Genomic DNA, 56,602 nt, shown 5'->3' with positions numbered 1-56,602 from the left:
GAGGAGATCTGTGCCGTCCCCGGTCTGACCGGCATCTACGTCGGCCCGTCCGACCTCTGCCTCGCCGTCGGCGGGGCCTTCCCCGGCGATCCGGCCGTCGCCGACGAGTTCGAGGCCGCGCTGACCCGGATCAGCGCCGCCGCCGAGGCCGCCGGTGTGGCTGCAGGCATCCACACCCCCGCTGGCGCCGATGCGGCCCGGCGGCTCGGACAGGGCTTCACCTTCGCCACGGTCTCGTCCGACCTGGTCCACCTCGAGCGCGCTGCTGCCGACCACCTGGCCGCAGCCAGCGCGACCCCGTGACCATGGCCACCGCGCTGGGCACCGACGGCGTCCTCCGCTCGCGCGAGGGGGACGACGGGGTCGAGGAGGCCTTCCTGCCCGCACCGACGGTCCAGTCCCACGCGGCCAACCTCGCCGTGCTCGGTGACGGAAGCCTCGGCTGCGTCTGGTTCGGCGGCACGCAGGAGGGCGTGGCCGACATCGACGTGTGGTTCTCGCGACTCGCGCCCGGGGCTGACCAGTGGACCGAACCCATCCGGTTGTCCGACGACCCCACCCGCTCCGAGCAGAACCCAGTGCTCTTTCCCGCCCCCGACGGCCGCCTCTGGCTGTTCCACACCGCACAGCACGCCGGCGACCAGGACACCTCCTTCGTCCGGGCGCGGACCTCGCCGGACCACGGCGCGACGTGGGGTCCGGCGCGGACCTTGCTCGAGGCCGAGCGCGGCGGGGTCTTTGTCCGCCAGCCCCCCGTCGTGCTGCCCTCGGGGACGTGGGTGCTCCCCACCTTCACGTGCGTGCGGGTGCCCGGCGAGAAGTGGGTCGGCGACAGCGACACCAGCAGCGTGTGGGTCTCGACCGACGAGGGCGGCTCGTGGACCGAGCGCGAGGTGCCGGACTCGACGGGGTGCGTCCACATGAGCATCGTGCCCAGGGCCGATGGGGGGTATGCCGCGTACTACCGGAGCCGGTGGGCGGACCACGTCTACCGCAGCGTCTCCGATGACGGACTCGACTGGACCGCACCGCAGCCCACCGAGCTGCCCAACAACAACTCGTCGATCCAGGCGGCGCCGTTGACAGGTCACCGAACGGCGTTGGTGCTCAACGAGAGCAGCCGCCTCGACGCCGTCGCGCGCCGGGTCTCGCTGTACGACGAGATCGACGACGACGGCATCAGCGATGCGGCCCCAGCCGAGCCCGAGACCGTGTCGCAGGAGGACCTCGCCGCGGTGCAGGGCGCCTTCTGGGGGGCACCCCGCGCGCCCCTCACCCTGGCCGTGTCGGGTGACGACGGAGCGACCTGGCCGCTGCGCTGGGTGCTCGAGGACGGCGACGGCTACTGCCTGAGCAACAACTCGCGCGACGGCGTGAACCGTGAGCTGAGCTACCCGTCCGTCTGCCAGGACGCCTCGGGCACGGTGCACGTCGCATTCACGTACCACCGCCGCGCCATCCGGCACCTCCGCATCCGGGCGGCCGCCCTCGACGCCCGAGCCGCGGCAGCACCGCCTTCCGCATGAGTCGGACCGCCGTCGTCACCGGCGTCAGCTCCGGCATCGGCAGGGCGATCGCCCGTCGCCTGCTCGACGACGGCTGGTCGGTCGTGGGGCTGTCCCGGACCCGGCCGGCACGCGGCGACTTGCCCGGGCTCGACTGGCGCGCCGCGGACCTGGCCGACACCGGTCCCGCGACGGGTGTCGCGGCAGCCGTCGCCGACCTGGGTGCGGTCCACGCCCTCGTCCACGCGGCCGGCTTCCAGGAGTCCGGTCCGCTGACCGACCTCGACCCCGGGGCCAGCGAGCGCATGCACGCCGTCCACGTCGGCGCTGCCGTGCGTCTTGCCTCCTGCCTCGAGGGACGGCTGGCCGACGGCGGGCGGATCCTGCTCATCGGTAGCCGGACCGCTGACGGGGCCTGGGGCAAGAGCCAGTACGCCGCCACCAAGGCCGCGCTGCGGGCGCTCAGCAGGTCGTGGGCGATGGAGCTCACCGACCGGGCGATCACGGTCAACGTCCTCGAGCCGGGGCCCACCGGGACCGCGATGACCGCTGACCCCCGGCGGGCGGCGACGCCGCCCCGGACCCCACCCCTCGGCCGGCTGGTCCGGGCCGAAGAGGTCGCGGCATACGCCTCGTTCCTCCTCGAGGACACCGGCGCGATGGTCACCGGACAGCACGTGGTGATCTGCGCCGGTGCCTCGCTCTGACCCGGCCCGGCCCCACCCGACCCGGAGTCGGCGGACCGACCGGCGAAGATATATGTCGCGGACGCTCCGGATACTGGCCAGTAGGCCGGTCCGGTTGTGACCTGCGACTCCAACGGGTGGAAGATGGACGCGGAGGTCGCAGGCAACCCCGCGGCCCCTCGTCAACACTGGCGCGAGAAAGGACTCACGACCGTGGCCGCACGCGAGGAAGCCGGACCGATTCTCAACGGCATCCCCAGCCAGCTCCCGGATATCGACCCCGAGGAGACCAAGGAGTGGCTCGACTCCCTCGACGGGGTGATCGAGGAGGGCGGTCGGCAGCGGGCGCGCTACGTCATGCTCAAGCTCCTGGAGCGGGCCCGGGAGATGCAGGTCGGGGTGCCGTCGCTGACGGCCACCGACTACATCAACACCATCTCGCCGGAGCAGGAGCCGTGGTTCCCCGGTGACGAGGAGGTCGAGCGCCGCTACCGCGCCTACCTGCGCTGGAACGCCGCGGTCATGGTGCACCGCGCCCAGCGACCCGGCATCGGCGTCGGCGGCCACATCTCCACCTACGCCTCGGCGGCGACCCTCTACGAGGTCGGCTTCAACCACTTCTGGCGCGGCCAGGACCACCCGGGTGGCGGCGACCAGGTCTTCTTCCAGGGCCACGCCTCCCCCGGCATGTACGCCCGGGCCTTCCTCGAGGGTCGCCTCACCGAGGACCAGCTCGACGGCTTCCGCCAGGAGAAGAGCCACATCGTCGCGGGCCAGCCGCTCGCCCTGCCGTCCTACCCGCACCCGCGGCTGATGCCGGACTTCTGGCAGTTCCCGACGGTGTCGATGGGCATCGGCCCGATGAACGCCATCTACCAGGCGCAGTTCAACAAGTACCTGCACAACCGTGGCGTCAAGGACACCAGCCAGCAGCACGTCTGGGCCTTCCTCGGCGACGGTGAGATGGACGAGCCCGAGTCGCGCGGCCTGCTGCAGCTCGCCGCGGGTGAGGAGCTCGACAACCTCACCTTCGTCGTCAACTGCAACCTGCAGCGGCTCGACGGCCCGGTCCGCGGCAACGGCAAGATCGTCCAGGAGCTCGAGGCCTTCTTCCGCGGGGCCGGCTGGAACGTCATCAAGGTGGTCTGGGGCCGCGGCTGGGACCCGCTGCTCGCGCAGGACCGTGATGGCGCCCTGGTGCACCTGATGAACACCACGAGCGACGGTGACTACCAGACCTTCCGCGCCAACGACGGCAAGTACGTCCGCGACTTCTTCTTCGGCCGCGACCCGCGGACCCGCGAGATGGTCAAGGACTGGTCCGACGAGGACATCTGGTGGAAGCTCAAGCGCGGTGGCCACGACTACCGCAAGGTCTTCGCCGCCTACCAGGCCGCGATGAACCACACCGGACAGCCGACCGTCATCCTCGCCAAGACGATCAAGGGCTATGGCCTGGGCAGCCACTTCGCCGGCCGCAACGCGACCCACCAGATGAAGAAGCTGACCCTCGACGACCTCAAGGGCCTGCGCGACAGCCTCAAGCTGCCGATCTCCGACGAGGTGCTCGAGCGCGACCCCTACGCCCCGCCCTACTTCCACCCCGGACCCGACGACCCGAGCATCCAGTANGGCGGGAGAAGCTCGGCGGGCCGATTCCGATCCGTCGGGTGCAGCACGAGCCGCTCAAGCTGCCGGACCACTCGGCCTACGACATCGTCAAGAAGGGCACCGGCAAGCAGCAGGTCGCCACGACGATGGCGTTCGTGCGACTGCTCAAGGAGCTGATGCGCGACAAGGAGTTCGGCAAGCGCGTGGTGCCGATCATCCCCGACGAGGCCCGCACGTTCGGCATGGACTCGTTCTTCCCGACGATCAAGATCTACAACCCGCACGGCCAGAAGTACACCTCGGTCGACGCCGAGCTGATGCTGGCCTACAAGGAGGCGAAGGACGGCCAGATCCTGCACCTCGGCATCAACGAGGCAGGGTCGCTGGCGGCGTTCACCGCGGCCGGCACGTCCTACGCGACGCACGGCCAGCCGATGGTCCCGATCTACGTCTTCTACTCGATGTTCGGGTTCCAGCGCACCGGCGACTCGATCTGGGCGGCCGCCGACCAGATGGCGCGCGGCTTCCTCATCGGGGCCACGGCGGGTCGCACGACCCTCACCGGTGAGGGGCTGCAGCACGCCGACGGCCACTCACCACTGCTGGCCGCGACCAACCCCGCGGTGGTGTCGTACGACCCGGCCTTCGCGTTCGAGATCGGCCACATCATGGAGGACGGGCTGCGCCGGATGTACGGCGACGACCCCGAGAACGTCATCTACTACATGACGGTCTACAACGAGCCGATGAGCCAGCCGCAGGAGCCGGAGAACGTCGACCGCGAGGGCATCCTGCGCGGCATGCACCTCTTCGCCCCGGGCATCCCGGACGGTCTGCCGGACGACGCCCCCCGGGTGCAGCTGCTGGCGTCGGGTGTCGGTGTGCCGTGGGCCCTCGAAGCCCAGGACCTCCTGCGCAACGACTGGGGCGTCGTGGCCGACGTCTGGTCGGTCACGTCGTGGAGCGAGCTGCGCCGCGACGGGATGGCCTGCGACGAGCAGCGCTTCCTCCACCCGGACGGCGAGGCCCGCACTCCCTACGTCACCGAGCGGCTGCGGCACGCGCGCGGTCCGGTCATCGCGGTGTCGGACTACATGCGGCAGGTGCAGGACCAGATCCAGCCCTGGGTGCCGGGAGACTTCGCCTCGCTCGGCGCCGACGGGTTCGGTTTCTCCGACACCCGTCCGGCCGCGCGGCGCTTCTTCCACATCGACGGCCCCTCGGTCGCGGTGCGCGCGCTGCAGATGCTCGTTCAGCGCGGCGAGGTCGAGGGCGGGGTGGCTCGCGAGGCCGCCACGCGCTACCGCCTGCTCGACGTCACCGCCGGCACGTCCGGCAACGCCGGCGGCGAGAGCTGACCACCCGCGGTGCTGAACTAACGAAAGCCGTTGCACGACAAGGTATGCCGCCCGCTCGCCTGAGCGGGCGGCATACCGGTCTGTTGGTGGGTACGGCTGTCGGTGGGTACGGCTGTTGGTCGGTGAAAGCGTGGGGCAGGATGGTGCGGTGACCTCCCCCACCGCACCCTCCCGTCCCGTCCGCGTCGCCGTCACCGGGTCCACCGGCAAGCTCGGCCGCACCGTCGTCGCCCACCTCGTCGAGCAGGGCTACGACGTCCTCGCGCTCGACCGGGTGCGGCCGGCCAGCCCCACGACCCCGTTCGTGGCCGTCGACCTCACCGACTACGGCCAGGTCGTCGAGGCGCTGTCAGGGGGTGTCGACGAGCACGACGGTTCGGTGGACGCGGTGGTGCACCTGGCCGCGATCCCCGCGCCGGGGCTGACCACCAACGCCGCGACCTTCGCGAACAACTCGGCCGCGACCTACAACGTCTTCGCCGCCGCCCGGGCCCTCCGGGTGCGCCGCGTCGTGTGGGCGTCGAGCGAGACGGTCCTCGGCCTGCCCTTCGACACTCCCCCGCCCTATGTCCCCGTGGACGAGGAGTACCACCCCCGGCCGGAGTCGACCTACTCCCTGAACAAGGCCCTCGAGGAGGAGATGGCCCGGCAGTTCTGCCGCTGGGACCCCGAGCTGGGGATGGTGGGACTGCGGTTCTCGAACGTCATGGATCCCGAGGACTATGCAGCCTTCCCGTCGTTCGACGCCGATCCCTCCCTGCGCAAGTGGAACCTCTGGGGCTACATCGACGGCCGCGACGGGGCGCAGGCGGTGCGCCTCGGGCTCGAGCGGACCGAGCCGGGCTGCGAGGTCTTCGTGATCGCCAACGCCGACACCGTGATGAGCCGCTCGAGCGCAGACCTCGTGGCCGAGGTGTTCCCAGGGGTCGAGGTGCGCAAGGAGCTCGGCGAGCACGAGACGCTGCTGGGCATCGACAAGGCCCGCAGGCTGCTGGGCTACCAGCCGGCCCACTCCTGGCGCGATCACGTGGGCTGACCAGGAGGCCAGCCCACGCGTCGCCGGAGTCGTCAGTCGCGGCCGAGGAACTCCTTGCGGGCCGTGACGCAGATGTCCGGCTGGTCGCAGAAGACGCCGTCGACACCGGTGCGCAGGAAGGCGACGACCTCGTCGATGGCCCGCCCGAAGTCGGCGGGGTTGGTGCCGACCCGGTAGTCGACCGGGAGGAAGGTGTTCTCGGCGCGGAACGTGTAAGGAGTCACCTTCAGTCCCGCCGCGTGGGCATCAGCCACGAGGCGGGTTGGGGTCCCCATTGTCCCGTCCGCTCGCCGCGGGATGACCAACGACTTGTCCGGGCCGATGCCGTCGACCCAGCGGGAGACCGATGCCAGACCTGACGGCGTCATGAGGTCGCGGTAGGTGCGGGGGTCGTGGGCGGCGACGAGGTCGTAGGGCGCACCAGCGGCACTGGTGAGGAAGACGGAGCTGGCGCGGTAGCGGTACTCCTCGCGGAGCGCGACCAGGTTGGTCAGCTCGAAGCTCTGCACCCACAACGGCGCGTTGGGCCGGTTGAGGTGGTGTCGGGAGACGGCGTCGATGAGGGCCCGCTCGGGGTTGAGCCCGGCCGCATGGAAGTACGTCGAGTGCTTGAGCTCCGGGATGATGCCGATCTCACGGCCGTACTCCTTGGACAGCCGCTCGCGCACGCGCAGCACCTCCTCGAAGGTCGGCACCTGGTACCTGCCGTCGTAGAGGGTGTTCTCCTGCCGGACAGCGGGGAGCCGCTCGACGGCGCGCAGCGTCGTGAGCTCGGCCAGCGTGAAGTCCTCGGTGAACCATCCCGTCGTGCTCACCCCGTCGAGGACCTTGGTCGTCCTACGCGCGGCGAACTCCGGGTGGGCCGCCACGTTCGTCGTGCCGGAGATCTCCGGCTCGTGGCGGTCGACGAGCACCCCGTCGCGGGTCATCACGAGGTCGGGCTCGATGTAGTCGGCTCCCATGGCGACGGCGAGCTCGTAGGCGGCGATGGTGTGCTCGGGCCGGTAGCCCGAGGCGCCGCGGTGGGCCAGGACGAGCGGCGTGGTCGTGGTCCGGCGCTGCTCGGTGGCCGGCCGGTCGACGGCGTGGGCCGCGGCCTGGGCGGCGACCGCGCCGGGTGAGCTGGTGGCTCCCTGGGCGGTGCTGACCGCTACAGCGGTGGAGCCCACCAGGAGGAGTCCGGCGACGGCGAGGACGGGGAGGATTCTGGTCATGCCCGCGACGCTAGGAATTGCCGCGCGGCGGGGGGCGACCGCGCGGTGACGCGAGGGTGAAGGGGTGCCGAACTCTGACCAGCGACGCGGGGTGGGTTGTCGGCGGCATACAAATAGACTCCCCGTATGCCGCCGACTCGCGTCACCACCTCGGCCGCCACCCTGCAGCGGGTGGAGCGGTCCGCCGGCGAGCTGTCGTCGGCGGCGACGCGGCGGATGGAGTCGGCGCACGACTGGTACCGCGTGCTCTCGGCCGAGGACCGGTCCTGGGTCGGGCTGGTCGCGCAGGCCGGCATCGCGGCCTTCATCGCATGGCTGCGCGAGGGCGGCGACCAGACCCCGGTGACGGCCGACGTCTTCGGCACGGCGCCCCGGGAGCTGACCCGGTCGATCACGCTGCGCCAGACCCTCGACCTGGTGCGCTCGGTCGTCGACGTGGTCGAGCAGGACGCCACCGCCCTCGCCGAGCCCGGCGAGGAGCAGGCCCTGCGCGAGTCGGTGCTGCGCTACTCCCGCGAGATCGCCTTCGCCGCCGCGGAGGTCTACGCGCACGCGGCCGAGGCCCGCGGTGCCTGGGACGCGCGGCTCGAGGGCCTCGTGGTGGACGCCGTGCTGCGTGGCGAGGCGGACGACTCGATGCAGTCCCGGGCCGCCGCGCTCGGGTGGGGCTCGACGACGCGGGTTGCCGTGATCGCCGGCAGCACGCCCCCGGGCGGGTCAGAGGGCGTCGTCGACGGCCTGCGTCGTGCGGCCGAGCGGGTGGGAGTGGACACCCTGGCCGCGGTGCAGGGACGCCGGCTGGTCTGCATCTTCGGCAACGTCGACGACCCGCTGGCGGCGGCCCGTGCGGTCGCCGACCACTTCGGCGACGGCCCGCTGGTGGTGGGGCCGACGGTGCCCCACCTCTTCGCTGCCGGGCGGTCAGCGCGTGCGGCACTGGCCGGCCAGTCGTGCGCACACGCGTGGCCCGGCGCCCCGCGGCCGGTCACGGCCGACGACCTCCTGGCCGAGCGGGTCCTGGTCGGCGACGCGCCCGCGCGTGCCCTCCTGCTCGACCGCATCTGGCACCCGCTGTCGTCCAGCAGCGGCGCCCTCCTCGAGACGGCCTCGGCCTACCTGGAGTCCGGCGGTGGCCTCGAGGGCACCGCCCGGGTGCTCTTCGTCCACCCGAACACGGTCCGCTACCGCCTGGGCAAGATCGCCGAGCTCACCGGCTACCAGCTGACCGACCCGCACGACGCCCACACCGTGCGCATCGCCCTCGCCCTCGGACGGCTCAGCCGCCCGGTCACACAGCGGGCCATCCCCTACACCGACCGACCCGCGCCTGGCTGAGACCCTGCTCACACGACGCCCAGCCGAGGACTCCATTCCCTGCGGCTTTTGTAGACATCCTCCAAAAGACCCCGTCGATGTTCGTGCCAAACGGTCACGCGGGGGTCACCGTCCGACCGCAAGGGTGGAGAGGTGATCGCAATCGTCTGCCCCGGACAGGGCTCCCAGACCCCCGGCTTCCTCGCGCCCTGGCTCGAGCTCCCGGCCTTCCGTGCCCGGCTCGAGTCGCTCTCCGACGTGGCGGGCCTCGACCTGGTCGCGCACGGCACGACGTCGGACGCCGAGACGATCAAGGACACCGCCGTGGCCCAGCCGCTCATCGTGGCGGCCGGTCTGGCCGCCGCTGCGGTGGTCCTGCCCGGTGGACCCACCGGCACGGTCGGCGTCACCGCCGGGCACTCGGTCGGCGAGATCACCGCCGCCGCCTTCGCGGGCGTGCTGTCCGACCACGACGCCATGGTGTTCGTCCGCGAGCGCGGCGCGGGCATGGCTGCCGCCAGCGCGCTGACCCCCACCGGCATGAGCGCAGTCCTCGGTGGCGACCCTGCCGAGGTGGCCGAGGCGCTGGCCCGGTACGGGCTCACCGCCGCCAACGCCAACGGCGCGGGCCAGACCGTCGCCGCCGGCACCCTCGAGCAGCTCGCGGCGTTCGCCGCCGACCCGCCGGCCAAGGCCAGGGTCATCCCGCTCCAGGTCGCCGGTGCCTTCCACACCTCGCACATGTCCCCGGCCGTGGAAGCCCTCGAGCGGCTGTCGGCCGACTTCGCCGTCAGCGACCCGGGCGTCACGTTGCTCTCCAACGCCGACGGCCAGCCCGTCGCAGACGGCGCCGACGCCCTAGCGCGTCTGGTCAAGCAGGTGAGCAGCCCGGTCCGCTGGGACCTGTGCATGCAGACCATGGTCGACCTCGGGGTCACCGCCATGGTCGAGCTGGCCCCGGCCGGCACCCTCGTCGGGCTCGCCAAGCGGGCGATGCCCGGAGTTGCCACACTGGCAGTCAAGACGCCCGACGACCTCGAGGCGGCACAGCAGCTGGTTCGCGACCACGGCGGAGACCCCGCCGACGCAGGATCCCTCCCGACCGACGCGCAAGAGGCCTGACATGAGCACACCAGCCCCCAAGGGCACCGGCTCCATCACCCCGTCCGACGGGGCCACCTACGCCCGCATCATGGGTGTCGGTGGCTACCGGCCCGAGCGCGTGGTGATGAACTCGGAGATCATCGAGGCGATCGACTCCTCCGACGAGTGGATCCAGGAGCGCTCCGGCATCAAGAGCCGTCGCTTCGCCGCCAAGGACGAGTCCGTCGTCGACATGTCCGTCGAGGCCACCCGTGAGGCCCTCACCGCCTCGGGCCTCGAGGCCTCCGACGTCGACGCCGTCGTGGTCGCCACGGTCACGCACCCCTACCAGACGCCTGCCGCCGCACCGATCCTCGCCGACCGGCTGGGCATCCGCGGCGCGGCCTTCGACATCTCCGCCGCCTGCGCCGGCTACTGCCACGCGATCAGCCTGGCCAGCGACATGGTCCGCGGCGGCAGCGCCCGGCACGTGCTCGTGGTCGGGGTCGAGAAGCTGTCCGACTTCACCGACCCGACCGACCGCGGCTCGGCGTTCATCTTCGGCGACGGGGCGGGCGCGGCGGTCGTCGGCCCGTCCGACACCCCTGCCATCGGCCCCACGGTCTGGGGCTCTGACGGCTCGCAGTGGAAGACCATCTCGCAGCGCGACTCGTGGGTCGACGTGCGCGACGGCAACCTCGGCTGGCCGGCGATCGGCATGGCCGGTCAGTCCGTGTTCCGCTGGGCGGTCTGGGGCATGGCCCCGGTGGCCCAGAAGGCGCTCGACGCCGCCGGCGTGCGCGCCGAGGACCTCGACGCGTTCATCCCGCACCAGGCCAACATGCGGATCATCGACGCCATGATCAAGCAGCTCAAGCTGCCCAGCGACATCGCGGTGGCCCGCGACATCGCCGAGACCGCAAACACCTCTGCGGCCTCGATCCCCCTCGCCACCGAGCGCATGCTGCGTGAGGGCGAGGTGCCCCACGGTGGCCTGGCCCTGCAGATCGGGTTCGGCGCGGGCCTGGTCTACGCGGCCCAGGTCGTCGTCCTTCCCTGAAGACTCCCGTCGGCCCGCGGGTGAACCGGGCCACCGCAGTGACCACACCACGTGACGACCAACTGTCACACCAACAGAAGGAGCTGAGCCGGATGGCGCAGAGCGAGCAGGAGATCCTCGAGGGTCTGGCCGAGATCGTCAACGAGGAGACCGGTCTGGACACCGAGTCGGTGCAGTCCGAGAAGTCCTTCACCGACGACCTCGACATCGACTCGCTGTCGATGATGACCATCGTCGTCAACGCCGAGGAGAAGTTCGGCGTGCGGATCCCCGACGACGAGGTCAAGAACCTCAAGACGGTCGGCGACGCCGTGTCCTTCATCGCCAAGAACCAGGGCTGAGCCCAGCAGTTCCCCTGCGCGGGTGGCGGCCACGCGGCACACCACTGCCGGTCAGTGACCCCGTCGCACCAGCCGCCACCCCGCACCGGCCACCAGCCACACCGCACGACCGACGAAGGAGCAGACCCAGCCATGACCGCCGAACGACGCGTCGTCGTCACAGGCCTCGGAGCCACCACCCCTGTGGGCGGCACCGTCCCCGAGACGTGGGACGCCATCCTGGCCGGACGGTCGGGCGCCAAGATGATGGACTTCGACTGGGTGGAGAAGTACGAGCTCCCGGTCAAGTTCGCCGCCACGATCCACACCCAGCCGACCGACGTCCTGACCAAGGTGGAGGTGCGCCGGCTCGACCCGAGCGCGCAGTACGCCCTGATCGCCGCGCGTGAGGCCTGGGCGGACGCCGGCGCCCCCGAGGTCGAGCCCGAGCGACTCGCTGCCTGCATCGGCACCGGCATCGGTGGCGTCTGGACCCTGCTCGACCAGTGGGACAACCTGCGCGAGAAGGGCCCGCGCCGGGTCTTCCCGCTCGCCGTCCCCATGCTCATGCCCAACGCCTCCTCCGCCGCCGTCTCCCTGGAGATCGGGGCCCGGGCCGGTGCCCACACCCCCGTCTCCGCCTGCGCCTCCGGGCTCGAGGCGATGGGCTACGCCTACGAGATGATCCGCAACGGCCGGGCCGACATCGCGGTCGCGGGCGGCACGGAGGGCGCGGTGCACGCGCTGCCGATCGCCGGCTTCGCCGCCATGCAGGCGCTCTCGACCCGCAACGACGACCCCGAGCGCGCGTCGCGCCCCTACGACACCGGCCGCGACGGGTTCGTCCTCGGTGAGGGCGCCGCCGTGATCGTGCTCGAGGAGTACGAAGCGGCCAAGGCCCGTGGCGCCACCATCTACGCCGAGATCGGTGGCGTGGGCATGTCCTCGGACTCCCACCACATCGCCGCGCCGGAGCCTGAGGGCGCGGGCGCGTCCCGGGCGATGGTCGAGGCCGTCGAGCGGGCCGGCCTGACGCCCAAGGACATCGTCCACGTGAACGCGCACGCGACCTCGACCCCGGTGGGCGACGTGGCGGAGTCGAACGCCATCCGGCGCGCCTTCGGCGACGACACCGACGGTATGCCGGTCAGCGCCACGAAGTCGATGACCGGTCACCTCCTCGGTGCGGCCGGGGCGCTCGAGGGCGTCCTCACGATCCTGGCGCTGCACCACCGGATCGCGCCCGCGACGATCAACCTCGACGACTTCGACCCCGCGATCAAGCTCGACGTGGTGCACGGTGAGGCCCGCAAGCTCCCCGCAGGCGACATCGCGGCGCTGAACAACTCATTCGGTTTCGGTGGTCACAACGTCGCGGTGGTCTTCACCTCGGTCTGACCTCAGCCGTTCGGCCGACACATCTCGAGCGCCCGCCCCGAACCTCGGGGTGGGCGCTCTATGGTGTGCCGACGGTCGCTGCAGGGGCGGCCCGGGAAGGTCAGCGATGGTGGGCAATTCGGGGGGGACCCTGGGGGGTCGCGAGCGCATCGTGATCGTGGACGAGCACCTGGCGGGACGGCTCAAACGGGCTGGGCGCCGGCACGTGCTGCGCCGTCGGCAGACCTGGACCTCGTCCGTGCTGACCAGTCTCGTGCTCCTGCTGTGCGTCTCGGCTCCGGACCTCCTGGGCGGACGGCCCGGTGGTGTGTCCGCAACGGCCCTGGCGGCGCCAGGCGTCTACCTGGTGGTGACGGCCGTGATGCTCGGCTACACCGTCTTCACCATCGGCAGGCACTTCGACCGGGAGTTCGTGCCGGGTCGCATCCTCGGCCTGACGGTCGGGAGCCAGACGATCCGCCTCCGCGACCACGACTCGTGCACGGAGCTGGCCTACTCGGTCATCGCCGGCGTCGTGATGCTGCGGGACGTCGTGGTGGTCGACCTCGGCCAGCGCTTCTGGGCGCTGCCGATCGAGCTGCTCGATGGCGTCAGCCTCGAGGTGCTGCGCGCCCGCGCCGGCCGGCCGGCGCTCGGCAACGAGCTCTGGCCCGAGCTGCAGGCCTAGCTGCCGGGACACCTTGGCTGCATCGGCAGGCGCTGGTCGTCTGGAGCCGCAGGTCAGGCGCCGGAAGTCAGCCGGGCGGCGGCGGGAGGGTGACGCTGACCAGAGGGGCGCCGGTGCTCGTGGTCGACCGGGTCGGCGAGCCCGTGCCCGGGTGGGTCTTGGTGGGCTTGGGCTTCGTGGCCGTGGAGGACGTGGAGGACGTCGACGCATCGGTCGACGTGGAGCTCGAGGAACCGGTGCTGGTGGCCGAGGAGTCCGTCGACGCCGCCGTCGAGACGGGCACGGGCCGCTGAGAGCTGGACCGGGAGGCGGTGGTCGCCGTCCGCGTGCCATCCGTGGAGCTGCTCGCCGAGTCGACCTGCTGGCCAGTCAGCGACGTGCTGGTGGCGGCCGGGTCGTCCGCACCGTCGGCCGGCGCCTTGTCGGGGAGCACGAACGAGAACGACACCATCGCGGTCAGCCCGCCGATCCACAGGAGCACCAAGCTCGGCAAGGGCTTCCACGAGGCCTCCCGCCCCACGGCCTCCCGGTGGGCGAGGAACTCACGGGCGTAGGCGACCAGGGTCACGACGGCGGCGGCCGAGAACAGCCAGAGCACCCACGTCGCGATGGTGGCGCCACGGGGCAGGTCGGCGGCCAGAATCAGCCAGGCGTACCAGAGCAGCGTCCCCACACAGGCTGCGGCCAGCACCCCCAGGATGAGCTTGGGGCGGGTCACACGTTCCTCCAGAGTCGATCGGACAGCCGCAAAGGCTACCGAAGACCCCGCCGAACCCCCGAAACGTGCAGGTCACGCGGCTGCCTGAAAGCGCTCAGCCCACCTTGTGGAGCCAGCGCACGGGGGCTCCGTCACCGGCATACCGGAACGGCTCGAGCTCGGCGTCCCAGTCGGTGCCGAGCAGCTCCTCGACCATCTCGACCATCGCCTCAGGCGACCCCTGCGACAGCCGCAGCACGTCACGGAGCCGGTCCTCGTTGATCACGGCGTCACCGGCCGCCGAGGTCCAGGTGTGGTGGATCCCCAGGGCGGGGGTGTGCGACCAGCGGGACCCGTCGGCGCCGGCGCTCGGCTCCTCGGTCACCTCGTAGCGCAGGTTGTCCCACCCGCGCAGGGTGGAGGCGAGCTTGGCGCCGGTGCCCTGCACTCCTGCCCACGGGAACTCCGCGCGGACGAGTGCGGCACCGGCCGGCTGTGGGGTCCAGTCGATGGCCAACCGGCCGTCGAGGGCGGACTCGAGGGCCCAGGTGATGTGGGGGCACAGCGCTTTGGGGGTGGAGTGAATGAAAACCACCCCGCGGGTCATGACACGCGGCATCGCGACAGACATTCCGGGCCTCCTTGGTGTGCGAGGGACGTCTTCCCCACGAACCTCGTCACCTGCTGGCTCGGCGTGTTGCCGCGTTGTTCAGTTGGCTGTGCGGGTCCCATTGTGCATCACGAACCACATCCGCACCAGCACCACCACGAACCCCGTTCTCACCACCTCCATCGCAGGCACACTGGCGACGGTAGGCTCACGGCGCCCAGCCGGTGCGAGCCGAGCTGGTGCCGGGGCAGTAGCTCAGTCGGTCAGAGCAGCGGACTCATAATCCGTCGGTCGTCGGTTCAAGCCCGACCTGCCCCACAGGACGTTTATGCAGGTCAGCGCCCTAAGCGGCGTCATCGTGACCTCCGCTACGAGCCTCGGTCTCGGTGATGTGGCGCATTTGTGGCACATGCGAATCGAGCAGAGCCGCAACCGAGTCGAGATCGTCGCCGAACAAGCCGGCGTAGACGTCGAGCGTCATCGCCGCCGACGAGTGCCCCAGCATGCGCTGGACGGCCTTGACGTTCGCCCCTGCCGCAATCGCCAAGGATGCGGCGGTGTGTCTCAGGTCGTGCGGCGTCAGCCCGGTGATCCCGGCTGTCGCGCAGGCGGGGTCGAACACTCTGTGACGCCAGTTGCCCAGCCGCATGGGCGAACCGGTGGGTGAAGCGAATACCAGGTCGGCCGGCTGCTTCTCCTCGCACATCCGAGCCAGGTCCGGGATGAGGGCCGGCGGGACCGGTACGGACCGGGTCTGGTGGTTCTTCGTGGTGCTCCAGACCAGGCGACCGCCGACCTCCGAGGCGCTCTCAACGATGTGCAGCCTGCGCCGCTCCAGGTCGACGCGCGAGACCCGCAGAGCAGTCATCTCTCCGAACCTGATCCCGGTGAACGCCAGGACGCAGATGACCAGACCACCCGGACCGGCCGACTGCACGAGGGCGGCCAGCTCGGGAACGCTGAGGAAGCGTGGCTCGTCACGAACCGCCCGTGGCAGCCGCACACCAGTCGCCGGGTTGCGGGCGATCCGCCCGTCCTGCACGGCCATGCCCATGATCAGCGAGAACACCCGATGGATGTGCCGGACTGTCGAGGCCGTCCGGCCCGAGGCGCTCAACTCCCCCACCCACGCCGCGACGTCGGAGGTCGCCACCGATGACAGCCGGTAGGTACCCCAACGCGGTTCGACATGGGTCCGGACGATGCCCCGGTATCGCTCTGCCGTGGACTCCTTCAGGTGGGACAACCCCGCGGCCCAGACCCGGGCGTAGTCCCCCACGAGGACCTTGCCCGCCGACGGGTCGAGGTACTGGCCTCGGTTCATCTCGGCCTCGAGGTTGGCCAGGAACCTCTCGGCGTCGACCTTGCGGCGGAAGGACTTCTTTCGCTGGCGGTGCGACGGATCGCGCCATCGGGCGAGCCACCGGCCGTCGCGGCTGTCCTTGACGACGTGTGCCACCTCAGGCCACCTGCTCGGCTGCCCAGGCCCGTACTTGCGTCGGGTCGAACCGGAGGTGCTTGCCCAGCCGCATCGCTGGCGGCCCCTGCTCCCGATGCCGCCACTGGTAGAGGGTGCCCACCGGGACGCCGAGGAAGGCCGACACGTCGTGGATCGTCCACAGGCGGTCGATGGTGGGCAACACCCTCACCTCGGACGAGGCCTTTGCCTCGGGTCTGTCGTTTCTTCTCATCTGTCTCACTTCTCTCCTGATGACTGCTGCTTCCTGCTCTGTGCGCGTTCTTGGGCGTATTCGCGGGCTCGGGAGGCGGCTGCGGTCGCGAGGGCGGTTTCCCCGTCGTTGGCCCATCCGGTGCCGGCGTAGGCCCAGGACCCGATCACAACGGTGGTCCCGTCCGCGCCGTCGGCCAGCAGCTCGGCCTCGAGCTGGCGCAGGTCGACAGGAGTGCCGGTGCGATTGGCTTCGGCGATCCGGGCCTGGGCGCGCTGCCGTGCTCGCCGCAGGGCGCCGAGGGTGACGGAGTAGCGGCGTGACTTGGTGGCGAAGTGTCCGCGGAACCCCAGGGTGTGCGCCCACTTGCCGAGCAGCCCGTAGGGCGCTGTTGGGTCCTGGTCGGCGCTGACGGTGCGGCTGGCCATGTTGCGGGCGGTGGCGTGCAGGCGCCGCAGGTGGGTGCTGTCCTTGGACTCGGTGTCGGTCGCGGACTTGGTGGCGTACTTGGCCAGGTACCCGGCGACCTGTCCGGGTGTGAGTTCGCGGTCGGGGTCGTCGGTGCGTGAGGAGGTGCGCACCGGGCGGGTGTCGACCTGGGTGCCGAACGCAAGCACCCGTTGGATGTCGTCGTCGTGGACCGGATCGGCGGTGACCCGAACGGCTTGTACGGCTTGCTCGACTAGGGCGGAGAGCACCGGTGCCGTGACCGTGGTGGGGGCAGGGGCGAACCCGTCGGGCGTTTGGGGGCCGTCGAGGCGGACCAGGGCGTGGAAGTGGACCGCGCCGCGCAGCTGGTACTCGGCGACCTTGGCGTACTGCACGCTCGCCACGTGCCCGAGGTTCGCGGGGAGCACGCGTAGGTGGTGGGCCAACATCCGTCGCAGGGTGATGGTGAACCGTCGCCACAGCTCGGGCGCCCACCACTGCCACACCACAGCCGAGGCGTAGTCGTAGCAGTCCGGGCACAACGGCTGCCCCAGCGCCGGGTCGTCCTGTTCGTGGATCGCCATGCAGGACAGGGGTCTTCCGTGCGGGCACCGGGCTCCGGTGTCGCGACGTGGCCGGCACCGGCCGTGGTTCGGGTGGGTGCCGTGGACCGACCCGAACGAGGGCGCGGTCAGGGTCGCGAACACCAGCGGGTTCTCCGCCACGCGCTCGGGGACGCCCTTGCCGCCACTCACCCCGGCCCGGATCAGCTGGAACGTGTCCGCCGCGTACAACCTCGAGCAGGACTCGCACTCGGAGGCACGCCGGTTGCCGCAGCGCACGAACGTCACCCCGGTCGGCTCCTCCGCCGATGCGTACGTGCGGACCAGTCCAGCGGTTCCCCGGTCGAAGGTGTCGCTGCGGCCGACGAGGCGGATGGGCTTGGCGCAGAACCCGACCCGGGACGCGGCCACCGACCAGGCGTCGAAGTCCGGCGACAACAACCGGGCCACCACCTGCGCCTGGGTGACGGCGTCCAGGTGAGGCAGGTCCAGCGGTCGGTCGTCCCGCTTCCCGATCGGGGGCAGCGCCGACCAGACCTGGTTACGGGTCGTCAAGGTCACGACCACCACGCCCTTTCCCAAGGGTGTGCCGCGTGGAGCTAGTGCGACCCGTTCCACACGACACACCCAGTACTGGGGCGGCCACTAAGGGTGGTGCACACCGACGCTGGGGGTCGCTCAAACGCCGGACACGAAGAGATACAAGGTGCGGACCAAGAGTTTGGTGTCGTTGTGTGTTTGAGCGGCTGTCAGTTTGTGTGCGGCCTCAGGCCAAGGGTGGAGGAGCCGACCCTCCAGGGATATACCCGTCAATTTTGTGTGTTTGCTTTGTGTGTAATTGTCCGCTGCTTCGAGGGTGGCACCCACCACCGACAGCAATCCACCTTTTCCCCCGCCGACCGGCGATCCTTGACCATTTCCTTACCCAACTAGGCGCAGACGGAACTTCACCTCATGCGCCCTCAGCTCGCGTCCTCGCCCGGCCGGATGCGTCCGGACGGCAGGGACCGCCCTCTCGGCCACCCGACCGGACCAGCAGTCGAACAGGACGACAACTCGGAGATGCGACGAGGTCCGAACCAACAGGTCCGGACCTCGCCCCTGTACCTGCCGACATGCATGCGTCAGCAGTGCGCCCCTCCTTGTCCGCTGGCTGCCATGGGCACGTTGCGGAGGTCGACGATGAGGGCGGTCACCATGCCGTCGGCATCGCGGACGACCTCGTCAATGAACCCGGTGGCCTGCAGCGCCCTGAAGTCAGACTGTGAGAACGCCAAGGGCTCCCCGAAAGTGATCGTCAGGAACGGGAAGCTCACCGTGATGATCTCCTCGGCGAAGTCCTCCGGCGTCTGGCCAGGCGGATCCGCGATCGGGGCGTGCGCAAAGGCGGCCGCGGCGGCGCAGTTGATGGACTGAACGATCGGGTGGATCGTCGCTTGTGCGGGACTCGGCATGAACGCCAGGGTCGCCACACACACAGCAGCGGGAACCGCTGCACGGACAAGCACACGGGTCTCAAACATTGGTCGGCTCCCTTCGGGCCAGTGGTGGACTAGACACCCCCCCAGCATCCCGCCGGCGGCGGACCTTTGAATCCGCCAATGGGGTGAGGAATCCCCGCCGCCGACCAACGCAGCTGCCCGGCTCGGCCCCGGTTCTGAGTCTTGCGGCCGAGGGGCCGAACAGCTGTAACGCCCGCGACCCCTCGAATTTGCGCGATGATGCCGTCATGACTGTGGATGTGCGGGTGCAAACCACGATCAACCTGCCGATCAGTACCGTCGCGTCCTTCGCAGGCGACCCTACGAACGCGCCTGATTGGTACGCCAATATCAAGTCGGTCGTCTGGCAGACTCAGCCGCCGGTTGCGGTCGGGTCACGGATGGACTTCATTGCCCAATTTCTTGGCAAGCGCTTGGCGTACACCTACGAAGTGGTCGAACTCGAACCAGATCTGCGACTGGTGATGCGCACGGCAGATGGTCCCTTTCCGATGGAGACGACCTACAGCTGGGAGGTGGCCCGTGCAGGCAGCACCCGGATGACCCTGCGCAACCGCGGCAACCCGGCAGGCTTCTCCCGGGTTGCCGCACCCGTGATGGAGCTCGCCATGAGGCGGGCCACCACCAAAGACTTGGCTCGGCTCAAGACGCTCCTCGAGTCCGGAGAACGTAGCCCCTGAGGGCATACGCCACGGTCCTGCTTGGCGCGTGGTTGAGCTGCTCGCACCGCTGACCGCGCGTTCTAGGAACGAAAGTTCGGCGGGCGGCCTCAATGGTCAACACTCACATGGCCTGTGGAATCGTCAAGGACGACCTTATCGCCAGGGTCGGGAAGGCCCGTCACAACGCTGCCCGGGCATGCGGAGCGCAGGAAATGGATTCACCGGACGCACGATGGTCGGCATGGTGATGGTCCCAGGCCCTGCCTCGGCCAAGACTCGGATCTGGACCCTCCGGTGTATCTGGCTGTCGAGTTCGCGCGCAAATCGGAACCACCAAGGCGAGGGGTAGGTCCTTAGTTTGGAAGGTGCCATGATCTCCGAGAGGTCGCGGCGTCTTCAACTCTCAGCGCGTCGAGCGACACCATTCTTGGCGGAGCGGCGCCTGTTCATCACCATAAGAATTGCTGCGGTGACGGAGAGCATCCATGGCCGGTGCACCTGTGTGCGAGTTCGTCGTCTCACGTTTGACGCGCTCCAGCGCTGAGCTGGGAGGCTTGTGCGTCTAGGCCGTATCGGGGCAGGCCGTATCGGGGCCGTGCCTAGGTCCACTTGATGGGTGTCGTGCGGGGTTCAGTTGATGGGTAACACTTCCTAGGCTTGTTTGACACTTCGGTGGCCGTAGGCCTTGTGCCGTGTCACCTCCTGGTCGGTCAGTCGGGGCACGGTCTTGAGGATTGTCCCGCTCTCGTTGCTGATCCGGAGGGTGGTGTCGTCGACCTGCACGGTCACGACCTCGCGGGCGTGGGGCAGGCCGACCTGGACGCGCTGGCCGGCGACCTGGATCCCGCCCCGGCAGGACACCAGTCGCTCGACCCGTACCGGCCGGGTAGGCGGCGTGGGTGGTGGCCCCGCGGGGCGGGCTCCCTGCAGCCTGGCGAGCTTGCCCGCTGGCAGGGTGAACGCGATGGTGCGCCACAGGGTCCCGTCGCCCAGGACGACGTGGGCCAGCCGTTGCTCGAGCCGGATCGTGACCCGCTGCCCGGCCAGCACGCTGCTCACCGAGAGCTGCTGCTGGGCGATGCTGATGATGCCGATCGCGTTGACGGTGCGGTCGACCTCCACGGCGGTACCGGCCAACAGGCGCCCGGGTAGGCGAGGAGCTGGTGGTGGCCCGGCGGCGCGGGCACCGGCCCTGCGGAGCCGGGCGACGTCGCGGTCGGACAGCCGCGACGGCAGGGTCTTCAAGTACCGGCCGTTGCTGGACAGGTGCACGGTGGTCGAGTCGACCCAGAACGTGATCACCTCACCGGCGCGCTGCGGCCCGAACCAGAACTGCTGCTTGCCGATCGCCAGGTTCCCACTCGGCGGCACGGCGCGTTCGAGCTCCATCGCACCGACCGTCTCCGGCACCACCACCGCAGCGTCATCAGGCGGGGTCAGCGGCTGCGCATTCGGCTCGGGGGTGCCCTGCGCGGGCGTGGTGACCAGGGCCGGCGGGACCCACAACGGCAGCCCTGCCCGCGGCGCACCGGCACCGAACCGGTCAGCCGGAACCGCCATCCCCAGCGACTGATGGGGGCGGGTCGTGTTGTACTCGGCCCGCCACCCATCGACCGCCTCCTGCGCCGCGGCCACGGTCGCGAACAGTGGGGCGTCGTCGAGCAGCTCCCGCTGGATCGACTGGTGCCACCGCTCCACCTTCCCCGTCGTGGTCGGAGAGCGGACCTTGGTCAGCAGGTGCTCGATCCCGTTCATCCGACAGATCCGGTCGAACAACACCTCCGAGGGGCGGGGCCGCCCGTACTTGCCGGTGAACTGCTTGCCGTTGTCGGTCAGGACCTGCTCGGGCACCCCGTACTCGGCGAGGGCGGCAACGAACGCCGCGCACACCGCCCGACTCGTCGCCCGGGCGGTAACCACCCCGATCACCGCGAACCTCGAGTGGTCATCGATCCCCGAGATCAGCTTGGCCTCCGACCCGTCAACCATGCGCACCGAGCCCATCACGTCCATTTGCCACAGCTGCATCGGACCCGGCCGCTCCCACCGCACGAAGTCCTCCCGCCGCCGTTTCCGTGCCCGCGCCGCCACCAGGCAGTGACGCACCAGCACCCGGTACACCGTCGAGCGGGACGGCACCGGCTCCACCCCAGCCCGGCCCAGCTCATGCACCAGCCGCCGCGGACCCCACCGCGGATGATCGATCCGCAGCTGCACCAGCAGCGCCTCCACCTCCGCTCCCAGCCTCCACGGATGCGAGACCGGCCGGTGCGACCGGTCCACCAACCCCGACAGGCCCTCGGCCCGGTACCGGCCCACCCACGCATGCACCGTCTTGCGGGACACCCCGTACCGGGTGGCGACCTCGGTCACCTGCGCCCCGCCGAGCACCTCCATCACCGCGTGATACCGCTGCTCCACAACACTCAACTCCACGAGCATCAGCCCGGTCCTCCCACGCGACGACAACGCCACATACGACGGTCCGGGACGGCAGCGTCACCCATCAAGTGAAGCCAGCGTGTAACCCATCAAGCGGAGTCGGACAGCCGTATCGGGGCCGATCGGTGAGAACTTTCCTTACTGGCTCAAGCGCGGCTCCGCCGCAAAGCGCGGGGCCCCGCGATGGGGCCCCGCGCTGCAGGCGCTTCGCGCCTTCCGCGCACCCCACCGCACCCCACGCCAGACAGCACGAAGGGCGCCATGTGCGATGACGCCCCCACCTGACTGATCGTCCCTAGCCGGCCGGGGAGCCCGTCACAGAAACGCGCGCAGAAATCTCAGCCCATTCCGGGCGCTCTGCCCAACAGCACCCGCGAACGAGCGACCAGCCCGTCGGCTGTCCCTGTACGCGACCACGACAGCACCGACCAGCCCCAGGAGACCCACCAGGAGCGCCAGGAGGCCGACGACCGGAGGCCATGGAACAACGAACGAAGTCGCGAGGATGAGGCCGGAACCCAGCAAGACGACCAACGACAACAGACCAACTGCAGACAGCCCTTGGTGCTCCTCGCGCATCGCCATGTGCAGAGTATGCGCGACGCTCACCTCTGAGCCGCCGACCCAGCGCTCCACTCTCCGCCCACCTCCGGGCCGCATCAAGGGCGCTACGCGTCACTGCGTGATGGCCTCCGGCCACCCTTGACCCGACCACTCCGGCAGCCTCCCCTGCTCCGCTATCGGGTCGGTGGCTTCCTCTGGCCAACCACACCAAGGCGTCCAGCCGAGGCGCCTGTTGCATCTCCCCAAGGAGGATTGCCGCGGCTAGATTGGACTGTCCAGCCCTGGGAGGTGCGCGGTGCTCAACGAGAAGGAACTCCTGCTCGCACTCCGCCGTCACTGGGAGCACTCGGGGAGGGACGAGGACATTGCCCACGAGATCTACCACGATGACGCCGTACTGGAGTTCCCCCAATCCGGTGAACGCTTCGAGGGTGTGGAGAACTTCAGGGAATGGCGTCGGCAGTACCCGGCGGCGCTCAAGTTCCACACCCGGCGAATCACCCACCGCGCAGACCTGGTGGTCGTGGAGAACCTCATCAGCTACGACGGTGCCCCGTGGATGCACACCGTGAACCTCTTGGAGTTCAGAGGCGACAAGGTCGCACACGAGCGGATTTACATCATGGACGGCTGGGAAGCCGCTGAGTGGCGGGCCCCATGGCGAGCTGCGACTGTGGCAGACCCACCACCACCGCCGCCCTAGGGCACACCACGAGCCCAGTGATGGGGGCCGCGAACTGGCAGCATTCGGCGCCCTGAGGTACCCGAGAGATACCCACATGTCCGGAAGGAACCGCAACCCCACGGCATAGCAACAGGGCAAAGCCGTTGCGACGCAATGGAATTCGAGAGGCTCTTGGAGCAAGGTCAGACTCCACAAGCGGTGGTAGCTTCTCCTTGACGCGCTTCTCAGAGTCTGTTGATCATCCACATAATGACTCCCTTCGCTACTGACCGACGATCGCCGGTCCGCTGGTCGAAGGTGTGCCATGAAGGGCTTCAAGGCCAACCAACGCCCCCGGAAACGGGCTCTGAGAGGCCCGGATCGTCGTGGCACCTCAGTGGCACACCAGTTTGAGAATCGACCATTTTGGGCGTCAGACAACCACCACGAACTGAGCACGAAATGGCCAAAATTGGCGCCCGACCTGCACCTTCGGGACTTCTCATAATCCGTCGGTCGTCGGTTCAAGCCCGACCTGCCCCACCGGTATCCAGGCAGGGTCAGCTTGCCTCGGCCTCGAAGTCGCCGGTCAGGGCGGTCTGCATGAGGGCGAGGTGGGCGATCCGGCGTTGCTGCGGGTCGGCGGTCTGTCGACCGCGCATGAGCCGTCGACGCAGCTCGTTGATGAGCTCCTGGTTGGTCACGAAGCGGAGCACGAAGGTGGGCTCCCCCTCCTGGTTCTTCGGAAGCCCGCACGCCACTGCAGCGGCCACGACCAGCTCTCGGTACGTCAGATCGAGGGCCTTCGCCAGGGATGCAAGGGTTTTCTCGTCGGGCATGCAAGGCAGCTGATCCGGGCCGATCAGCGTGGCGAGGACTTCGGCGCTCACGCCGCTCTCAACCGTGCAGCGCGAGACCGACCAGCCCTTCTCGCACAGCTTGTCCTCGATGACGGTGCCGAGTTCATTTCCCATGTCGCCCCTCCTGCGTGGATTCGCTCCGTATGTGCCCCTCTTATGGTGATCAAACCATGATCACTTGTTCTGCTTTCGGTAAACCGCAGAACAAGTTGTTAAAGGTTCGGTAAAGGGGTTTGCCTCCTTTGAGGGCAGACGGCCGGGCACCCGTCCTGGTGCCGAAGACAACCGAGGCGTTGCCACCGCCGGCCGTGGGCTGGACGACTCCGCCCGATCGTTGACAGGTGTTTCGCCCTGTTCCTTGACGCCGTCTCCAGAAGGCCACCGTCACCGGCGACTGAAGAGGGAGAGGCTGCGGCCGGTGGCTCCGACCGCTCGCTGCGGGCGCCTCAGGTTGCCTTTGGGTGACAGATGGGGACGGAGAAGGCAAGGAGATGCGACAAACGGGTAGGTTGCCGGACATGACGGAGCCACTGGTCGTTCTCAAGGGCGTCAACAAGCACTTCGGCGAGCTGCACGTCCTCCAGGACATCAACCTGTCCATCGGCAAGGGCGAGGTCGTCGTCGTGATCGGTCCCTCGGGGTCCGGCAAGTCGACCCTGTGCCGCACCATCAACCGGCTCGAGACGTTCGAGACCGGCTCGATCACCATCGACGGCGTGCCGCTGCCCGAGGAGGGCAAGGAGCTCGCGAAGCTGCGGGCCGACGTCGGGATGGTCTTCCAGTCCTTCAACCTGTTCGCCCACAAGACGATCCTCGACAACGTCACGCTCGGCCCGATCAAGGCCCGCAAGGTGCCCAAGGCCGAGGCCGAGAAGCGGGCGATGGAGCTGCTCGAGCGGGTCGGCGTCGCGCACCAGGCGGAGAAGTTCCCCGCCCAGCTCTCCGGCGGTCAGCAGCAGCGCGTGGCCATCGCCCGATCGCTGGCGATGGACCCCAAGGTGATGCTCTTCGACGAGCCCACCTCCGCGCTCGACCCCGAGATGATCACCGAGGTCCTCGACGTCATGATCGCCCTCGCCAAGGAGGGCATGACGATGGTCGTCGTCACCCACGAGATGGGCTTCGCCCGCAAGGCGGCCAACCGCGTCGTCTTCATGGCCGACGGCCAGATCGTCGAGGAGAACGACCCCGAGGGCTTCTTCACCGCCCCGAAGTCCGACCGCGCCAAGGACTTCCTCGGCAAGATCCTCACCCACTAGTCCGCACGCGCAGGACCACCCCCCCTCGGTCCCATCCACCACAGGGTCCCGCCGCACTGGGATCCGCTGACACAGAACGACATCAGACCGCACTGCACTGAACACCGGGGCGCGCCAGCGCAGCGGCAACACATCAGGAGGAAACGGAATGAAGATTCGTCAGATTGGCGCCATGACCGCCGCATCGGTTCTCGCGCTCGGCCTGGCCGCCTGTGGCGACAGCGCCAAGGACGGGGGCAGCGGCGGAGGCGGCGGAGGCGAGAAGTTCAAGGTCGGCATCAAGTTCGACCAGCCCGGCCTCGGCCTCAAGGAGGGCGCGAAGTACACCGGCCTCGACGTCGACGTCGCGACCTACGTCGCCAAGGAGCTCGGGCACGATGCTGCAGACATCCAATGGGTCCAGGCCCCGTCCGCACAGCGCGAGACGCTGATCTCCACCGGCCAGGTCAACATGGTCGTTGCGACCTACTCGATCACCGACGCCCGCAAGGAGAAGATCACCTTCGCCGGCCCGTACTTCATCGCCGGCCAGGACCTGCTCGTCCGTGCCGACGACACCACCATCACCGGCCCTGACTCGCTCACCGGCAAGAAGCTCTGCTCCGTGACCGGGTCGACCTCGGCGCAGAAGGTCAAGGAGAAGTACTCCGGCGTCCAGCTGCAGGAGTTCGGCACCTACTCCGAGTGCGTCACGGCCCTGGTCTCGAAGGGCGTCGACGCCCTGACCACCGACAACACCATCCTCGCCGGCTACGCCTCTCAGGCGCAGTACAAGGGCAAGCTGAAGGTCGTGGGCAAGACGTTCTCGGAGGAGCGCTACGGCATCGGCATCAAGAAGGGTGACACCGCGACCTGCGAGAAGATCAACACGGCGATCGCCAAGATGATCTCGTCCGGTGACTGGCAGAAGGCCATCGACGCCAACCTCGGCCCGGCCGGGTTCAAGGTCGACAGCGCGACCAACCCGCCCAAGCAGGACGCCTGCGCCTGACCTGCTCGACTCCGCAACGGGTATGCCGCGCGCTCGGCCTGAGCGCGCGGCATACCGCGGCCACTGTCCTCACCACCTTCGCGACGGAAGGCATCCCTGAATGGGCGACATCCTGAGCAACTACGGTCCAGAGATCCTCCGGGCTTTCTGGGTCACGATCCGCCTCGCCCTCGTGGCGGGCATCGGCTCGCTGGTCATCGGCACCCTCGTAGCCGTCATGCGGCTGTCGCCGGTGCGCGTTCTGCGGCTGCTGGGAACGTGGTACGTCAACGTCTTCCGCAACACGCCACTGACCCTGCTCATGGTTTTCAGCATCCTTGGCCTGACCTACATCCTCGGCCTCAACCTCGACCAACAGGACATCACCCAGAACGCCCTGCGTTGGTCGGCCGTGATGCTGTCGATCTACCATGCCGCCTTCGTCTGCGAGGCCTTGCGGTCGGGAGTGAACACCGTGCCTGTGGGTCAGGCCGAGGCCTCGCGCTCCATCGGCCTCACGTTCTCCCAGAGCATGCGGGAGGTGATCCTGCCGCAGGCCTTCCGCGGCGCCGTCGCCCCGCTCGGGTCCAACTTCATCGCCCTCATCAAGAACACCACCGTCACGGCTGTGATCGTGGCGGCGGAGGCGGGCGGTCTGATGCAGAAGATCATCGAGAACGAGACCGGGACGCTGTCGGTCTTCCTCATCTTCGCCATCGGGTTCGTCATCCTGACGCTGCCGCTCGGGGTGTTCTTCACCTCGCTGTCGCGTCGCCTGGCGGTGAAGCGATGAGTGCCTCCGTCCTGTTCGATGCTCCCGGGCCCCGTGCCCGGCGGCGCCACGCCGTCCTGTCGGTCATCGGCGTCCTCCTGGTCGTCGCGACCGGCTACGTCGTCGTCCGCAAGATGCAGACGGCCAACCAGCTGCAGGGCTTCATGTGGGAGCCGTTCGTCACCGACCGCTCGGTCTGGCGGGACTACCTCCTGATCGGACTCTGGGGCACGCTGAAGGCCGCGGTGATCTCGATCGCCCTGGCGATCGCCTTCGGGCTGGTGTTCGGGCTGGGCCGGCTCTCGACCATCCGCCCGATCCGTTGGGTGTCCGGCGTGGTCGTCGAGTTCTTCCGTTCGGTGCCGGTGCTGATCATGATGATCGCCAGCTACGGCTACTACTCGCGCTCCGGCGTGTTCTCCAGCGAGACGGCACCTCTCGCCGGTGTCGTCACAGGCCTGACGCTCTACAACGGGTCCGTCATCGCGGAGCTCGTTCGCTCGGGCGTGTTCTCCCTGCCGAAGGGCCAGTCCGAAGCCGGACTGTCGATCGGACTCACAGAGTCGCAGACGCTGCGGTCGATCCAGCTGCCGCAGGCCATCACGGCCATGCTGCCGGCCCTGATCGGTCAGTTCGTGGTCATCCTCAAGGACTCTGCCCTCGGTTACTCGATCACCTACGGCGAGCTGCTCATCTGGTCGAAGACCTTGGGTTCCGCGTTCGCGAACACGCTTCCGGCCTACATCGTGGCGGCGCTCCTTTTCATCCTGATCAACTACACCCTGACCGTGATCGCGGGTCGGGTGCAGCGCCGGCTCTCGCGTCGTGGCCGGACCACGATTCGCGAAGCCGCAGCAGTGCCGGCCCCTGCACCGGTTGATGCGAACCCGGGCGGCTGAGCCGCCGCTCCCAGCAGGACGACGAAGGCCCCGGACCTGATGGTCTGGGGCCTCGTGGGCGGGGTGGCTCCCCCGGTTGGACTCGAACCAACAACCTGCCGATTAACAGTCGGCTGCTCTGCCAATTGAGCTACAGGGGAAAGTCCGTCGGCGGTCCCCCGCGTTCGGCGCTGCGCAACCATAGCAAAGGATGCGCGCAGTTCTGAAAACGGGTGGAGGCTCGGGTGGAGGCTCGCCCGGCCGTCCCTAGAGCCCGACCTGCTCGCGCAGGTAGACCAGCGCTGCCTCGGTGCGGGCGACCAGCTCGGGGTCGTCGGCGCGGACCCCTCGGCCGAGCACGACCTGCTCGACCAGACCGCCACCGCCGAGGTCCTGCCGCAGGGCCACCTTGGCCGTCCGGCGTGGTCCGAGCTCGATCCGCTGGGCCAGCACGACGCTGGCCTGGACGCGCTCGCGCAGGGTCTCCGGCACCAGGCTGGTGGCGCCGAGGACCCACTGCGACGGCCGCGACCCGTCGACCCAGGTGACGGTGAGGGTGGCGAGCTCCGCCGACCAGGTGCCGCCGTCGACCTCGTGCCACGGGCGGTGGAGCGTTCGCACGCCGGCCGCGTCGACGGCATACAAGGCGTGGTTGGTGGCGACCACGGTCGTTCCGCTGGCTTCCTCGCGGCCCCAGCTGAGCACCCGCTCGCCGGAGCCGAGCCCGACCACGGAGCGGATGTCGGCGGGCAGCCGGTCGGGGCGGCGCAGCGAGAGCGCCATCAGGACGCCTGGTCGCGCAGCGTCGCGAGCTCGCGCTGGAGCTCCTGGAGCTCCCCGCTCAGGCGGCGGGCCAGCGCAGGGTCGGTGTGCGGGTCGGTCGCCATCCGGCGCATGGCCGACATCGCATCGGCGATCCTGCGGGTCAGCGAGACCTCCTGGACGCGGGTGAGCAGCGCGTCGATGTAGCGGCGCTCCGGAAGCCCGGTCGCCTTGTCGAACCTGGTCGGCAGCGACGCGACCGCCAGCTCGGCCACGAGCCCGTGCACGGCCAGCGGCGCCGCCTGCGTCACGCGGTCGGCCCAGGCCTGCACGGACAGGCCCCGCTGCGGGCCGCCGGCCCCACGGACCCCGTCGAAGACGGCCCGGTGCGCGGGAGCCGTGAACGCGTCGGCCGAGACCTTGTCGACGTCGTCGGCATGGAAGCTGTCGGGGTACTGCAGCAGCGTCTGGAGCAGCTGCCGCTCGGCGAAGACGATCGGGTCGCGCAGGTCGGGGGTGGGCAGCGCGGCGCGGGCCTCCTCGATCGAGGGCTCCGGCACGGTGTCGGCGTCAGGCCGGCTGGCGGCCTCACGCGAGCGCTCGTGCTGGCCGGGCCGACCGTCGCGGCCCTCGCGCCCGGCTGGGGACTCCGCTGCCTCCTTGGCGTCCCGGGCAGCGATCCGCTGCGCGCGGGACACCTCGGCCTGCACCTGCTCGACCTCGACCCCGATCCACCCCGCGACCGTGCGGATGTACTCGGGTCGCATCGAGCTGTCGCGGATCGAGTTCACGATGGGGGCGGCGGCGCGCATCCCCTGCACCCGCCCCTCGGCGGTCGTCAGGTCGAACCGCGCGATGGTCGTGCGGACGGCGAACTCGAACATCGGCACCGCGTCGTCGATCAGGTGCCGTACCGCGTCGTCGCCCTTGGCGATCCGCAGCTCGCAGGGGTCCATGCCGCCGTCAGCCACGGCCACGAACGACTGCGAGGCCCACCGCTGGTCCTCGCCGAATGCGCGCATCGCGGCCTTCTGTCCCGCGGCGTCGCCGTCGAAGGTGAAGACGACCCGAGCCGGCGCGAGGTCGGCCTCGTCGCGCATGATGCGGCGCAGCAGCTTGATGTGGTCGACGCCGAACGACGTGCCACACGTGGCGACGGCACCCTCGATGCCGGCCAGGTGGCACGCCATCACGTCGGTGTAGCCCTCGACGATGACGGCCTTGCGGTCGCCCGCGATCGACTTCTTGGCCGCGTCGAGACCGTAGAGGACGGTCGACTTCTTGTAGATGGGGGTCTCTGAGGTGTTGAGGTACTTGGCCGCGATCCGGTCGTCCTCGAACAGCCGCCGCGCGCCGAACCCCACGGTGTCTCCGGTGATGTCGCGGATCGGCCAGACCAGTCGCCCGCGGAACCGGTCGTAGAGCCCCCGGCTGCCGCGACCCGACAGCCCGCCGAGGGTGACCTCCTCGTCGGTGAAACCCTTCGACCGCAGGTGCCGCGACAGCTCCTCGCCACCGCGGGGGGCGAAGCCGACGCCGAACTTCTTGGCGGCCTCGCTGTCGAACCCGCGCTCGCGCAGGAAGTCGCGGCCGGCGCGCGCCTCGGGCGCGTTGAGCAGGGCGTGGTGGTAGAACTCCTGCGCCACCCGGTGCGCCTCGATCAGCCGCGAGCGGCGGCCGAGGGACTCGCCGCCACTGGGCTTGCCGCCCTCCTCGTAGTGCAGCTCCAAGCCGATCTTCTGCGCGAGCCGCTCGATCGCCTCGCTGAAGGTGAGGTGCTCGACCTTCTGGACGAACGAGATGACGTCACCGCCCTCGCCGCAGCCGAAGCAGTGCCAGGCACCAACGGCCGGACGGACGTTGAACGACGGGGACTTCTCGTCGTGGAACGGGCACAGCCCCTTCATCGAGCCCGGGCCGGCAGGTCGCAGGGTCACGTGCTCGCGCACGACATCCTCGATGGACGAACGCTCCTTGACGAGCGCGACGTCCTCGGCCTTGATCCGACCCGCCACTGGCCCTCCTTGTCGCGGTCGAGTCTAGGTGGTGGTCGTGACGCCGGGTGGCCGACCTTCCCCAGCCGGAGGTCAGGACCAGGCGTGGTGCAGGTACTCCGCCCGCACGTCGGTCAGCGACGCGACCTGGTCGACCACGACGCGCAACGCCTCCGCGTCGTCCGTGGCTGCCTTCCAGTCGCCGAGCAGGTCGGGGTCGAGCCGTCCGACCGGGTCCTGCTGGTAGCCGGCCACCAGGTCGGCCACGATGGCGCGCTGCCGGCTCAGCACGTCGACCCGCTCCTGGGCGTGCATGACGAAGTGGGCGGCCACGGCCTTGAGCACGGCGCACTCGGCCCGGGTCTCGTCGGGCACGACCAGGTCGGCGGCGTAGCGGGTCAGCGGCCCGGCGCCGTGCCGCTCGCGGGTCGCCACCTCCACCCCGTGGACGAAGCGGCCGATCAGCCGCGAGGTCATGTCCTTGAGCGCCGCCCGGTCCACCCGTGACCCGTCGTATGCCGTGGGCACGGCCCCGCTGGCGAGCACGCGTTCCAGCGCGGCACCGAGGGCATCCACCCCGAGGTCCGCGGCATAGAGACCGGTCGCCACCGCGAGCACCGAGTCGACGTCGGTGCGGTCCCGGAGGCGTCGCACGTCGAGCCGGCCGGACGCGATGGCGTCCTCGACGTCGTGCACGGAGTAGGCGACGTCGTCGGACCAGTCCATGACGTCGGCCTCGATGCACCGCTGCCCGTCGGGCCGGCCGTCGCGGAACCACTCGAAGACCGGGAGGTCGTCGGCGTAGACCCCGAACTTCGCGCTGGCGCCGACCACTGCACCGTCCTCGCCCTCGCCCCGGCGCCACGGGTACTTCGTGGCGGCATCGAGGGTCGCCCGGGTCAGGTTGAGCCCGGCCGGTCGGCCGTCCGGGTGGACCCGCTTGGGCTCCAGCCGGGTCAGCAGCCGCAGGGTCTGCGCGTTGCCCTCGAATCCGCCGATGTCGCGCGCGACCTCGTCGAGGGCGCGCTCGCCGTTGTGGCCGAACGGAGGGTGCCCGAGGTCGTGGGCGAGGCAGGCCGAGTCGACGACGTCGGCACTGCAGCCGAGCGCCTGCCCGAACTCCCGGCCGATCTGGGCGACCTCGAGGCTGTGGGTGAGCCGGTTGCGCACGAAGTCGTCGTCGCCGGGCTGCACCACCTGGGTCTTGGCCGACAGCCGGCGCAGCGACGCCGAGTGCACGAGCCGGGCCCGGTCGCGGGCGAAGTCGTCTCGGTCGGCGCGCTTGGTCGCAGGGTCCTCCCGCACCCAACGCTCCCGGTCGACTGCGCTGTACGCCACGCTGGCGAGCCTACGGCCGGGCGGCCCGCGCTGCCTCGGCGGCCCGCTCCACCCACTTCGGCTGGGTGCCGTAGCGCTGGCTCGGGATCAGCCGCCCCGCCGCGCTGTCCTCCACCAGCTGGGCCATCCGCTTGTCGCGGGTGGCCTCCTGCTTGGCGGTCACCACCCAGTGGATGGCGAGCCTCTGGTACGACGGGGTCGCGATCTCCCAGAACGCACTGGCGGCCGGGTCGCTCGCCAGCCGCGCGGCATACTCCGGCGGCAGCTCGACCTGACCCGCGCTCTCGTAGGAGTAGATGCCTGAGCGGTCCTCGCGGCGCAGCGCGTAGGCGGCCAGCCCCGATGGCTGCATCCGCCCCTCGGCCTTGAGCCGCTCGACGGCGGCGATGTTGATGGCGCTCCAGTTGCTGGTGGCCTTGCGGGGGGTCCAGCGCTGGCGGGTCGTGTCCTCGTCGATCCGCTGGGCGACCGAGTCGATCCAGCCCCAGCAGAGCGCCTCGATGACCGCCTGCTCCCAGGTCAGGCCGCGGTCGGGCACGTGCTTCTTGTAGAGACCCATCCAGAGCTCGGTCGCGCTGTCGTGGTTGGCCGCCAACCACGCGGCGAACTCCTCAGGCCCCGAGAAGAACGTCGCCGGCCGCTCCGCGGTCCCGCCCGGCGTCCCGATCTGGACCTGCCCCGAGGTCCGCTTCGTCGTACCCATGCACGCAGCCTGCCACGACCCGCCGACGGTCGTGCCACACCTGGTAGCCGACCGCCGCGGCTGCGACCCCGAGCGCCCAGAGCACGTGCCAGCCGTTCATGACCAGCAGGCCCAGTACCGAGACCAGTGCGACCACGGCGGTCCACCAGGCTCGTGAGCCGCGCTCCAGCAGGCGCACGGCCGCCGCCGTCCCCAGGACGTAGACCAGCGTGAAGCAACCGGTGGCCAACAGCATCAGCGGCGTGAGCCCGAGGTGCAGCACCTCCGAGGCGACCAGCCAGAGCACGGACTGCCCGGCGATCAGGGCCAGGCTGCGCCGCGGCACCCCGCCCTTCCCCGCGCCCACGGCGAGGTATGCCGGCAGCGCACCATCGCGGGCCAGTGCGGCTCCCAGCCGTGAGCCGCCCGCGTAGTAGGCGTTCATGGCCCCGACGGTGAGCAGCACCGCGACCACTGCGGTGACGACCCTGACCTCGCCGCCGACCCCCGCCGCCAGAAGGTCGGAGAGGGGTGCCTCGCTCGAGCCGGTGGCCGGCCCGAGCACCATCAGGCTGGTCGCCGCGAGCGCGAGGTAGAGGGTGCCGACGACCACCAGCGCGATGGCGGTCGCCCGGGGCACGTCGCGAGCCGGGCGCCGGTAGTCACCGGCGAGCGAAGCCACCGCCTCCCAGCCGGCGAACCCCCACACCAGCAGGGCCGCCGCCGAGCCCACCGCCCCCCAGCCGTGCGGTGCGAACGGCTGCAGGTTGTCCCACGACGCCCGGGGCAGGGCCGCGACGATGGTCACGAGCATGAGGGTCGCGAGCACCGCGGTCAGCCCCAGCTGGACCCGGCCGGAGAGGCGCAGGCCCGCGGCGTTCATCAACGCGACGCCCACGATCAGGCTCGCGGCCACCGCGACGGCGACCGTGCGCCCGCCGCCCACCGCGTCGGACACGTAGTGCCCCGCCATCAGCGATGCGGGCGGAGCACCCACCGGGACCGCGAAGTAGAAGCACCAGCCGACCGCGGCCGAGGCCCGCGGACCGAACGCGCGCCGCACGTAGGTCGACACTCCCCCGCTGTCGGGGAACCGGGCCCCCATCGCGGCGAAGGTCGAGGCGAGCGGGATGCTCAGCACCACCAGCGCGGCCCAGGCCACGAGGGACGCCGGTCCGGCGATCCCGGCCGCGATGGCCGGCAGGGTGATGACTCCCGTGCCGAGCACGGCGCCGATCGACAGGGCGGCGCCCTGCGGGATGCTCAGCCGAGCCTGCGTCGTCGCCGGGGCGGTCGGGGTCGTCGTCATGGGACCAGCCTCGTCGCTCATTGGCCCGGTCAGAAGGTCCATTCTTTGGTCATCTGATTGAGCCAATGCCCGGTCCCCGCCCTACCCTGTGGTGGTGGACCTGTACCTCGATCCCGACACGACCGGCAACCGGTCCGCGACCATCTACCGCGAGCTGCTGGAGGCCATCCTCGACGGACGGCTGGCCGCCGGCGAGCGGGTCCCGCCGAGCCGCGAGCTCGCGTCGTCACTGGGCGTCGCCCGCGGCACCGTCACCACGGCCTACGACCGGCTCACGGCCGAGGGCTTCCTGGTGACCCGGGTCGGCGCTGGCACCTTCGTGTGCGCCGACATCGAGCCACGACGGGCCCGGCGGGCGCCGGTCGGCGACCTGCGCCCCAGGCAGGTGTGGTCGGCGCTGCCGGCACCGGTGCCCGACGCGGCGCCCACCGAGTTCGACCTGTCGGTCGGCGGGCCGGACACCACGCTCTTCCCCCTCGCCGTGTGGCGCCGGCTCGTGTCCGCGACGCTGCGGCCGTCGCTGCTCACCGCCTCCGCCTACGAGGGTGGCGGCCACCCGGGGCTGCAGGCCGAGGTCGCCAGGTATGCCGGCCTGGCCAGGTCGGTGGTGGCCAGCCCCGATGACGTGCTCCTCACCAACGGCGCCCAGCAGGCCCTCGACGTCGTGGCCCGGGCCGTGCTCGACCCGGGCGATGTCGTCGTGGTCGAGGACCCGGGCTACACGGCTGCCGCCCGGCTCTTCGCCTCGCACGGCGCCACCGTGCGACCGGTCCGGGTCGACGAGGAGGGCCTCGTCGTCGACGACCTCCCCCGCGCCGCCCGGATGGTCTACGTGACGCCGTCCCACCAGTTCCCGACTGGTGCGGTCATGTCGCTGCGACGCCGGATCGCATTGCTGGAGTGGGCCTCTCGGCGCAACGTCGTCATCGTGGAGGACGACTACGACAGCGAGTTCCGGTTCGAGGACCGGCCCCTCGCGCCCCTGCAGAACCTCGACCGGGACGGTCGGGTGGTCTACGTCGGCTCGTTCTCCAAGACCCTCATGCCCTCGCTCCGGGTCGGCTACCTCATCGCCCCACGGTCCCTCCAGGACACCCTGCGCCAGGCCAAGCTGCTCACCGACTGGCAGGGCGACGCAGTGACCCAGGGGGCGCTGGCCCGGTTCATGGGCGAGGGACTGCTGTCCGCCCACGTCCGCAAGGTCACCAAGCTCTACGCGCGGCGCAGGCAGGCCCTGCTCGACGGCCTGGCCACGCTCCCCCACGGCGTCCTCGAGGTGCTGCCCTCGGCGGCCGGCCTGCACGTGTGCACCTACTTCACCGACCGCACCGTCGACGACGTGGCCGTGGCTGCTGCCGCGGCAAAAGCCGGGGTCGCGCTGGAACCCGTGTCGGTGCGGTTCCAGGGCACCACCCCGCGACCGGGCCTGGCGATGGGGTTCCGCCGGATCACCGTCGAGCAGGTGCCCGAGGCGGTGGCCCGGCTCGCGTCAGTCCTGCCGGCTCCCGGTCAGGCCCCGACGTAGAGCGCGAGGTGCTCGCCGGTCAGGGTCGACCGGTCGGCGACCAGGTCGGCCGGCGTCCCCTCGAAGACCACCAGCCCACCGTCGTGCCCCGCGCCCGGGCCGAGGTCGATGAGCCAGTCGGCGTGTGCCATCACGGCCTGGTGGTGCTCGATGACGATGACCGACTTGCCGGAGTCCACGAGCCGGTCGAGCAGGCCGAGCAGGTTCTCGACATCGGCGAGGTGCAGACCCGTGGTCGGCTCGTCGAGGACGTAGACGTCGCCCTTCTCCGACATCTGTGCGGCCAGCTTCAGGCGCTGGCGCTCGCCGCCGGACAGCGTCGTGAGCGGCTGGCCCAGGCTGAGGTAGCCCAGGCCCACGTCGGCGAGCCGGTCGAGCACCTTGTGGGCGGCCGGCGTCTTGGCGTCCCCGTCGGCGAAGAAGGCCTCGGCCTCGGTGACGGACAGGTCCAGCACGTCGGCGATGTTCTTGCCCCCCAGCGTGTACTCCAGCACCGCGGCCTGGAAGCGGCGGCCCTCGCACTCCTCGCAGGTCGACTCGACGGTGGCCATCACCCCCAGCTCGGTGAAGATGACGCCAGCGCCGTTGCAGGTGGGGCAGGCGCCCTCGGAGTTGGAGCTGAAGAGAGCCGGCTTGACGTCGTTCGCCTTCGCGAAGGCCTTGCGGATCGGCTCGAGCAGACCGGTGTAGGTGGCCGGGTTGCTGCGGCGGGAGCCCTTGATCGCGGCCTGGTCGATGACGACCACGCCGTCACGACCCGCGACGGAGCCGTGGATGAGCGAGCTCTTGCCCGAGCCGGCGACACCGGTGACGACGCAGAGCACGCCGAGCGGGATGTCGACACTGACGTCGCGCAGGTTGTGGGTCGAGGCGCCGCGGACCTCCATGGCGCCGGTCGACGCGCGCACCGCGTCCTTGAGCGCCGCCCGGTCGTCGAGGTGGTGACCGGTGGTGGTGTCGCTCGCCCGCAGACCGTCGACGCTCCCTTCGAAGCAGACCGTGCCACCGCCGGTTCCGGCGCCGGGACCGAGGTCGATGACGTGGTCGGCGATCGCGATGGTCTCGGGCTTGTGCTCGACGACGAGCACCGTGTTGCCCTTGTCGCGCAGCTGGAGCAGGAGCTCGTTCATCCGCTCGATGTCGTGCGGGTGCAGGCCGATCGTGGGCTCGTCGAAGACGTAGGTGACGTCCGTGAGCGACGAGCCGAGGTGGCGGATCATCTTGGTGCGCTGCGCTTCCCCCCCGGACAGCGTGCCGGCCGGCCGGTCGAGGGAGAGGTAGCCCAGGCCGATCTCGGTGAACGAGTCGAGCACGTGCTGCAGCCCTGCCAGCAGCGGTGCGACGGAGGGCTCGGCCAGGTCGCGGACCCAGGCCGCCAGGTCGCTGATCTGCATCGTGCAGAGGTCCGCGATGTTCTTCCCCTTGATCCGCGAGGACCGGGCTTCCTTGCTCAGCCGGGTGCCTTCGCACTCGGGGCACGTCTGGAAGGTGATGGCGCGCTCCACGAACCGCCGGACGTGCGGCTGCATGGCCTCGACGTCCTTGGACAGCATCGACTTCTGGATCTTGGGGATGACGCCCTCGAAGGTGAGGTTGACGCCCTCGACGTTGATCTTGGTCGGCTCCGCGTAGAGCATCGTCTCGAGCTGCTTCTTGGTGAAGGAGTCGATCGGCTTGTCCATCGGCAGCCCCATGCCCTCGAAGAGCCTCCCGTACCAGCCGTCCATCGAGTAGCCCGGCACGGTCAGGGCGCCCTCGCGCAGCGACTTCGTCTCGTCGTACAACGCGGTCAGGTCGAAGTCGGAGACCGACCCCATCCCCTCGCAGCGGGCGCACATGCCGCCCAGGTAGACCTGGTTCTGGACCACGGCCTTCTCGACCCGGCCGCCGGCCTTCTCGGTGCTCATCACCCCGCTGGCCTTGCGGGTCGGGACGTTGAACGAGAACGCAGTGGGTGGTCCGATCTGCGGGTCGCCGATCCGGCTGAACAGGATGCGCAGCATGGCGTTGGCGTCGGTGGCGGTGCCCACGGTGGAGCGTGGGTTCGCCCCCATCCGCTCCTGGTCGACGATGATCGCCGTCGTGAGCCCCTCGAGGAGGTCGACGTCAGGGCGGGCCAGGGACGGCATGAAGCCCTGGACGAAGGCGCTGTAGGTCTCGTTGATCATCCGTTGCGAGTCGGCGGCGATGGTGCTGAAGACCAACGAGCTCTTGCCCGATCCTGAGACCCCCGTGAAGACGGTCAGGCGACGCTTCGGGATCTCGACGCTGACGTCCTTGAGGTTGTTCTCGCGGGCGCCGTGGACGCGGATCAGGTCGTGGCTGTCGGCCGGATGCATCCCGGTCGAGGTCGCCTGCGTGGTCGTGCCCCTGCTCATCGTGTCTCCCTCGTGAACCGATCGGTGCGCCCGAGCCAGCCTAGCCACGGCCCTCGCTGGGGGTCTTCTCGATTCCTGACGGAACCACGTGCGGCGCCGGTGGGTCAGCCGCCGGAGACGGAGAGCTCGGCCTCGGCGACCGCCTGCCGGTGCGCCTCACTGAGCTCGCGGCTGTCGAGCCACCCCTCGGGCAGGGCGACGTGGCGCGGCGAACCCGCCCGCCCACGCTGGCCCTCGGCGGCGTCTCCCGGCCAGGGCGCCCCGGAGTCCATCGTCGCGATCAGCTCGTCCAGGGCCGCCAACGAGTCGACCAGCGCGAGGTGGTGGCGCACGGTGGAGCCGGCCGGGAAACCCTTGAGGTACCAGGCGATGTGCTTGCGGATGTCGCGGCAGGCCTTGTACTCGTCGTCGTAGAAGTCGATGAGGTACTCGGTGTGGCGGCGCATGGTGGCGGTCACCTCGCCGAGGGTCGGCTCGACCCGCGCCGGGGTGCCGGCGAAGGCCGCCGCGAGGTCGGTGAACAGCCAGGGTCGACCCAGGCAGCCGCGGCCGACCACGACCCCGTCGCAACCGGTCTCCCGCGTCATCCGCACGGCATCCTCGGCCGACCAGATGTCGCCGTTGCCGAGGACCGGGATCGTCCTCACGGTCTCCTTGAGTCGCGCGATGGCGGTCCAGTCGGCCTCACCCGAGTAGGCCTGGGACGCGGTCCGCCCGTGCAGCGCCACGGCTGCGACGCCGGCGCGCTCCGCCATCAGCCCGGCCTCGAGGTAGGTCAGGTGGTCGTCGTCGATGCCCTTGCGCATCTTCACGGTGACCGGCACGTCGTACGGGCTCGCCTCGCGCACCGCCCCACGCACGATGGCCTCGAAGAGGTCGCGCTTCCACGGCAGGGCGGCGCCGCCGCCCTTGCGGGTCACCTTGGGGACCGGGCAGCCGAAGTTGAGGTCGATGTGGTCGGCGCGGTCCTCGGTGACGAGCATCCGCACGGCTGCCGCGACGGTGACGGGGTCGACGCCGTAGAGCTGGATCGACCGTGGGTCTTCTTCGGGGTCGTGCTCGATCAACCGCATCGACTCCGGCGTCCGCTCCACGAGCGCGCGGGAGGTGATCATCTCGCTGACGTACAGAGAGGTCGCGCCGGTCGCGCCACCCTCGTCCAGCCCTTGGTTGCCGTACTCACGGCACAGCTTGCGGAACGCCCGGTTGGTGATGCCCGCCATCGGCGCCAGCACGACGGGCGACTCGATGGTGTGGCGCCCGATGGTGAGCGGCGGCAGCAGGGCGGCAGTGGTGGCGGTCATGGCCGCACCAGTGTCCCATCTGGTGCTTGACTGGCCGAATGCGTGCCCTGACCAGCGCCGACGAGCTGCTCGCCGACCTGACCCGCGACCCCCGCTCCGTGGTGCTCGTCGACGTGCAGTGGAACCTCACGACCACGGCCGGCCCACCAGGGCGTGACCGGTATGCCGCGGCGCACCTGCCGGGGGCCCACTACGTCGACCTCGACGCCGAGCTGGCCGGCCCGCCCGGTCGCGGGGGTCGGCACCCGCTCCCCCAGGCCCACTCCGTCGCCGCGGCGGCCCATCGGTGCGGGGCCGACAACGACTCGCGCATCGTCGTCTACGACCAGGGCCCGTCGTTCGGGGCGGCTCGGGCCTGGTGGGTGCTGCGCTACTTCGGGGCCAGCGACGTGCGGGTGCTCGACGGTGGCCTGGCCGCGTGGCGCGCCGCCGGCGGACCCGTCACCAGCACGCTGCCTGAGCCCGGGGCCGGGACCTTCGAGGCGCATGCGGGTGGGATGCCGGTGGTCGATGCGTCGGGGGCGGCCGAGGTCGCCCGGACCGGCGTCCTGCTCGACGCCCGCGCCGCGGAGCGGTTCCGTGGGGAGCACGAACCCATCGACCCAGTGGCCGGCCACATCCCCGGGGCGGTCAGCGCCCCCACCACCGAGAACCTCGGCCCGGACGACCGCTTCCTCGATGCCGGGGTGTTGCGGGAGCTGTTCTCCAGCAAGGGAGTTCCCGCAGCCGGCCCCGTCGGTCCGGTCGCGGCATACTGCGGCTCCGGCGTGACCGCCGCGCACGAGGTGCTCGCACTGCACGAGGCAGGCATCGAGGCGGCCTTGTATGCCGGGTCGTGGAGCGAGTGGATCACCGACCCCAGCCGGCCGGTCGCCACCGGCGACTGAGGCAGCCAAGCAACCGGTTCGGTCAGAGCCAGCCGTACTCGTCGGCGATCCGGACGGCGTCGGCGCGGTTGCGCGCCATGGTCTTGCCGATCGCGGAGGACAGGTGGTTGCGGACGGTCCCCTCGGAGAGGCTGACGTCCCTGGCGATGTCGGCCACCGAGCCGCCCTCGCGGGCCGCGATGAGCACCTCGGTCTCCCGCGCCGTCAGGGGTGACTCGCCTCCTGCCAGCGAGTCGGCGGCCAGGGCCGGGTCGACGACCCGCAGCCCGGAGTGCACCCGGCGGACCGCCTCGGCCAGCTGTCGGGCCGGGGTGTCCTTGACGACGAAGCCGCTGGCGCCGGCCTGGAGCGCACGACGCAAGAACCCGGGCCGCCCGAACGTGGTCACGATGAGCACCCGCACCCCGGGCATCGCCTCGTGCAGCGCCGCGGTGGCGGCGATGCCGTCGAGCCCGGGCATCTCCACGTCCACCAGCGCCACGTCCGGCTTGCTGGCCCGAGCGGCAGCGACGACCTCGTCGCCGCTGCCCACCTCGGCGACGACCTCCATGTCCGGTTCGAGCCCGAGCAGCGTCGCAAGGGCGCCGCGCACCATCGCCTGGTCGTCGGCGAGCAGCAGTCGGATCGTCATGCCTCCACCCTCTCGTGCGAGTCTGGCGCCGCGGGGTGCGGGTCCTGTGCTGACCTCACCGACAGCTCGAAACCGTGCGGGGGCACGGTCCTCGTGGCCATCCGGGCGCCCACCGCCTCGGCACGCTCCTGAAGGCCGATCAGACCGGTGCCCGGGACACCGGGCTGGTGCCCGACACCGTCATCCGCGATGGTGATGCCGCGTTCGTCGAGGGTGACCCGGCACGTGGTCGCCTCGCTGTGTCGGATCACGTTGGTCACGCCCTCGCGCAATGTCCAGGCACACAGCTCGCGCAGGTGGCTGGGCACCGCGTCGGCGGCGGTGGGCAGGTCGGCCTCGATGCCTGCTGCGGCGAGCGACGAGCGAGCCCGGGCCAGCTCCGCGGGAAGGGTCATCTCGCGGAACCCGGCGACGGCCTGGCGCACGTCGGCGAGGGCGTCACGGGCGAGGCGTTCGAGGTCGGCCACCTCGACCTTGGCCCGCTCCGGGCTGACCTCCATGAGCCGGGCGGCGAGCTCGGCCTTGACGGTGATGACGGTCAGGCTGTGGCCGAGGATGTCGTGGACGTCCCGGGCCATCCGGTTGCGTTCGTCCTGGACCGCCAGCCGGGCGTTCTCCTCCCGCGCCTCCGCCAGTGCCCGCTGCCGCTGCGAGGCGATCATGCCCCCGGTGACGGCGGCCATCGCGAGCACCATCGACATGCTGATGCTGGCGTCGTGGCTCCATCCGTCGACGTGGAAGGTGAGGAACTCGTAGATGCCGACGAGGAGTCCGCCGATGACCCACCCGATCCGCAGCCGGAAGGTCCAGAGCCCCGAGACCGCCAGGAAGACCCAGGTGCTGGCACCCTCCTGACCGATGGTGGCCGTCGTCAGCACGGCGAGCAGCGCGAGTCCGGCCCAGTAGAACAGGCCGATCCGCGTGACGTACCACGATCCGGCGATCGAGCCGCGGCTTCCCCAGACCGCCGCTCGCAGGTGGGTGAAGTGCAGGAGATAGAGGAGCACGAAGAGTGCGAGCAGGATCAGTCCGGTGTCACCGCGCAGGTTCTGGCGCTGTCGCCAGGCCTCGGTGAACGCGTCGGAGAGGAAGACCAGCCAGATGCCGGCGAAGAACGTCCCGACGACGCGGCCCAGAGGCCCGTTCTCCTCGGGTCCGCCCACGAGCCCTTCGCCCGGGCGCGCCTGCGCCGGGGCCGCTCGTCGCTCTTCTCGTCCGCCCACGGCCACCAGCCTCTCAGAGTCGGTCGCCGGGGCGGACGCGAAGGGCAGCAGGTCCCTCAGACGCGGGCGGTGTCGCGTCGGAACCGCCATGCCGCGCCTCCCGCGAAGACCGCCAGCCAGACGAGCACGTTCACCACGGCCGACCACCCGGGCGACTCTCCGGTGAGCGGCGCGTGGGTCAGCTGGCTCACGCCGTACATGGGGGTGAACTTCGCGATGGTCTGGAAGGTGTGGCCCATCTGGTCGAGCGGGGTGAAGAGCCCGCCGAGGAAGGCCAGCAGGGCGAGCCCGGGCCCGAGGATCTGCATGACGTTGTCGCTGGGGAGCAGATAGCCCATGAACACCCCGAAGGCAGCGAAGACCAGGGACCCCACCCAGGCGATCAGCGCCGTCTCCCACCACAGGTGGTGGCCCATCTGCGCCTGCGTCAGGGCCCCCGCGGCATACACGACGACGATGGACATCGCGCCGAGCAGCATCGCCACGAGCACCTTCACCGCGATGTAGGCGGTGGGCGTCAACGGGGTGAGCCGGAGCTGGCGGCTCCACCCCTGGCTCCGCTCGCTCGACACCATGGCGCCGCCCGCCGTGGTCGAGAGCATGGCGCCGTAGAGCGCCATCGAGATCATGATCGCTGCGGCCCAGTTGCCGTGCGGCCCGGCGCTCTGGAGCGAGTAGTCCTTGCCCGTGCCGAAGAGCAGGAAGAACACCACGGGCAGGACGATCGAGAAGATCACCGTCCGGCGGTTGCGCAGCAGGCGGCGCAGCTCGATGCGCAGCAGCGTGGTGTTGAACCCACCGAGGGGCGGCACCGCCCGCTCGGGGACCGTGGCGCTGGCCGTGGTCATGACTGGTCCTCCTCGGTGGTCAGCGAGATGAAGGCGTCCTCGAGCCCCCGAGAGGTGATCTCGAGGTCGTGGGCGGCCGTGGCGCTCAGCAGGTGACGGGCGACGGCATCGCTGTCGGTCGTGGCGATGAGGACGGAGTCACCACGCACCTCGACCGTCTCGACGCCCGGAAGCCCTTGCAGGGCAGTCGCATCCGCATCAGGAAGGGTGGCCCTGATGGTGCGACCGGACACCAGCGCCTTCACCTGGGCGGCGGTGCCGTCGGCGACGACCTGCCCGTGGCTGATGAGGACGATGCGGTCCGCGTAGGCGTCCGCCTCCTCCAGGTAGTGGGTCGCGAACAGCACGGTCCGTCCCTGCGCGGCGTCCTCACGGATGGCGGCCCAGAAGTCCCGCCGCCCCGTGACGTCCATGCCGGTGGTGGGCTCGTCGAGCACCAGCAGCTCCGGGTCCGGCAGGAGCGCCATCGCGAACCGCAGCCGTTGCTGCTGGCCACCGGAGCACTTGCCGACCCGGCGGTCGCCGAGGTCGGAGATGCCAGCTCGCGCCAGCACCTCGGAGACGGGGCGGGTGTCGCTGAACAGGCTCGCGGTCAGCCGCAGCGTCTCCGCGACAGTGAGGTCCTTGAGCAGGCCACCGGTCTGCATGACGGCCGAGACCAGCCCGTGGCGGACCGCCGCGGACGGCTCCATGCCGTAGACCTGCACGCTGCCGCCGTCCGGTCTCGACAGGCCGAGCATCAGGTCGATCGTCGTGGTCTTGCCGGCGCCGTTCGGGCCGAGGAAGGCGATGATCTCACCGGGCCGCACGGTCAGGTCGATCCCCCGCACCGCACGGACACTGCCGAAGCTCTTGGTGAGCCCCCGGAGCTCGATGGCGGGCACCGCGGTGGTGCGCGCTTGAAGTGCCTGCGTCTGCGTCATGCCGACCACCGTGCCGCGGGCGGGCGTCACCAGCCCCACACAGTCGTCACGAGCCGACCATGACGTCTGTCAGTCGCGTCGGCCGACGTTCAGGGCGACCGGGGTGGCCGGGTCGTCCGGCGCTCCGGTGGTGATCCGCGAGACGTCGAAGACCTCCCCGGTGGTCGTCTTCCACGCCAGGATCCAGCGACCGTGGCTGCCCACCGACTGGAAGAGGACGGTCTGGTCGTCGGCCCAGCCGAGCACGGTGCAGCAGCCCTTGAACCGTCCGGTCTGCCCGTCCGGGTTCTCCGGCGCGAGCAGCACCTTGGCCGCCCCGGACGCGGGCTCGACGACCAGCAGGCCCTGGTAGATCGGGCCGAACCCCCTGCGGATCACGGTCGAGGTGATGTTCTGGTCGAAGAACGCACCGGTGGCGGCCAGCTGCTCGGTGTTGACCGTCTCGCCGTCCAGCCCGGTCACCGGGCTGCGCACGGGAGTGGACTCCAGCGGCGCGCCGTTCGGGTCGAACCGCGTCACCCGGACGTCGGCCGGCACGGTGTCGCCGGCGGTCACCCTGAAGACTCCTTCGTAGCCGTTGCGCACCGCCACCGCAGGCGTGCCCGGCTCGGAGGGGTCGATCGCCCAGGTGCCGTCGGACGACCGGGCGATGACCAGGGTCCCCGCGGCGTTCCAGCCGGCCCACTCCACGTGCTCCGAGGGGACCGGGTAGGACACCGTGGCGCCGGTCCGGGTGTCGAGCCGCACGACGTGGTCTCGCTGGGGGAAGACGACGTAGCGGCCGCCTCCGCCGACCGCCCGCGGCCCCAGCGGCGTGGCCTGGTTGCCGCTTGCGTCGGTGGTCCGGACGAGGGCGACGCCGGCGACCTCGAGCTGGCGGCCGTCGCCGGTGACGAGCACCGGGTGGAAGCGTTCGCCGTCCTGGCGCAGGTAGACGGCCACGACCGAGGCCGGCGGCCGGGCCGGCGAGAACGCCTCAGTCCTGGCCCTGACGTCGATCGTCGACGGCAGCCCGGCGTCGAAGTCGGGCAGCTGCGCCTCCTTGCCCTCCGGGGGCATGACCGCGTATGCCGTGCCGTCCGAGAGCGTGCCCCGGCTGGCTGTCGTGGTGGACGAGATGGCGGGGCGGGGCTTCGCGTCGTCGGACCCGCCCAGCTGGACGGCGGTCACGGCGAGCGCCGCCGCGGCGAGCGCTCCCGCGCCGGTGACGAACCTGCGTCGGCGACTGCGGCGACCGTCGAGCGCCGCGTTCCAGGCGTGCTCGGCGAAGTCGCGCTCGACGACGTCCTCCGTCGCCCGCTCCAGCAGGGCGCTCAGGTCACGGTCGGTCATGACGGCTCCTCGGTCGACAGGTGCTGTCCGGTCAGGTGCGGCGCGAACTCCGGCAGGAGCATGCGCAGCCTGGCGAGCGCGGCGTGCGTCTGGCTCTTCACCGTGCCCACGGAGACGCCGAGTGCCTCGGCCGTGTCCGCCTCGGTGCGGTCCTCGAAGAACCTGAGCACCACCACCGCGCGTTGCTTCGGGGTCAGCTGCCCGAGGGCCCGCAGCAGGTCGACGCGCTCCCCGGCCCGCGTCGACCGGTCCGGCTCGGTCCCGTCGAGCTCGAGCTCCGGGAAGAGCGAGAGGCTCTCGCGCCGGGTCCGGCGCCACGACGACACCGCGTCGCGGTAGAGGATGCGGCGGACGTAGGCGTCCGGGTTCTCGTGGCGCAGCCGCTCCCACCGCGTGGCGAGCTTGGCCAGGGCGCCCTGCAGGAGGTCCTCGGCGAGGTGCAGGTCGCCGCAGACGAGGAACGCCGCGCGCAGGAGGCGGTGTTGTCGGGCTCGCACGTACCGCGCGAACTCCGCATCCACCTCCTGCTGCATACCCACCTCCAGCCGCCCCGACCGGCCCCACTGACCCGCGCCAGCGAGGGCTCCCACCCCCAGTAACGCACGGGCGTGGTCAAAAGGTTGGCCCACGGCATACCGAAGATCCCTGGCGGGGCCACCGCTGCGGTCAGCAGCCGAGCAGGCGCCCGCCGAGGTACTCCTCGACCTTGTCGAGCGACACGCGCTCCTGGGCCATGGAGTCCCGCTCGCGGATCGTCACGGCGTGGTCCTCGAGGGTGTCGAAGTCCACCGTGATGCAGAACGGCGTGCCGATCTCGTCCTGGCGACGGTAGCGGCGACCGATCGCCCCGGCGTCGTCGAAGTCGATGTTCCAGTGCTGGCGCAGGGTGGCGGCGAGGTCGCGGGCCTTCGGCGACAGGTCGGTGTTGCGCGACAGGGGCAGCACGGCCGCCTTGACCGGGGCGAGGCGCTTGTCGAGCTTGAGCACCACCCGCTTGTCGACACCGCCCTTGGTGTTGGGTGCCTCGTCCTCGGTGTAGGCGTCGACGAGGAAGGTCATCAGCGAGCGCGACAGACCGGCCGCGGGCTCGATGACGTAGGGGGTGTACTTCTCGCCGCTGGCCTGGTCGAAGTAGACGAGGTCGGTGCCGGAGTGCTCGCTGTGGGTCTTGAGGTCGAAGTCGGTGCGGTTGGCGATGCCCTCGAGCTCACCCCACTCGCTGCCCGTGAAGCCGAAGCGGTACTCGATGTCGACGGTGCGCTTGGAGTAGTGGCTGAGCTTCTCCTGCGCGTGCTCGTAGTGCCGCAGGTTGTCGGGGTTGATGCCGAGGTCGGTGTACCAGCGGGTGCGCTCGTCGATCCAGTACTGGTGCCAGTCCTCGTCCTCGCCGGGCTTGACGAAGAACTCCATCTCCATCTGCTCGAACTCGCGGGTGCGGAAGATGAAGTTGCCCGGCGTGATCTCGTTGCGGAAGCTCTTGCCGGTCTGGGCGATCCCGAACGGCGGCTTGCGGCGGGCGGAGTTCATCACGTTGAGGAAGTTGAGGAAGATGCCCTGCGCGGTCTCGGGGCGCAGGTAGTGCAGGCCCGACTCGTCCTCGACGACACCGAGGTAGGTCTTGAGCAGGCCGGAGAACTGGCGGGGCTCGGTCCACTGGCCGCGCGTGCCGCAGTTGGTGCAGGCGACGTCGGCCAGGCTGACGTCGTCGGGGTTCTCGATGCCCTTCTTCTCGGCGACGGCCTCTTGCAGGTGGTCGGCCCGGAACCGCTTGTGGCAGGACAGGCACTCGACCAGCGGGTCGGAGAAGGTGGCCACGTGGCCGGAGGCCTCCCACGTCTGGCGGGGCAGGATCACGGAGGAGTCGAGGCCCACGACGTCGTCGCGACCGGTGACCATGGTCCGCCACCACTGCCGCTTGATGTTCTCCTTCAGCTCCACGCCCAGCGGCCCGTAGTCCCACGCGGACCTCGTACCGCCGTAGATCTCACCGCAGGGGAACACGAACCCGCGGCGCTTGCAGAGGGAGACGACGGTGTCGACGGTGGAGGGTGCAGCCATGCGCGCAAGGCTACTGTGCGCCTGCTCGCCCCTCGACGGGGTATGCCGCGCGGCCTACGCTCGACCGCACACCCACCGTCCGAGGGGGCCCCGTGAGCGACCGTCCCGTCTCCGAGCGCAGCGTCCGCATCGGCGACGCCGCCCCGTTCCGGATGTTGTTCGAGTTCGCGCGGAAGTCGGGCTACCAGGAGCGCCGCCTCGAGCCCGGTGTCCTGGACTTCACCTTCGGCGACCCGCACGAGATGCCGATCCCGGAGTACGTCGAGGCCCTGCGCGCTGCGGCCGTGCCCGGCGACGAGCTGTGGTTCGCCTACAAGTTCAGCCTCGTGGAGGCGCAGGAGGCCGCGGCCGCCTCGCTCCGCAAGGTCGTGGACCTGCCGTGGACCGCCGACCGGATCCGGATGACCACGGGGGGCTTCGGGGCGATCACGCTGTCGATGAAGGCGGTGGCCGACCCCGGCGACGAGGTGGTCTACAGCCTGCCGCCGTGGTTCCTCTACGAGGCGCTGGCGCTGGAGGCCGGACTGGTGCCCGTGAAGGTCCGCATCGACCCCGACACGTTCGACCTCGACCTCGACGCGATCGCCGCCGCGATCACCCCCCGCACGCGGCTGGTGGTGGTCAACTCCCCCAACAACCCGACCGGCCGGATCTACCCGGAGCCCACCCTGCGCGCGCTGGCCGCCCTGCTGGAGGAGGCCTCGGCCCGCAACGGGCGGCGGATCTACCTCATCTCCGACGAGCCCTACAACCGGATCGTCTTCGACGGTGCGCGGTTCCGCAGCCCCGCGGAGTTCTACCCCCACACCATGCTCTGCTACAGCTACGGCAAGACCCTGCTCGCGCCCGGCCAACGGCTCGGCTACCTCGCCCTCCCACCGCAGATGCCGGATGCCGACCAGGTCATCGACGCCGTCGAGAGCCTGCAGGTGGCCGCGGGCTGGCTGTTCCCGAACGCGGTGATGCAGTACGCCGTCCCCCGCCTCGAGACGCTCTCCCTCGACGTCGCGCACCTGCAGGCCAAGCGCGACCGGATGACCGTGGCGCTGCGTGCGATGGGGTACGACGTCGCCACCCCCGAGGGCACCTTCTACCTCTTCCCGAGGTCGCCGTTGGCCGACGACGAGGCGTTCGTGGGCCGGCTCGCCGACGCGGGGGTCCTGGTGATGCCCGGGCGGTTGTTCGAGACGCCGGGGTTCTTCCGGATCTGCCTGACCGCCACCATGGACACCATCGAGGCGAGCCTGCCGATCTTCGCAGCCGTCCTCGACCAGGTCCGCGCCGACTGACGACCCAGCCGGCTGACGACATAGGGTTTCGCCGTGTCCTCCCTGCGTGAACGCGTCACCGACGCCAGCCTGCCCGTCGTCAACACCCTGAACCGACTGCCGCGAGCGGTCCCCTTCCTCGTCGTGCTCGCCCTCATGGTGGCCGGGATCTTCGTCCCGGGCTGGGGCTGGGTGTTCCTGGCCGTGGTGGTCGCCTTCCTGGCGTGGACCCTCTACCTGGCCTGGCCGGCGCTCGACGCCGCGGCCCGCGCCGGACGCGTGGCCGTCCTGCTCATCGCCGTCGCCATCACGGTCACCCAGGCGCTGCCGCGCAGCTGACGACTTTGACAATCGTTCTCATTTCAGATGAGAATGATTGTCATGACGCGTCGCCCCCTCGGTCTGCTCGCAGGCCTCCTGTCCATCGCCGTGGTCTCCGCCTGTGGCTCGACCGGGGGGCGCGGCGCCGACGACGGCCGGCTCGAGGTGGTCGCGGCCTTCTACCCCCTGCAGTACGCCGTGCAGCAGGTCGGCGGCCAGCACGTCGCGGTGGAGGGACTGACCAAGCCCGGGGCCGAGCCCCACGACCTCGAGCTGAGCCCGCGCCAGGTCGCCACGATCGCGCAGGCGGACGTCGTCGTCTACGAGGCGCACTTCCAGCCGGCGGTCGACGCCGCCGTCGACGAACAGGCCAGGAAGACCGCGTTCGACGTGTCCTCCGCGGCCCGGCTCGACCTGGTCGCGGTCGAGGACGGGCACGACCACGGCGGCGAGACCGAGGAGGAGCACGCCGAGCACGGCGCCCGGGACCCCCACTTCTGGCTCGACCCGCTGCGCTACGCCGACGTCGGCGACGCCATCGCCGCCCGGCTGGCCGAGCGCGACCCGGCCGACGCCGCGGCATACCGAGCGAACGCAGCCGCGTTCCGCGCCTCGATGACCACCCTCGACGGCGAGTTCCGCACCGGCCTGAAGTCCTGCGCCATCGACGAGCTGGTGACGTCGCACGCCGCCTTCGGCTACCTGTCGCAGACCTACGGCTTCCACCAGGAGTCGATCACCGGGCTGACCCCCGACGCCGAGCCGAGCCCGGCCGCCCTGGCCGAGCTCACCCGGCACATCCGCGCGACCGGCGCGAGCACCGTGTATGCCGAGACGCTCGTCAGCGAGGACGTGGCCCGCACGCTCGCCCGGGAGACCGGTGCCAGACTGGCCGTGCTCGACCCCATCGAGGGCATCACCTCCGCGTCCGCCGGCCGCGACTACCCCAGCGTGATGCGGGCCAACCTGAAGGTCCTGCGTGCCGGACAGGAGTGCTCATGACGACCACCGAGGGCACGCCCATCATCGAGCTGCGGCACGCCTCCTTCGGCTATGCCGACCAGGCGTTGGTCACCGGCGCCACCCTCGCGATCCACCCCGGCGAGGTCGTCGCGGTCCTGGGGCCCAACGGGTCGGGCAAGTCGACCCTGGTACGTGGCCTGCTCGGCCTCAACGACCACCTCGGCGGCGACGTCGAGCTGTTCGGCCAGCCGCGGGAGTCGTTCTCCGACTTCGCCCGGCTGGGCTACGTCCCCCAGCGACACACCCTGTCGGCGTCGGTGCGCGCCACCGTCGCGGAGATCGTGGCCGTCGGCCGCCTCTCCCACCACCGGTGGTGGCGTCCGGTGGTCAGGTCGTCGAAGGACGCCGCGATCATCGACCGTGCCCTCGACGTCGTCGGGCTCAACGACCGCGCGCACGCCGACGTCGCCACCCTGTCGGGCGGCCAGCAGCGTCGGGTCCTGATCGCCCGCGCCCTGGCCTCCAACCCCGACGTGCTCCTCATGGACGAGCCGACCGCGGGCGTCGACACCGCGAACCAGCAGGTGCTCTCGACCGTCCTCGCCCGGCTCGCTGCCAGGGGCACCACGATGGTCATCGTGACGCACGAGCTCGCAGCCCTGGCCGACATCGTCACCCGGATCGTCGTGGTGCAGGGTGGACACCTCGTCTTCGACGGCTCACGTGACGAGTTCGCTTCCAGGACAGGCGAGTTCGCGTCGTCGATCGACGGCCACCACCATGAGGACGAAAACCGCGTGCGCTCCCCCAGGCTCCCCGGCGCCCCCTCGGCCGGTCCGCTCGACCCCCGCGGAGGTGGGCACTCATGAGCGAGCTCCTCTCCCTCGACTTCATGCGGCAGGCCCTCATCGCCGCTGTCCTGGTCGGCATCGCCGCTCCCCTCGTCGGGGTCTTCCTGGTGCAGCGTCGGCTGTCCCTGATCGGCGACGGGATGGGCCACGTGGCGCTCGCCGGGGTGGCCGTCGGCGTCCTCACCGGGCAGGCGCCCGTCCTCACCGCCCTGGTGGCGGCGGTCGCTGCCGCGGTGGCCATCGAGCTGATCCGCGGGCGCGGCCGGACGAGCGGCGACATCGCCCTCGCGGTGATGTTCTACGGCGGCATCGCCGCCGGCGTGGTGATCATCGCCAAGTCGCCGAGCAGCAGCCCGGCCAACCTCACGGCATACCTCTTCGGTGCGATCACCACGGCCGACCAGAAGGACCTCTGGGTCTTCGCGGGGCTGGCGCTGGTCGTCCTCGTCGGCACCTGGCTGCTGCGGCCCTGGCTGTTCGCCGCGGCCAACGACGAGGAGTACGCACGAGCCAGCGGGCTGCCCGTCACCGGGCTCAACATCGCCCTGGCCGTGCTGACCGCCGTGACCGTCGTCGTCTCGATGCGGGTCGTCGGGCTGCTGCTCATCAGTGCGCTGATGATCATCCCCAACGCCACCGCGCAGCTGCTCGGCCGCAGCTTCCGCGCCTCGACGCGCTGGGCCGTCGCCGTCGGCGTGGTCTCCAGCGTCGGTGGGGTGATCGCGTCGTTCTACGCCGAGACCCCGTCCGGCGGGACGATCGTGCTGCTGGCGATCGGCTTCTTCGTCGTGGCGGCCACGGTCACCGCGGCAGTCGCCAGGGCCCGCGCCCACCAGCACCGGCGGGCCGAGCGGCACGACCACGAGCACGGCCCGGAGTGCGGCCACCCGGCGGTCGCGCACGGTGACCACGTGGACTACGTGCACGACGGCCACCGCCACGCACCGCACGAGGGCCACTACGACGAGCACGACTCGACCCACCAGGCGAAGGAGGCGGCCCAGCCATGACCGGCACCCGCGAACGCCCCACCCTCGAGGGCACCCGTCGCCCGACGCGGCAGCGCACCGCGGTGGCAGCGGTGCTCGCCGAGACCGATGAGTTCCGGTCCGCCCAGGAGCTGCACGCCATCCTGCGCGAGGCCGGCGACAAGGTCGGCCTCGCGACGGTCTACCGCAACCTGCAGGCGATGGCCGCCGACGGCGAGATCGACATGCTGCGCACCGACGACGGTGAAGCCGTCTACCGCGCGTGCTCGACCGGACACCACCACCACCTGGTGTGCCGGGTGTGCGGCCGCACCGTCGAGGTCGAGGGACCGACCGTCGAGGCCTGGGCGAACAAGGTCAGCGCGGAGCACGGGTTCACCGACGTCCACCACACCCTGGAGATCTTCGGCACCTGCGCCGACTGTTCTCGCTGACGCGCCTCAGGTCGTGGCGCGGTCGACCGCCCCGCCGTAACGACGGTCCCGCTCGGCATAGGTCTGGATCGCCGCCCACAGGTGGCGTCGGTCGTAGTCGGGCCAGAGCGTGTCCTGGAAGACCAGCTCGGCGTAGGCGCTCTGCCACAGCAGGAAGTTCGAGGTGCGCTGCTCCCCCGACGACCGCACGAACAGGTCGACGTCGGGCATGTCGGGTTCGGGGAGGTGTCGCGCGATGGTCCTCTCGTCGATCGAGCCCGGCTTGAGCTTGCCGCGCTGCACCTGCTCGGCGATCCGCTGCACGGCGTCCGCGATCTCGGCGCGGCCGCCGTAGTTGACGCAGAAGTAGAGGGTCAGCCCGGTGTTGTCCTTGGTGAGCTCCTGGGCTGTCTCAAGCTCCTTGATGACCGAGCCCCAGAGGCGTGGGCGGCGCCCCACCCAGCGCATCCGCACACCCCACTCGTGGAGCTGGTCACGGCGCCGGCGGATCACGTCGCGGTTGAAGCCCATCAGGAAGCGCACCTCGTCGGGGCTGCGCTTCCAGTTCTCGGTCGAGAAGGCGTAGGCCGACAGGTGGGTCACCCCGGCCTCGATCGCCCCGGCCGTCACGTCGAGCAGCGCCGCCTCGCCGGCCTCGTGCCCCTTCGTGCGTGGGAGACCCCGTTGGTTGGCCCAGCGGCCGTTGCCGTCCATGACGATGGCGACGTGGCGCGGCACGAGCTCCCTTGGGAGAGAGGGAGGTTGGGCTCCGCTCGGGTGGGCGAACGGCTTCGGGTATGCCGCGCTCACGCTTGCGCCTGCGCGGCGGCGTGCGCCTCTTCCACCGTCTTCACCACGCTGAGTGGGGCCGGCGCCCACGTCACGCGGGAGTCGAGCCTCGGCTGCGCGTCGGGGTCCCGTCGATCCACGAGGCGCAACGATCGCACACCCTTCTCGAGGTGCCACTGGAGGAAGGCGCTGGCCAGGGTGCTGCCCTCTCTGCGGTGACGTCCCTGCGACGCGTCGGCGACGACCCAGTCGCCGGCGAGCAGGGCGGCCAGCAACGACAGCGTCTCCGGCGCCGGCGCCGCGGAGCCGACCGGACGGCATACCGGGCACACCGTGCCACCCGCCGCGAGGTTGAACGCGCGGTGCGGACCCTCGGCCCCGCACCGGGCACAGTCGTGGAAGCTCGGCGCCCAGCCGGCGATGGCGAGGGCCCGGAGCAGGTAGGCATCGAGCACCAGGCCGGGGTCGTGCAGCCCCTCGGCCATCGAGCGCAACGCGCCCTGGAGCAGGAGGTACTGCTGGAGGTTTGGCTCGCGCTCCTCGGTGAGCCGGTCCGCGGTCTCGAGCATCGCGGCCGCGGCGGTGTAGGTCGTGTAGTCGCGGGCCAGCACGTCACCCCACGAGGCGAGCGACTCGGCCTGGGTCACGGTGTCGAGGTTGCGGCCCTCGTAGCACTGGACGTCGACCATCATGGCCGGCTCGAGCCGCGCCCCGAAGCGGCTCTTGGTGCGGCGCACGCCCTTGCCCACGACCCGCACCTTGCCCAGCCCGCGGGTGAGCAGCGTGACGATGCGATCGGCCTCACCCAGCTTCTGGGTGCGCAGGACGATTCCCTCGTCGCGGTACAGGGGCATGACCCCATTGTCGCAAGTCCCGACCCGGAAGCCGGTATGCCGTGCCGACGGTCAGCCGCGCAGCCCGAGACCGAAGAAGGCCAGGGCGACGATGACGAGGATGACCACGACCGCGACCAGGCCCGCCCAGAGCCCACAGGCCAAGCCGCGGGCCAGCTGGTCGTCCTCGGGGCGACGCTCGGTCATGGGACGACGGTAGCGTCCCGCACCCGAGCCCGGCGACCGTGCTGGGGCCGACCCACGACGGGCTGCGGGCCGCGCTGACCGCCCACCTCGACGCCGTCAGGGACTAGAACACCTGTTCGAATGTGAGTTAGAGTGCCGACATGTCCACGGCATTCCAGGGCTCCCTGCTCGACACCGGTGACGACATCGCGCTGCACGCGCTGACCGACGGCCTGCACCGCACCCCGCTCAGCCGCGGGGCGTGGGTGGACTACCGGCCCGGGTGGCTCGCGGGCGCCGACACTCTGTTCGAGCTGCTCCACCACGAGGTCCCGTGGCACGCGGAGCGCCGCGAGATGTACGACCGCATGGTCGACGTGCCCCGCCTCCTCAAGTTCTACGACGAGGACGAGCCCCTCCCACACCCTGCGCTGACGCAGGCCCGCGAGGCGCTGAGCAGCCACTACGCCGCCGAGCTGGGCGAGCCGTTCGTGACGTCGGGCCTGTGCCTCTACCGCGACGGACGCGACTCGGTGGCCTGGCACGGCGACCGGATCGGCCGCTCCAAGGACCTCGACACGATGGTGGCGATCCTCTCGATCGGCTCGGCCCGCTCCCTGATGCTGCGTCCGCGCGGCGGCGGCGCCTCGATGGGCTTCTCGCTCGGCCACGGCGACCTGGTCGTGATGGGTGGCTCCTGCCAGCGCACCTGGGACCACGCGATCCCCAAGACCACCAAGGCGGTCGGCCCGCGGATCTCGATCCAGTTCCGACCTCGCGGGGTGCGTTGACCGGCGTTCGGAAGACACCGGTTGCGCCGGTATGCCATGATTCGCCGACTTCGCACATCTGATTCTTGGGGGAACCACCGTGTCGCGCCGCCTGCTCGCAGCCCTTGCCGCCGCCCTTCTGCTCCTGCTCGGGACCACCACGGCGGCCCAGGCCGACCCCAACGACATCAGCATCACCCTGCCCGGCGGGAACTTCGGCGAGGACCGCACCCCGCTGTTGACCGGCACCGGCGACCCGCTCTACCCCGTCCACGTGCTCGTCAACGGGGTCGAGGCCACGGCGGTGACCCCCGCCACTGACGGGACCTGGTCCTTCCAGCTGGTCGACCCGCTCCCGCAGGGCGAGCAGGCCGAGATCAGGGCTCAGGTCCGGGACAACTTCGACGAGGTGATCGCCGAGGCGGTGACTTACTACTACGTGCTCCCCCCGGTGGTTCCGCTCGTCATCACCGAGCCGTCCTCAGGCCAGAAGATCAGCGGTCACTTCGACCTCCGGGCCACTGCGACCGACCAAGGCGCCACGTATCGGATCTACGTCGATGGCCAGCCGATTGACGCCTCGATCGGTTTCGAGGACCTTGGCTCCTTGCTGGCCTTCGTGGACCTCGAGGACTTCGCCGATGGCCCCCACCAGCTCCAGCTCCGGGGCAAGGATGCGTGGGGCCGCCAGCTCGCGTCGCAGGTCGTCGACGTCGTCGGCGACTCCACCGGTCCGCCGAAGCCGGTGATCACCTCACCCGCCGCCCACGAGGTCGTCACGTCGCACCACGTCGTCATCTCGGGCACCGCCGTGCCGGGCCAGGAGCTGTCCGTGGTCGGCTGGGAGTCCGGCGAGCCTGCCTGCGAGCAGAAGACGGTCGTGGCCGATGCGGACGGGCGGTGGTCCTGCGACCTGCTCGCCCGGTCGATCGACTACCTCGACGGCAAGCGCATCGAAGTCCACCTCACCGCGTGGTCCTACGACGAGATCGGCAACCGCTCCAACGCCGACATGGTGCCGTTCATCCTCGATCTGCGAGCCACGGCCCCCACCCCGACCGATCCGGCCGTGCCGGCTCCGGCCGACCCGGCCTCGGCGGTGCCGGCCGCGGCTGCTGCCCCTGAGCTGGCGAACACCGGTCCGACGACCGGCCCCGGCCTGGCCGTGGCGCTGCTGCTCATCGCTGCGGGTCTGGCGCTCACCACGTTCTCGCGCAGGCTGCCCCAGCACTGAGGTCTCGACCGCCTCCGACCTCGCGGGGCTGCTGACCAGCCCTGCCGAACCGCGCCCACCACTGGCTAGGTTCATGGGTTGACGTTCGAACGTATGTTCGAANCCCGGCGCCGCCCCTGGCGGCCGCCGATGCGGTGCGTCAGGTGCACACCGTGCTCGACCGCTGTGCTCCCGTTGACGACCTCGATGGGTATGCCGCGTCGCGCCTCCTCGGCGACGTCCAGCGGGCCAGGACCCGGCTGGAGGCGATGGAGCTCTCGCTGGTGGCCGTGGTGGACAAGTCACCCGTCGCCGCCGACGCCGGGATGACCGGCACCGCGGCCTGGCTGGCCGCCCGGTCCCGACGGGATANNNGACGGCCACCAAGGCGGCGTTGGGCGAGGGCGAGGTGACCACCGAGCACGCCAGGGTGATCGCCACCACGGCCGAGCAGTTGCCGACCGGGCTCGACTCGACGGAGCGGGCGGCGATCGAGGAGTCGCTCGTGGCGGTGGCCAAGCGGGTCGACCCGGCCGCGTTGCGCCGCAAGGCCCGACGAGCCCTGGAGGCGGCGCAGCGGTCCCGGGCCGAGGTCGACGCCCACGAGGACGCGGTGCTGCGCGGCGAGGAAGAGCACGCCCTCGCCGCGACGAAGCTGACCCTGCACGACAACCACGACGGCACCACCACCGGACACTTCACCGTGCCCACGCTCGCCGCCCACATCCTCAAGAAGGTCGTGCAGCAGATGGCGTCGCCGCGCCGGTTCGCCCAGCAGGCGGCCCGTCGGGCCCGAGCCGAGGCGTCCGCCGGTGCTGCGTCACTGACCACAGACCAGGTCGCCGAGGCGACCTGGGACGCGTTCCGGGCCGAGGACCTGGACTGGTCCCAGAAGTACGGGCGGGCGTTCGTCGAGCTCCTCGAGCACCTGCCCACCGACCACCTGTCCGGCAAGGTCAACGCCACCGTCCTGGTCACCCTCGACCACGACCAGCTCAAGGCCTCGCTCGGCGCGGCG

General features: G+C 70.6%; 53 protein-coding genes, 2 tRNA genes and 2 pseudogenes (1 of these 57 cut by a window edge). 30 read left to right on the top strand and 27 right to left on the bottom strand.

Translation table 11 applies throughout. The features are described from left to right. The 6 genes and pseudogenes from ASG95_RS08805 to ASG95_RS08785 form a co-directional block, all read left to right on the top strand. Nucleotides 1–303, top strand: partial view of an HpcH/HpaI aldolase/citrate lyase family protein gene (locus tag ASG95_RS08805; RefSeq protein WP_235543639.1) — the end only. Its footprint begins 492 nt before the window's first position; only the last 303 of its 795 coding nucleotides appear in the window; its start codon lies off the left edge, out of view; its stop codon occupies nt 301–303. A 2-nt stretch (nt 304–305) separates the two neighbouring features. Continuing rightward, the gene (locus ASG95_RS08800; RefSeq protein ID WP_057377224.1) at nt 306–1,526 is read left to right on the top strand and encodes an exo-alpha-sialidase; all 1,221 of its coding nucleotides are present in this window, start codon (nt 306–308) and stop codon (nt 1,524–1,526) included. After that, nucleotides 1,523–2,212 carry an SDR family NAD(P)-dependent oxidoreductase gene (locus ASG95_RS08795; RefSeq protein ID WP_057377223.1) on the top strand — a complete coding sequence of 230 codons (690 nt, stop codon included), beginning with the start codon at nt 1,523–1,525 and terminating at the stop codon, nt 2,210–2,212. The genes ASG95_RS08800 and ASG95_RS08795 overlap by 4 nt, the downstream gene beginning before the upstream one ends. A 192-nt stretch (nt 2,213–2,404) precedes the next feature. After that, nucleotides 2,405–3,822: pseudogene (locus tag ASG95_RS22030) on the top strand (pyruvate dehydrogenase (acetyl-transferring), homodimeric type); the annotation flags it as partial. A 1-nt stretch (nt 3,823) separates the two neighbouring features. Further along, nucleotides 3,824–5,160, top strand: a pseudogene (locus ASG95_RS22025) (pyruvate dehydrogenase (acetyl-transferring), homodimeric type); the annotation flags it as partial. Nucleotides 5,161–5,308: 148 nt separating this feature from the next. After that, nucleotides 5,309–6,196, top strand: a complete 888-nt coding sequence (locus ASG95_RS08785; protein ID WP_057377222.1) for an NAD(P)-dependent oxidoreductase — start codon at nt 5,309–5,311, stop codon at nt 6,194–6,196. Nucleotides 6,197–6,228: 32 nt separating this feature from the next. Here the strand turns inward: ASG95_RS08785 and ASG95_RS08780 are convergent, their stop codons facing one another. After that, nucleotides 6,229–7,410: a glycerophosphodiester phosphodiesterase gene (locus ASG95_RS08780; protein WP_057377221.1), complete on the bottom strand. Its 1,182-nt coding sequence runs from the start codon at nt 7,408–7,410 to the stop codon at nt 6,229–6,231. Nucleotides 7,411–7,536: 126 nt separating this feature from the next. Here ASG95_RS08780 and ASG95_RS08775 point away from each other — a divergent pair, with 126 nt between their 5' ends. From ASG95_RS08775 to ASG95_RS08750, 6 genes are all read left to right on the top strand, one after another. Continuing rightward, nucleotides 7,537–8,745, top strand: coding sequence for a CdaR family transcriptional regulator (locus tag ASG95_RS08775; protein WP_057377220.1), 1,209 nt, complete (start codon nt 7,537–7,539; stop codon nt 8,743–8,745). A gap of 132 nt (nt 8,746–8,877) precedes the next feature. Next, nucleotides 8,878–9,846, top strand: coding sequence for an ACP S-malonyltransferase (locus ASG95_RS08770; RefSeq protein ID WP_057377219.1), 969 nt, complete (start codon nt 8,878–8,880; stop codon nt 9,844–9,846). Nucleotide 9,847: 1 nt separating this feature from the next. After that, nucleotides 9,848–10,867: a beta-ketoacyl-ACP synthase III gene (locus tag ASG95_RS08765; protein WP_057377218.1), complete on the top strand. Its 1,020-nt coding sequence runs from the start codon at nt 9,848–9,850 to the stop codon at nt 10,865–10,867. A gap of 92 nt (nt 10,868–10,959) precedes the next feature. Beyond that, nucleotides 10,960–11,208, top strand: coding sequence for an acyl carrier protein (locus tag ASG95_RS08760; RefSeq protein WP_056923461.1), 249 nt, complete (start codon nt 10,960–10,962; stop codon nt 11,206–11,208). Nucleotides 11,209–11,340: 132 nt separating this feature from the next. Further along, entirely contained in the window at nt 11,341–12,585 is a 1,245-nt protein-coding gene (gene fabF, locus ASG95_RS08755; protein WP_056923462.1) for a beta-ketoacyl-ACP synthase II, read from the top strand. A 157-nt stretch (nt 12,586–12,742) separates the two neighbouring features. Continuing rightward, nucleotides 12,743–13,252, top strand: a complete 510-nt coding sequence (locus ASG95_RS08750) for a hypothetical protein (RefSeq protein WP_157581854.1) — start codon at nt 12,743–12,745, stop codon at nt 13,250–13,252. 67 nt (nt 13,253–13,319) lie between these two features. Here the strand turns inward: ASG95_RS08750 and ASG95_RS08745 are convergent, their stop codons facing one another. Continuing rightward, on the bottom strand, nt 13,320–13,970 hold the full coding sequence (locus ASG95_RS08745) for a hypothetical protein (protein ID WP_057377216.1): 651 nt from the start codon (nt 13,968–13,970) through the stop codon (nt 13,320–13,322). 94 nt (nt 13,971–14,064) lie between these two features. Further along, nucleotides 14,065–14,580, bottom strand: a complete 516-nt coding sequence (locus ASG95_RS08740; protein ID WP_082592443.1) for a DUF3145 domain-containing protein — start codon at nt 14,578–14,580, stop codon at nt 14,065–14,067. Between the two features lie 223 nt (nt 14,581–14,803). Between ASG95_RS08740 and ASG95_RS08735 the strand changes: the two genes are divergently transcribed. Beyond that, a tRNA-Ile gene (locus ASG95_RS08735) sits at nt 14,804–14,877 on the top strand. 25 nt (nt 14,878–14,902) lie between these two features. On the opposite strand, the gene ASG95_RS08730 is transcribed toward ASG95_RS08735, so the two are convergent. From ASG95_RS08730 to ASG95_RS08715, 4 genes are all read right to left on the bottom strand, one after another. Beyond that, complete coding sequence (locus ASG95_RS08730) at nt 14,903–16,018, bottom strand: site-specific integrase (protein ID WP_056923465.1); 1,116 nt, start codon at nt 16,016–16,018, stop codon at nt 14,903–14,905. Nucleotide 16,019: 1 nt separating this feature from the next. Continuing rightward, complete coding sequence (locus tag ASG95_RS08725) at nt 16,020–16,199, bottom strand: AlpA family transcriptional regulator (RefSeq protein ID WP_235543631.1); 180 nt, start codon at nt 16,197–16,199, stop codon at nt 16,020–16,022. Between the two features lie 56 nt (nt 16,200–16,255). Then, complete coding sequence (locus ASG95_RS08720; protein WP_157581850.1) at nt 16,256–17,782, bottom strand: replication initiator; 1,527 nt, start codon at nt 17,780–17,782, stop codon at nt 16,256–16,258. Between the two features lie 563 nt (nt 17,783–18,345). Continuing rightward, nucleotides 18,346–18,675, bottom strand: coding sequence for a hypothetical protein (locus ASG95_RS08715; RefSeq protein ID WP_157581848.1), 330 nt, complete (start codon nt 18,673–18,675; stop codon nt 18,346–18,348). Nucleotides 18,676–18,950: 275 nt separating this feature from the next. Between ASG95_RS08715 and ASG95_RS08710 the strand changes: the two genes are divergently transcribed. Then, complete coding sequence (locus ASG95_RS08710; protein WP_056923468.1) at nt 18,951–19,403, top strand: SRPBCC family protein; 453 nt, start codon at nt 18,951–18,953, stop codon at nt 19,401–19,403. 633 nt (nt 19,404–20,036) lie between these two features. Here ASG95_RS08710 and ASG95_RS08705 read toward each other — a convergent pair. Then, entirely contained in the window at nt 20,037–21,815 is a 1,779-nt protein-coding gene (locus ASG95_RS08705) for an IS481 family transposase (protein WP_082593099.1), read from the bottom strand. An 871-nt stretch (nt 21,816–22,686) separates the two neighbouring features. Between ASG95_RS08705 and ASG95_RS08695 the strand changes: the two genes are divergently transcribed. Beyond that, nucleotides 22,687–23,094: a nuclear transport factor 2 family protein gene (locus tag ASG95_RS08695; protein ID WP_056923470.1), complete on the top strand. Its 408-nt coding sequence runs from the start codon at nt 22,687–22,689 to the stop codon at nt 23,092–23,094. A 521-nt stretch (nt 23,095–23,615) separates the two neighbouring features. Here the strand turns inward: ASG95_RS08695 and ASG95_RS08690 are convergent. Beyond that, nucleotides 23,616–24,029, bottom strand: coding sequence for a hypothetical protein (locus ASG95_RS08690; protein ID WP_057377214.1), 414 nt, complete (start codon nt 24,027–24,029; stop codon nt 23,616–23,618). A gap of 404 nt (nt 24,030–24,433) precedes the next feature. Here ASG95_RS08690 and ASG95_RS08685 point away from each other — a divergent pair, with 404 nt between their 5' ends. The 4 genes from ASG95_RS08685 to ASG95_RS08670 all read left to right on the top strand — a co-directional run bounded on the left by ASG95_RS08685 (nt 24,434) and on the right by ASG95_RS08670 (nt 27,815). Next, on the top strand, nt 24,434–25,174 hold the full coding sequence (locus ASG95_RS08685; RefSeq protein WP_056923473.1) for an amino acid ABC transporter ATP-binding protein: 741 nt from the start codon (nt 24,434–24,436) through the stop codon (nt 25,172–25,174). A gap of 148 nt (nt 25,175–25,322) precedes the next feature. Then, nucleotides 25,323–26,165 (top strand): glutamate ABC transporter substrate-binding protein, encoded by an 843-nt coding sequence (locus tag ASG95_RS08680; protein WP_057377213.1) that lies wholly within the window; start codon nt 25,323–25,325, stop codon nt 26,163–26,165. A 100-nt stretch (nt 26,166–26,265) separates the two neighbouring features. After that, entirely contained in the window at nt 26,266–26,937 is a 672-nt protein-coding gene (locus ASG95_RS08675; protein ID WP_056923475.1) for an amino acid ABC transporter permease, read from the top strand. Beyond that, complete coding sequence (locus ASG95_RS08670; RefSeq protein ID WP_057377212.1) at nt 26,934–27,815, top strand: amino acid ABC transporter permease; 882 nt, start codon at nt 26,934–26,936, stop codon at nt 27,813–27,815. The genes ASG95_RS08675 and ASG95_RS08670 overlap by 4 nt, the downstream gene beginning before the upstream one ends. 64 nt (nt 27,816–27,879) lie before the next feature. Here ASG95_RS08670 and ASG95_RS08665 read toward each other — a convergent pair. The 6 genes from ASG95_RS08665 to ASG95_RS08640 all read right to left on the bottom strand — a co-directional run bounded on the left by ASG95_RS08665 (nt 27,880) and on the right by ASG95_RS08640 (nt 33,879). After that, a tRNA-Asn gene (locus tag ASG95_RS08665) sits at nt 27,880–27,955 on the bottom strand. A gap of 106 nt (nt 27,956–28,061) precedes the next feature. Continuing rightward, nucleotides 28,062–28,577 carry a hypothetical protein gene (locus ASG95_RS08660; protein WP_057377211.1) on the bottom strand — a complete coding sequence of 172 codons (516 nt, stop codon included), beginning with the start codon at nt 28,575–28,577 and terminating at the stop codon, nt 28,062–28,064. Further along, nucleotides 28,577–30,571, bottom strand: coding sequence for a DNA primase (gene dnaG / locus ASG95_RS08655; RefSeq protein WP_057377210.1), 1,995 nt, complete (start codon nt 30,569–30,571; stop codon nt 28,577–28,579). The genes ASG95_RS08660 and dnaG overlap by 1 nt, the downstream gene beginning before the upstream one ends. A gap of 72 nt (nt 30,572–30,643) precedes the next feature. Further along, on the bottom strand, nt 30,644–31,888 hold the full coding sequence (locus tag ASG95_RS08650) for a deoxyguanosinetriphosphate triphosphohydrolase (RefSeq protein WP_057377209.1): 1,245 nt from the start codon (nt 31,886–31,888) through the stop codon (nt 30,644–30,646). 10 nt (nt 31,889–31,898) lie between these two features. Then, the gene (locus ASG95_RS08645) at nt 31,899–32,591 is read right to left on the bottom strand and encodes a YdeI family protein (protein ID WP_082592442.1); all 693 of its coding nucleotides are present in this window, start codon (nt 32,589–32,591) and stop codon (nt 31,899–31,901) included. Continuing rightward, nucleotides 32,500–33,879: an APC family permease gene (locus ASG95_RS08640; RefSeq protein ID WP_082593097.1), complete on the bottom strand. Its 1,380-nt coding sequence runs from the start codon at nt 33,877–33,879 to the stop codon at nt 32,500–32,502. Before ASG95_RS08640 ends, ASG95_RS08645 begins: the two co-directional genes overlap by 92 nt. Nucleotides 33,880–33,973: 94 nt before the next feature. Between ASG95_RS08640 and ASG95_RS08635 the strand changes: the two genes are divergently transcribed. Next, entirely contained in the window at nt 33,974–35,404 is a 1,431-nt protein-coding gene (locus tag ASG95_RS08635; RefSeq protein WP_057378822.1) for a PLP-dependent aminotransferase family protein, read from the top strand. Here ASG95_RS08635 and ASG95_RS08630 read toward each other — a convergent pair. Next, entirely contained in the window at nt 35,389–37,782 is a 2,394-nt protein-coding gene (locus tag ASG95_RS08630; RefSeq protein WP_057377208.1) for an excinuclease ABC subunit UvrA, read from the bottom strand. The genes ASG95_RS08635 and ASG95_RS08630 overlap by 16 nt on opposite strands. Before the next feature lie 104 nt (nt 37,783–37,886). Further along, nucleotides 37,887–39,086, bottom strand: coding sequence for a tRNA dihydrouridine synthase DusB (gene dusB / locus ASG95_RS08625; protein WP_057377207.1), 1,200 nt, complete (start codon nt 39,084–39,086; stop codon nt 37,887–37,889). 38 nt (nt 39,087–39,124) lie between these two features. Between dusB and ASG95_RS08620 the strand changes: the two genes are divergently transcribed. Next, on the top strand, nt 39,125–39,973 hold the full coding sequence (locus tag ASG95_RS08620) for a sulfurtransferase (protein ID WP_057377206.1): 849 nt from the start codon (nt 39,125–39,127) through the stop codon (nt 39,971–39,973). A 22-nt stretch (nt 39,974–39,995) separates the two neighbouring features. On the opposite strand, the gene ASG95_RS08615 is transcribed toward ASG95_RS08620, so the two are convergent. From ASG95_RS08615 to ASG95_RS08585, 7 genes are all read right to left on the bottom strand, one after another. Further along, on the bottom strand, nt 39,996–40,604 hold the full coding sequence (locus tag ASG95_RS08615; protein WP_056923483.1) for a response regulator transcription factor: 609 nt from the start codon (nt 40,602–40,604) through the stop codon (nt 39,996–39,998). Continuing rightward, nucleotides 40,601–41,827 (bottom strand): sensor histidine kinase, encoded by a 1,227-nt coding sequence (locus ASG95_RS21770; RefSeq protein WP_200961892.1) that lies wholly within the window; start codon nt 41,825–41,827, stop codon nt 40,601–40,603. The genes ASG95_RS08615 and ASG95_RS21770 overlap by 4 nt, the downstream gene beginning before the upstream one ends. A gap of 56 nt (nt 41,828–41,883) precedes the next feature. Continuing rightward, the gene (locus tag ASG95_RS08605) at nt 41,884–42,675 is read right to left on the bottom strand and encodes an ABC transporter permease (RefSeq protein ID WP_057377204.1); all 792 of its coding nucleotides are present in this window, start codon (nt 42,673–42,675) and stop codon (nt 41,884–41,886) included. After that, entirely contained in the window at nt 42,672–43,598 is a 927-nt protein-coding gene (locus ASG95_RS08600) for an ABC transporter ATP-binding protein (RefSeq protein ID WP_057378821.1), read from the bottom strand. The genes ASG95_RS08605 and ASG95_RS08600 overlap by 4 nt, the downstream gene beginning before the upstream one ends. Before the next feature lie 69 nt (nt 43,599–43,667). Continuing rightward, complete coding sequence (locus ASG95_RS08595; RefSeq protein WP_057377203.1) at nt 43,668–44,930, bottom strand: hypothetical protein; 1,263 nt, start codon at nt 44,928–44,930, stop codon at nt 43,668–43,670. Further along, nucleotides 44,927–45,463, bottom strand: a complete 537-nt coding sequence (locus ASG95_RS08590; protein WP_057377202.1) for a SigE family RNA polymerase sigma factor — start codon at nt 45,461–45,463, stop codon at nt 44,927–44,929. Before ASG95_RS08590 ends, ASG95_RS08595 begins: the two co-directional genes overlap by 4 nt. A gap of 133 nt (nt 45,464–45,596) precedes the next feature. After that, on the bottom strand, nt 45,597–46,988 hold the full coding sequence (locus tag ASG95_RS08585; RefSeq protein ID WP_056923488.1) for a glycine--tRNA ligase: 1,392 nt from the start codon (nt 46,986–46,988) through the stop codon (nt 45,597–45,599). Nucleotides 46,989–47,080: 92 nt separating this feature from the next. Between ASG95_RS08585 and ASG95_RS08580 the strand changes: the two genes are divergently transcribed. The 6 genes from ASG95_RS08580 to ASG95_RS08555 are packed head-to-tail and all read left to right on the top strand — an operon-like array spanning nt 47,081 to nt 51,814. Further along, the gene (locus tag ASG95_RS08580; protein ID WP_057377201.1) at nt 47,081–48,277 is read left to right on the top strand and encodes an aminotransferase class I/II-fold pyridoxal phosphate-dependent enzyme; all 1,197 of its coding nucleotides are present in this window, start codon (nt 47,081–47,083) and stop codon (nt 48,275–48,277) included. 33 nt (nt 48,278–48,310) lie between these two features. Further along, entirely contained in the window at nt 48,311–48,595 is a 285-nt protein-coding gene (locus ASG95_RS08575) for a DUF6703 family protein (protein WP_056923490.1), read from the top strand. Nucleotides 48,596–48,637: 42 nt separating this feature from the next. Next, nucleotides 48,638–49,579 (top strand): metal ABC transporter substrate-binding protein, encoded by a 942-nt coding sequence (locus ASG95_RS08570; RefSeq protein ID WP_369820367.1) that lies wholly within the window; start codon nt 48,638–48,640, stop codon nt 49,577–49,579. After that, nucleotides 49,576–50,409, top strand: coding sequence for a metal ABC transporter ATP-binding protein (locus tag ASG95_RS08565; RefSeq protein WP_057377199.1), 834 nt, complete (start codon nt 49,576–49,578; stop codon nt 50,407–50,409). Before ASG95_RS08570 ends, ASG95_RS08565 begins: the two co-directional genes overlap by 4 nt. Next, nucleotides 50,406–51,401 (top strand): metal ABC transporter permease, encoded by a 996-nt coding sequence (locus tag ASG95_RS08560; protein WP_057377198.1) that lies wholly within the window; start codon nt 50,406–50,408, stop codon nt 51,399–51,401. The genes ASG95_RS08565 and ASG95_RS08560 overlap by 4 nt, the downstream gene beginning before the upstream one ends. Further along, nucleotides 51,398–51,814: a Fur family transcriptional regulator gene (locus ASG95_RS08555; protein WP_056923494.1), complete on the top strand. Its 417-nt coding sequence runs from the start codon at nt 51,398–51,400 to the stop codon at nt 51,812–51,814. Before ASG95_RS08560 ends, ASG95_RS08555 begins: the two co-directional genes overlap by 4 nt. A 6-nt stretch (nt 51,815–51,820) precedes the next feature. On the opposite strand, the gene ASG95_RS08550 is transcribed toward ASG95_RS08555, so the two are convergent. The 3 genes from ASG95_RS08550 to ASG95_RS22210 form a co-directional block, all read right to left on the bottom strand. Further along, complete coding sequence (locus ASG95_RS08550) at nt 51,821–52,531, bottom strand: isoprenyl transferase (protein WP_235543629.1); 711 nt, start codon at nt 52,529–52,531, stop codon at nt 51,821–51,823. Nucleotides 52,532–52,599: 68 nt separating this feature from the next. Further along, the gene (gene recO, locus ASG95_RS08545) at nt 52,600–53,436 is read right to left on the bottom strand and encodes a DNA repair protein RecO (protein ID WP_056923496.1); all 837 of its coding nucleotides are present in this window, start codon (nt 53,434–53,436) and stop codon (nt 52,600–52,602) included. Nucleotides 53,437–53,487: 51 nt separating this feature from the next. Next, nucleotides 53,488–53,622, bottom strand: coding sequence for a hypothetical protein (locus tag ASG95_RS22210; RefSeq protein WP_255358327.1), 135 nt, complete (start codon nt 53,620–53,622; stop codon nt 53,488–53,490). Between the two features lie 140 nt (nt 53,623–53,762). Between ASG95_RS22210 and ASG95_RS08540 the strand changes: the two genes are divergently transcribed. The 3 genes from ASG95_RS08540 to ASG95_RS08525 all read left to right on the top strand — a co-directional run. Continuing rightward, complete coding sequence (locus tag ASG95_RS08540) at nt 53,763–54,392, top strand: alpha-ketoglutarate-dependent dioxygenase AlkB (protein ID WP_057377196.1); 630 nt, start codon at nt 53,763–53,765, stop codon at nt 54,390–54,392. Between the two features lie 79 nt (nt 54,393–54,471). Then, on the top strand, nt 54,472–55,605 hold the full coding sequence (locus ASG95_RS08535) for a hypothetical protein (RefSeq protein ID WP_057377195.1): 1,134 nt from the start codon (nt 54,472–54,474) through the stop codon (nt 55,603–55,605). Nucleotides 55,606–55,959: 354 nt separating this feature from the next. Continuing rightward, on the top strand, nt 55,960–56,602 hold a 643-nt coding region (locus ASG95_RS08525; protein WP_162259435.1), incomplete at both ends, for a DUF222 domain-containing protein.

The organism is Phycicoccus sp. Soil803 (genome assembly GCF_001429685.1).
Lineage (GTDB): Bacteria > Actinomycetota > Actinomycetes > Actinomycetales > Dermatophilaceae > Pedococcus.
Note: the sequence above shows the minus strand (reverse complement) of the source record. Positions and strands in the feature narration are given on the sequence as shown.

Coding starts and splice junctions, on each gene's coding strand:
- ASG95_RS08765 (WP_057377218.1), top strand. CDS start 9,848: ATGAGCACACCAGCCCCCAAGGGCACCGGCTCCATCACCCCGTCCGAC.
- ASG95_RS08715 (WP_157581848.1), bottom strand. CDS start 18,675: ATGCCGAGTCCCGCACAAGCGACGATCCACCCGATCGTTCAGTCCATC.
- ASG95_RS08645 (WP_082592442.1), bottom strand. CDS start 32,591: ATGGGTACGACGAAGCGGACCTCGGGGCAGGTCCAGATCGGGACGCCG.
- fabF (WP_056923462.1), top strand. CDS start 11,341: ATGACCGCCGAACGACGCGTCGTCGTCACAGGCCTCGGAGCCACCACC.
- ASG95_RS08780 (WP_057377221.1), bottom strand. CDS start 7,410: ATGACCAGAATCCTCCCCGTCCTCGCCGTCGCCGGACTCCTCCTGGTG.
- ASG95_RS08590 (WP_057377202.1), bottom strand. CDS start 45,463: ATGCAGCAGGAGGTGGATGCGGAGTTCGCGCGGTACGTGCGAGCCCGA.
- ASG95_RS08600 (WP_057378821.1), bottom strand. CDS start 43,598: ATGACGCAGACGCAGGCACTTCAAGCGCGCACCACCGCGGTGCCCGCC.
- ASG95_RS22210 (WP_255358327.1), bottom strand. CDS start 53,622: ATGACCGAGCGTCGCCCCGAGGACGACCAGCTGGCCCGCGGCTTGGCC.
- ASG95_RS08775 (WP_057377220.1), top strand. CDS start 7,537: ATGCCGCCGACTCGCGTCACCACCTCGGCCGCCACCCTGCAGCGGGTG.
- ASG95_RS08660 (WP_057377211.1), bottom strand. CDS start 28,577: ATGGCGCTCTCGCTGCGCCGCCCCGACCGGCTGCCCGCCGACATCCGC.
- ASG95_RS08675 (WP_056923475.1), top strand. CDS start 26,266: ATGGGCGACATCCTGAGCAACTACGGTCCAGAGATCCTCCGGGCTTTC.
- ASG95_RS08595 (WP_057377203.1), bottom strand. CDS start 44,930: ATGACCGACCGTGACCTGAGCGCCCTGCTGGAGCGGGCGACGGAGGAC.
- ASG95_RS08620 (WP_057377206.1), top strand. CDS start 39,125: ATGCGTGCCCTGACCAGCGCCGACGAGCTGCTCGCCGACCTGACCCGC.
- ASG95_RS08605 (WP_057377204.1), bottom strand. CDS start 42,675: ATGACCACGGCCAGCGCCACGGTCCCCGAGCGGGCGGTGCCGCCCCTC.
- ASG95_RS08630 (WP_057377208.1), bottom strand. CDS start 37,782: ATGAGCAGGGGCACGACCACGCAGGCGACCTCGACCGGGATGCATCCG.
- ASG95_RS08555 (WP_056923494.1), top strand. CDS start 51,398: ATGACCGGCACCCGCGAACGCCCCACCCTCGAGGGCACCCGTCGCCCG.
- ASG95_RS08800 (WP_057377224.1), top strand. CDS start 306: ATGGCCACCGCGCTGGGCACCGACGGCGTCCTCCGCTCGCGCGAGGGG.
- dusB (WP_057377207.1), bottom strand. CDS start 39,086: ATGACCGCCACCACTGCCGCCCTGCTGCCGCCGCTCACCATCGGGCGC.
- ASG95_RS08680 (WP_057377213.1), top strand. CDS start 25,323: ATGAAGATTCGTCAGATTGGCGCCATGACCGCCGCATCGGTTCTCGCG.
- ASG95_RS08615 (WP_056923483.1), bottom strand. CDS start 40,604: ATGACGATCCGACTGCTGCTCGCCGACGACCAGGCGATGGTGCGCGGC.
- ASG95_RS08740 (WP_082592443.1), bottom strand. CDS start 14,580: ATGTCTGTCGCGATGCCGCGTGTCATGACCCGCGGGGTGGTTTTCATT.
- ASG95_RS08685 (WP_056923473.1), top strand. CDS start 24,434: ATGACGGAGCCACTGGTCGTTCTCAAGGGCGTCAACAAGCACTTCGGC.
- ASG95_RS08640 (WP_082593097.1), bottom strand. CDS start 33,879: ATGACGACGACCCCGACCGCCCCGGCGACGACGCAGGCTCGGCTGAGC.
- ASG95_RS08570 (WP_369820367.1), top strand. CDS start 48,638: ATGACGCGTCGCCCCCTCGGTCTGCTCGCAGGCCTCCTGTCCATCGCC.
- ASG95_RS08565 (WP_057377199.1), top strand. CDS start 49,576: ATGACGACCACCGAGGGCACGCCCATCATCGAGCTGCGGCACGCCTCC.
- ASG95_RS08670 (WP_057377212.1), top strand. CDS start 26,934: ATGAGTGCCTCCGTCCTGTTCGATGCTCCCGGGCCCCGTGCCCGGCGG.
- ASG95_RS08710 (WP_056923468.1), top strand. CDS start 18,951: ATGACTGTGGATGTGCGGGTGCAAACCACGATCAACCTGCCGATCAGT.
- recO (WP_056923496.1), bottom strand. CDS start 53,436: ATGCCCCTGTACCGCGACGAGGGAATCGTCCTGCGCACCCAGAAGCTG.
- ASG95_RS08760 (WP_056923461.1), top strand. CDS start 10,960: ATGGCGCAGAGCGAGCAGGAGATCCTCGAGGGTCTGGCCGAGATCGTC.
- ASG95_RS08795 (WP_057377223.1), top strand. CDS start 1,523: ATGAGTCGGACCGCCGTCGTCACCGGCGTCAGCTCCGGCATCGGCAGG.
- ASG95_RS08560 (WP_057377198.1), top strand. CDS start 50,406: ATGAGCGAGCTCCTCTCCCTCGACTTCATGCGGCAGGCCCTCATCGCC.
- ASG95_RS08585 (WP_056923488.1), bottom strand. CDS start 46,988: ATGGCTGCACCCTCCACCGTCGACACCGTCGTCTCCCTCTGCAAGCGC.
- ASG95_RS08540 (WP_057377196.1), top strand. CDS start 53,763: ATGTCCACGGCATTCCAGGGCTCCCTGCTCGACACCGGTGACGACATC.
- ASG95_RS08690 (WP_057377214.1), bottom strand. CDS start 24,029: ATGGGAAATGAACTCGGCACCGTCATCGAGGACAAGCTGTGCGAGAAG.